This is a genomic window from Spirillospora sp. NPDC000708, from assembly GCF_040299565.1.
Taxonomy (GTDB): domain Bacteria; phylum Actinomycetota; class Actinomycetes; order Streptosporangiales; family Streptosporangiaceae; genus Spirillospora.
This window is the reverse complement of record NZ_JBEPCJ010000029.1, coordinates 1-54,677: the sequence shown is the minus strand read 5'-3', so window position 1 is coordinate 54,677 and position 54,677 is coordinate 1. Positions and strand designations below refer to the sequence as shown.

Here is a 54,677-nt window from a genome sequence, read left to right as displayed (position 1 = left end):
GCGTGCATCTGGAGGTAGGCGCCCAGCGTCTCCGGGATGAGGTCGACCGGCGCCAGGCCCGCCGGCGTGCACGGGAAGCGGTCGACGTCGTACCGTCCGTTGGACGGGTCGTCGAACTCGGGGCCGTGGCGGCGCGACAGGTCCATCGTGACGAGCCGGCAGACGTAGAAGACGTTGAGGCGGTGCAGTTCCGGCGTCTGCTCGGCGCACGCGAACACCTGCCGGACGGGGCCGGCGGTCGCGCCGAGCTCCTCGTCCAGCTCCCGGCGCAGCGCCGCCTCCGGGCCGGCGTCGGTCGGCTCGATCTTGCCGCCCGGGGTCGTCCAGTAGACGGCGCGGCCGGGCTGGGTGCGGCGCAGCAGCACCAGGTCGCCGCCGTCGAGCAGGAGCGCGCGGACGGCCCGCCGCAGACGGGGCGCGGGCGCGGACTCGGGGGCGGCGGTCATGAGTTGAGGTAGGCGAGGACGGCCAGGACGCGGCGGTGGCCGCTGTCGGTGGGCGGCAGGCCGAGCTTGGCGAACACCGCGCCGATGTGCTTGCTGACCGACCGCTCGGTGATGACGAGCGTGGTCGCGATCGTCGCGTTGTCGAGGCCCTGCGCCATCAGCCCGAGCACCTCGCGTTCGCGGGGCGTGAGGGCCCGCAGCGGGTCGCTGCGGGCGGTCATCAGCTGGGAGACGACCTCGGGGTCCAGCGCGGTGCCGCCGGCGGCGACCCGGGCGAGCGCGTCGAGGAACTCGTCGACCCGGCTGACCCGGTCCTTGAGCAGGTACCCGACGCCCTCCGCGCCCCCGGACAGCAGCTCGGCGGCGTAGGTCTCCTCCACGTACTGCGACAGCACCAGCACCGGGAGCCCCGGGATCCGCTTGCGGGCCTCGATGGCGGCGCGGAGCCCCTCGTCCCGGAACCCGGGCGGGAGCCGGACGTCCAGGACGGCGGCGTCGGGCCGGTGCTCCAGCAGCGCGGGCAGCACCTCCGGGCCGCTGCCGGCGACGGCGGCGACCTCGTGCCCGTCGGAGGTCAGCAGCAGCACCAGGCCCTCGCGCAGCAGCACGTTGTCCTCGGCGATCACGATCCGCACGGCAGGTCCGCTTCCAGCGTCGTCCCTCCCCCGTCGGGGCTGTCGATGCGGGTGGTCCCGTCGAGCGCGGCCACCCGGCGGCGGATGCCCGCCAGGCCGCTGCCGCGGCCCGCGTCGGCCCCGCCCTTGCCATCATCGCGCACTCTGATCAGCAGCCGGGCCCCTTCGCGGCGGACGGTGACGGACGCGGTGCGGGCGCCGCTGTGCTTGGCGATGTTGGTGAGCGCCTCGGCGACGACGAAGTAGGCGGCGGCCTCGACGGCGGCGGGCGCTCGGCCGGCCTCGTCGAGGTCCATCTCGACCGGGATGTGCTGGCCGGCGGCGAGCGCGCGCACGGCACCGGCGAGGCCCCGGTCGGACAGGATCGGCGGGTACACGCCGCGGATGACGGTCCGCAGCTGCGTCAGCGCCTCCTCCACGCCGTCCCTGGCCTCCAGGAACAGCGCGCGGGCGGCGGCCGGGTCGGCGTCGAAGCGGCGGTCGGCGAGGCCGAGCCGCAGCGCGACCGCGACCAGCTGCGCCTGCGTCCCGTCGTGCAGGTCGCGCTCGATGCGGCGCAGCTCGGCGCCGTGCGCCTCCAGCGCCTCGGCGCGGGTCTCGGTGAGCTCCTCCACCCGCTCGGTGAGGCTGGTGCGCCGGGTGGGGCGCAGCAGCACCTCGGCCAGCCGGGCCTGCCAGCGCACGAACCGCGGCACCAGCCAGAGCAGCGCCGCCAGGTCCAGGCCCGCCTGGAGGAACGGGAACGTGAGCGCCTGCGGCCAGGTGTACAGGTCCACGAACGCCGCCACCGAGCCCTTCGGCGCGGCCCACCACCACAGCGGTATCGACGCCGCGTACGGGATCGCCGGCCAGAGCCCGACCGCCATCACCGCCATCACCAGGCCGCTGTAGCCGTGCGCGGCCATCCACGCGATGTCCCGCCACAGCGCCGGCGACCGCACGATCCGGCGCGCCTCCCCCAGGCCCGCGTCCTCGCGGGGCGGGTACGGCTCGGGGATCTCCCGGCCGAGCACCTGCCCGGCTCGGCGGCGTTCGGCGTTCGCGAGCGCGCGCAGCGGCTTCACCGCGTCCGGCAGCCACGGCAGCGCGACGACCAGCAGGGCGAGGAACACGAGCAGGGGCGCCACGCCGAGCAGCGCGGGCACGGTGATGCGCAGCGCGCCCACCAGGCGGCCCGTCGCCTCCGCGCTGCGCCGCAGCGCCGCCGTCACGCTCATCTGTGCCCTTGTCATGTCGCCTCTCGGCACACGCTATGTGAGCGCGCCGCGCGGCGCATCCGGGCCGGCTCCCATGCCGATGGTGTAGCCCGCTACACCATCGATCGGGGAGTGCGCACCGATGTGGCCGGGCCGCCCCGGAACCTAGGTTCGTCCTGGTGAGAGCGGGTTTCCCACGGAGGGCGAGCATGACGACGATGACGGCCGAGGCGACCGCGGTGGCGGTGCGCCTGGAGTCGGTCACCAGGACCTACGGCGCGGTGCGGGCGCTGGACGACGTCACCTGGACGTTCCCGCGCGGCGGGTTCACGGCGGTGATGGGGCCGTCGGGCTCGGGCAAGAGCACGTTCCTGCACTGCGCGTCCGGCCTGGACCGGCCGACCGCCGGGACGGTCCGGATCGCCGGGACCGACCTCGGCCGGCTCGGCGAGGCGAAGCTGACCCGGCTGCGCCGCGAGCGGATCGGGTTCGTGTTCCAGGCGTTCAACCTGATCCCGTCCATGGACGTGGAGCAGAACATCACGCTCCCGCTGCGGCTCGGCGGCGCGGAGCCCGATCCCGCGTGGCTGGAGGAGGTGGTGCGCCGGGTCGGGCTGGCGGACCGGCTGCGGCACCGCCCGGCGGAGCTGTCGGGCGGGCAGCAGCAGCGCGCCGCGGTCGCCCGCGCGCTGATCACCCGCCCCGAAGTGGTGTTCGCCGACGAGCCGACCGGCGCGCTCGACCCGCGGTCGGCCCGCGGCGTGCTGCGGCTGCTGCGCGAGGCCGCGGACCTGACCGGGCAGACGGTCGTGCTGGTCACCCACGATCCGCTGGCCGCCGCGACCGCCGACTCGGTGCTGTTCCTCAGCGGCGGCCGGATCGTCGACGAGCTGTCCGCGCCCTCCGTCGCGGCCGTGATGAACCGGTGGGAGTCACTGTGAAGAGGCTGGAAGGGAAGGGCGCGTTCGCGGGCGTCTTCGCGGCGCTGCTGTTCGCGGCGGTCCTGGTCGGGGCGTGCGGGGTCTTGCTGGAGTCGGCGCTGCGCGCGCACGCGCCGGTGGACCGGTACGCCGCGGCGGACGCGGTCGTGACGGGTCCGCAGAAGGTGACCCAGCGGATGAAGCGGGTCGGCGACGATCCGGAGACGCAGAGCAGGCCCCTCGCGGAGCGCGCGCGGGTCCCGGTCGCGGCGGCCGGTCCGCTCCGGTCGGTGCCGGGCGTACGGGCGGTGGTCGCGGACGTGTCGTTCCCCGTCCTGACGTCCACCGGGCGCGCGGTGACGGGCCACGGCTGGGAGTCGGCCGCGCTGCGGCCCTACGAGCTGAGCGAGGGCCGGGCGCCCCAGGGGCCGGACGAGGTGGTGCTGAGCCGTTCGGCCGGTGCCCGGACGGGCTCGACCGTCCGGTTGCAGGCCGGCGGCGCGCCCCGCGCCTACCGGGTCACCGGACTGGTGTCGTCCGGACCCGCGGCGGCGTTCTTCACCACCGCGACCGCGACGGCGTTGAACGGGCACCCCGGGCAGGCCGACGCCCTGGCGGTGCTCACCCACGGGAAGCCGGACGCGGCCGCGCTGCGCAAGGCGGCGCCCGGCCTGACCGTCGCGACCGGCGCGGCGCGCGGCGACGCCGAGGACCGCGCCGTCGCCACCGCGCGGCCCGACATCGTGGAGATCGCGGGGTCGTTCGGCGGCGTCGCCGTCATGACCGCGCTGGTCGTCGTCGGCGGGCTGATCGCGCTGTCGGTGCGGGAGCGGGGGCGGGAGTTCGCGCTGCTGCGCGCGGTCGGCGCGACGCCCTGGCAGGTGCGGGGGCGGCTCGTCCGGGAGACCGCGCGCGCCGCCGTTCCGGCCGGGCTGATCGGCGGCGTCCTGTCGCTCGGCGCGGGCGCGGCGATGCACGCCGCGATGATCCGCAAGGGCGTGCTCCCGGACGGGTTCGGGCTCTCGCTCACCCCGCTGCCGGCGCTGGCCGCCCTCGCCGTCACGGTCCTCGCCGCGACCGCGTCCGCGCTGCTCGCCTCGCTGCGCGTCTCCCGGATCCGCCCGGTGCAGGCCCTCGGCGAGTCGGCCGCCGAGCCCGCGCGGCTGCCCCGCTGGCGCGTCGTCACCGGCGTGGTCCTCCTCGTCGCCGGCGCGAACGCGCTCGGGGTCGCGGCGGTCACGACCGGGCCGACCGCGAGCGCCTCGCTCGGCGGGCTGGTCATGGCGCTGATCGTCTCCGTCGCGCTGCTCGGGCCGCTGCTGGCCCGGGCCGGCGAGCGGGTCCTCGGACGCGCCGCCGCCGCGCTGTCCCCGGTCGCGGGGCGGCTCGCCCGGCACGCGGCGAGCGCCGCCGCGCTGCGCGCCGGCTCGATCATGACGCCGGTCGCGCTGGCCATCGCGTTCGCCGGCGTGCAGCTCTTCGCCCAGTCGACGATCGCCCACGCGACCACCGCGCAGTTCGCCGCCGGGAACCGCGCCGACCAGGTCATCGTGGCGAGCGGGCCGGGGCTGCCGCAGGGAGCGGCCGACGCCGCGCGGCGCGTCCCGGGCGTCACGGCCGCGACGCCCGTCAAGCGCACCACGGTCGTCATGGCCGTGAAGGAGCTGGGCGAGAAGAACCTGCGGTCGCTGACCGCCCAGGGGGTGGGCGCGGACGCCGCCGCCACGATGGACCCCAAGGTCGCCTCGGGCGGGTTCGGCGCGCTGCGCGGCGACGCGGTCGCCCTGAGCCGCGACGTCGCGGGCGGCCTCCACGCCGGCTCCACCACGCCGCTGTGGCTGGGCGACGGCACGCGGATCGACGCCCGGGTCGTCGCGGTGTACGAGCGGGGGCTCGGCTTCGGCGACGTCCTCCTCCCCCACGACCTGGTCGCCGCGCACTCGTCCACGTCGCTCGACGACCACGTCCTCGTCCGCGGGGACGCCGACCTCCGGTCCGTGACGGCGGCGTACCTCGGCGCGCAGGCCGTCGACCGCGACGCCTTCGGCGCCCGGCTGTCGGACGAGACCAGGCTGCAGGGGTTCATCAACTACGTCGTCGTCGGCGCGATCGCCGGGTTCATCGTCATCGGGCTCGTCACGACGCTGGCGCTGGCGACCGCGGCGCGGCGCCGCGAGTTCGCGCTGCTGCGGCTCGTCGGCGCGACCCGCCGGCAGGTGCTGCGGATGCTGCGCCTGGAGGCGCTCATCGTGCTCGGCACCGGCGCCGCCGCCGGCTCCCTCATCGTCGCCGTGGTCGTCCCCGCGTTCGCGACGGCGGTCACCGGGCTGCCGCTGCCCGCGGTGTCCCCGCTGACCTGCGCGGCGATCCTCGCGACCGTGGCTGGCTCCGGCGCCGCCGCCATCCTCCTGCCGGCCCGGGCGATGCTCCGCCGGCGCAGCTCCCCGAAACTCCCGTGAAAGGCGCGCACATCATGAACGGCACCGGCAACACCGCCCGCTGGACCCTGTTCGGCCTGTTCCTGGCCGTGAACGTGGTCTCCAACATCACGCTCAAGGGCACCTGGCTGGAGATCCCCGTCAGCGTCCTCACCGGGCTCGGCGTCCTCGCCGTCGTCCTCGACTACCTCCTGCGCGGCCGCCGCCGGGAACGCTGACACCCCGTGCGGGCCGCCCCGGCCGACCGAACCTCCGGCTCGTCCCCCGGGCGGCCCGCACCGCCGTTACCATCTCGGAGTGCCAAGATCCCGTTGGCATGCTCTGTACCGGAACGGCGTGAAATGGATGATGTCGAGATCCGGCGGCACCTGCCGGGCAACCTCCCGCAGCTGTTCGCCGACGGCGCGGACGGCGCCGGCCCGGGCGCGGACGGCGCCGCCGGGCGGACGCTGTCGGTGTCGCTCCCCGAAGGGGACGTGGTGTGGCCGGACCCCGGCTACCCGCAGCGGCAGTCGCTGATGCGGCCCGCCTTCTGGCTGAGCGACGAGCCCGTGCACGGCGAGCTGTGGGGCCGGCTGCGCGCCGAGCACTCCCGGTCCGGCCTGTGGCCGCTGCTGCTCGACGAGACCGACCAGCCGTGGGCGTCCGGGCAGATCGCGCCGGAGCCGGTGGCGGAGATCGGCAACTACTCGCCCGACGCGTTCCTCTACGAGGTGTGGGCCGACTGGGCGGAGCAGGCCGCCGACGAGGACCACGACGACCTGGCCCCGTTCGGGCGACACTGCCCTGGCCCCGCCCCCGCCGGCACCCTGCTGGACGATCCGGACGCCGTCGCCGACCGGTACGCCCGCGCCCTCGGCGCGCGGGGACCGTCCCTCGGGCTGGTCGCGGTCGAGCGCGGCGCCGACGCGATCGCCGCGGTGGGCTGGCAGGGCGCGCTGAACCACAACGAGTGGACCGCGCCGCTCGCCGCCGTCCTGCGGGGCTGGGAGGAGCGGTTCGGCGCGCGCGTCGTCGGGCTCGGGTTCAACACGCTGGACCTGAGCGTCGCCGCGCCGCCCGTGACGACCCGCCACGCGGTGCACGTCGCGGCGGAGCACTGGGCGTTCTGCCCCGACATCCTCTTCCAGGGGCCGGGCACCCTCGCCGGCTACGCCGAGGAGATCCGGGGCAAGACGCACTGGTCGTTCTGGTGGGACTAGAGGCGCGCAGGCCGCGCAGGCCACGCTAGCCGCGCGCGCCGAGCATCCGCAGCGCCAGGTGGGCGGTCAGCGCGCCGACCTCCTCCGGCGAGCGCGGCCCCTCGGGGCGGTACCAGCGGCAGACGTCGATCGCCAGGGACGACATCGCGCGCGCGGTGCCCTCGATGTCGGCGACGTCGAACGCGCCCGCCGCGGCGCCCGACCGCACCTCCTCGCGCACCAGGGCGCGGACGCGGCGCCGGATCGCGGCGATCCGCCGCGCGTGCGCCGCGTCCAGCGCGCCCAGCTCGTTCTGGATGACGCGGGCGGCGCGGTGGTGGCGGGCGTGCCAGCGCGCGAACGCGTACATCAGCGCCCGGACGCGCGCGGCGTGCCCTTCGACGCCCCCGACCGCGCTCTCCAGTTCCGCGAGCACGGACTCGTGGACGGTCAGCGCGATCTGGAACAGCAGGTCCGCCTTCGTCCGGTAGTGCACGTAGAGGGCGCCGGCGCTCATCCCGGCGCCGGCCGCGATGTGCCGCGTCGAGGTGCCGTGGTAGCCGAGTTCGGCGAAGGAGTCGACCGCGGCGAGCAGCAGGCGGCGCGACGCGTCCGGCGCGACGCCCGCCCACATGCCGCCGTCGCCGTCCGCGGAGCCGCTGCCGGGAGCCATGCGCAGAAGCCTAAGCGATCGCTCAGTACACTGGGCCCGCACTTCGCACCATTCCGGGAGGATCCGCATGCGGCGCACCGTCTTCGAGGCCGACCACGAGCTGTTCAGGGAGTCCGTGAGGGAGTTCGTCGAGCGGACGCTCCTGCCCCTGGACGAGGACATCCGCAATGAGCGGATGCTCAGGCGCGAGGTGTGGCTGGAGGCCGGCCGGCAGGGCTTCCTCGGCATGCAGGTGCCCGAGGAGTACGGCGGCCAGGGCGCCGGGGACTTCCGCTTCAACGCCGTGATCGGCGAGGAGCTCGCCCGCGTGGCGGTCGCCTACAACTCGATCGTGTCGATCCACATCGACATCTGCGCCCCATACCTGCTGGAGCTGGCGACCGACGAGGCGAAGAAGAAGTGGCTGCCCGGGTTCTGCACCGGCGAGCTGATCACCGCGATCGGCATGACCGAGCCGTCCGGCGGGTCCGACCTCGCGGCGCTGAAGACCACCGCGGTCCGCGACGGCGGCCAGTGGGTGATCAACGGCTCGAAGACGTTCATCACCAACGGCGGCCACGCCGACCTCATCATCGTCGCGGCCAAGACCGATCCCGCGCGCGGCGCGAAGGGCATCACCCTGTTCGGCGTCGAGGCCGGCACGCCCGGTTTCAGCCGCGGCACGAAGCTCGACAAGGTCGGCCAGCCGGAGGCCGACACGTCCGAGCTGTTCTTCGAGAACGTCCGGGTGCCGGACTCCCACATGATCGGCGAGCTGAACCGCGGCTTCATCCACATGATGGAGCGGCTCTCGCAGGAGCGGCTCTCCTGCGCCGTCGCCAACGTCGCGCACGCCCGCGGCGTCCTGGACGAGACGATCACCTACGTCAAGGAGCGCAAGGCGTTCGGGCAGCCGATCGGCCAGTTCCAGCACAACAAGTTCCTGGTCGCCGAGCTGATCACGAAGCTGGACGTCGCGCAGGCGTTCGTCGACCAGTGCCTGGCCGCGCACGTGGCGGGCGAGCTGTCCGCGGTGGACGCGTCCAAGGCCAAGTGGTGGAGCTCGGACGTGCAGAACCAGGTCATCGACGGCTGCGTCCAGCTGTTCGGCGGCTACGGCTACATGCGCGAGTACCGCGTGGCCCGCGCCTGGATGGACGCCCGCGTCACCCGCATCTGGGCCGGCTCCAACGAGATCATGAAGGAGATCATCGGCCGCGACGCCGGGCTCTGACCCGCGCCGCCGCGGCCGGCCGCAAGCACCGGCCGCGGCCGGGCGCGCCCGGGTGCGGCCTCAGCCCTGGCGGCGCCTCTTGGACGCCGGCTCGCCGTAGCCCGGCTTCGGGTCGGGCGAGATGTCCTGCTGCTTGCCCCGGTGGATGCGGTCGAGCCGCTCGGCGTGGTGGTGCGGCTGGTGCTTCGGCGCCGAGTGCCGCTGCTTGGACGCGCCGGTGGTGACGTTCCGGGCGCTCGGGGCCTTCCCCTGCTCCCTGGCCTCGCGGGCGGCCTTCCTGCGCTGCTCCACGTTCCCTTCCATCTTCTTGCCGGCCATGACATCCCCCCTGTCTCCGGCCTGCGGTCACCGTCCTACCCGCCCCGTCCCGGAGCCATTCGACCGCAACACCCCATCAGTCGCAGAGCGGGATGAAGCGGACACAAAGCGAGATTCGGTGGCCGCCGTCTCAAAGATGTGATGTTTTAGATCCTGCACGGAGGTGCGATGTGCGCTTCTGATCAATAACCTGCGATCATGGCGAATGTCGGGGCACGCGCGGCCAAGTGGCTTGTACGGGGATACATCGCCAGGAAGCAGCGTGCCGGCTTCAATCTCGAGTCGATCCGGTTCCTGCCCAACTCCACGCTGGCGCCGTTGCGCCGCGACGGTCTGGACCCGGTGAGCGACCTCACCGCGATGCGCGAGGCGCGGCGCATCAGCAAGCTGCCGCTCCCGTTCGGTTTCGGCGTCTGGCTGGTGACCGGCTACGAGGAGGCCAAGGCCGTCCTCGCGGACGCGGACTCGTTCAGCAACGACCTGTCCAACCTCGTCGGCAAGGTGGACGTCCCGGCCGGGTTCACGCCCGGCGGGCTGGGGTTCTCCGACCCGCCCGTGCACACCCGGCGGCGCAAGCTGCTGACGCCGGAGTTCACCATGCGCCGGCTGAGCCGCCTCACGCCGCTGATCCACACGATCGTCGAGGAGCGGCTCGACGCGATGGCGGACATGACGGGCCCCGTCGACCTGATGGAGTCGTTCGCGCTGCCCGTCCCGCTGCTGACGATCTGCGAGCTGCTCGGCGTCTCCCACCGCGACCGCAGCGACTTCCAGCGGCTGAGCAGCGCCCGGTTCGACCTGTTCGGCGGGGCGAGCGCGTCGGTCGGCGCGATCTCCGAGTCGATGGACTACCTGCTCGAGGTCGTCCGCCGGCAGCGGGTCGAGCCGGGCCCCGGCCTGATCGGCATGCTGATCCGCGAGCACGGCGACGAGCTCGACGACCTGGAGATCGCCGGGCTCTCCGACGGCGTGCTCACCGGCGGCCTGGAGACGACGGCGAGCATGCTCGCGCTCGGCTCGATCGTGCTGCTGCGCGACCGGGAGCAGTTCCAGCGGGTGCACGACGACGACGAGGCGATCGTCCCGTTCGTGGACGAGCTGCTGCGGTACCTGACGGTGGTGCAGCTGGCGTTCCCGCGGTTCGCCCGCAAGGACACCGAGGTCGACGGGGTGCGGATCGCGGAGGGCGACGTGGTGTTGATCTCGCTGTCGGCGGCGAACCGCGACCCGGCGCTCGGCTCCGAGATGGACGGTTTCGACGCCGGCCGCAAGACCCCGCCGCACCTGGCGTTCGGCTGGGGCGCGCACCGCTGCATCGGGGCGGAGCTGGCCAAGATGGAGCTGCGCGCCGCCTACCCCGCGCTCGTCCGCCGGTTCCCGGACCTGCGGCTCGCGGTGGAGCCGGACAAGCTGAGCTACCGCAAGCTGTCGATCGTCTACGGCGTCAACTCGCTGCCGGTACATCTCCGCTGAGCGCGCGGGCGCGCGGGTAATCGCGAACAGCGCGGGTAGTGCCGGGGCGTGACCTCACTACTGAAGGGCGTCCTGCGCGGCATGGCGGCCGGCGCCGCGGGGACGACCGCGCTCAACGCGACGACCGAAGCGGACATGGCGATACGGGGCCGCCCGGCGAGCGGGACGCCGGCCGCCGTCGCGGGCGCGCTGACCGACCGCGCCGGAGTGCGCCTGCCCGGCGGCGAGCTGGAGCGGGCGAACCGGCTGGACGGCCTCGGCGCGCTCAGCGGCACGTGCACCGGGATGGCGGTGGGCGCGCTGGCCGGAGCGCTGCGCGCCGCCGGGCTCCGGCTGCCCGCCGTCATCGGCGGGCCGCTGCTGGGGGCGGCGGCGATGGCGGCCTCCGACCTGCCGATCGCCCGGCTGGGGATCTCCGATCCGCGCACCTGGACCAGGACGGACTGGGTGTCCGACGCGATCCCGCACCTCGTGTACGGGATCACGACGCATTCCGCGCTCCGCGCGATGTTCCGCGCCGACGAGGAGCGCAAGGCCCTCCGGCAGCCGGCGCCCGACCGCCCTTCCCGCGGCGCCCTGATGCGGGCCGCGGCGCTCGGCGCGGCCACCGGCTGCCGCAGCTCCGCCGGGCTGAGCGCGCTGGCGCTGCGCTCGCGCCGCTACTACCCGGGGCTGTCCGGACGGCTCTCCCATCCCGCCGTCAAGGTGCTGAACGGTCTGTTCACGGTGGCCGAGATGGGGCTCGACAAGCTCCCGTCCGCCCCGCCGCGGACCTCGCCCCAGGGCCTGGCGCCCCGCGTGGCGCTTGCGGCCGTCGCGGCCCGGGCCATGGCGCGCCGCGACGGCATCCGCAGCGGGCCGCCCATCGTGCTCGCCACCGCGACCGCCACCGCGAGCGCCGCGGCCGCCGTCCGGCTGCGCGCGGCGGCCGCCGACCGGATGGGCTCCGACCTGCCCGGCGCCCTCGCGGAGGACGCCACCGCGGCGCTGCTGGGTCAGGTGGGCGCCGCGCGCTGATAAAATGGTCCGGACGAGTGATCCGCAGAGGGAGATCAGCAGTGGCAGGTGACGACGACATCTCCGGGTGATCCCGGAAGTGATCGGCCACCGGTGCGCGCGGACGAGCGCCGCCGATGTGGCCGTCCCGTCGTCGCTTCTCATCCCTGCCCCTGCCGGGCGGCTCCGGTACGCCCGCCGCATCCCATGAGGTCCCTCACGTGTCCGATGCCCGCATCGTCTGCTCCGCCCTGTCCTTCTCCTGGCCCGGCGACGTCCCGGTTTTCCAGGACCTGTCGTTCACCGTCGGCGCCGGCCGCACCGGCCTCGTCGCGCCGAACGGCGCCGGCAAGAGCACGCTGCTGAAACTGATCGCCGGGGAGCTCCGCCCGGCCGCCGGGACCGTCTCGGTCGAGGGCGTGCTCGGCCACCTGCCGCAGACGCTCCCGCTGGACGGCGACCTGACCGTGGCGGACGTCCTCGGCGTCGCCCCGGTGATCCGCGCGCTGGACGCCATCGAGTCCGGCGACGCCGCCGAGGAGCACTTCGCCGTGATCGGCGACGACTGGGACATCGAGGAGCGCACCCGCGCCCAGCTCGACCGGCTGGGCCTCGGCGACGTCGCCCTGGACCGCCGGCTGGACACGCTCAGCGGCGGCCAGGTCGTCTCGCTCGGCCTGGCCGCGCAGCTGCTGAAGCGGCCGGACGTGCTGCTGCTCGACGAGCCGACCAACAACCTCGACATCGACGCGCGGCACCGGCTGTACGGCGTCCTGGAGGACTGGAACGGGTGCCTCCTCGTGGTGAGCCACGACCGGGCGCTGCTCGACCGGATGGACCGCATCGCCGAGCTGGAGCGCGGCGAGATGCGCTTCTACGGCGGGAACTTCACCGCCTACGAGGAGGCGCTGCGGATCGAGCAGGAGGCCGCGGAGAAGGACGTCCGCAGCGCCGAGCAGGAGGTGAAGCGGGAGAAGCGCGAGATGCAGCAGGCCCGGGAGCGGGCGGCGCGCCGGCAGAGCAACGCCGCGCGCAACCTCAAGGACGCGGGCCTGCCCAAGATCCTCGCCGGTGCGCGCAAGCGGCGCGCCCAGGAGTCGGCCGGCAGGGCCGACGGGGCGCACGCCGCGCGGCTCGGCGACGCCCGCGCCCGGCTCCAGGAGGCCGAGCGCGCCCTGCGCGACGAGCAGGCGATCAGCCTGGAGCTGCCCGCCACCGCCGTCCCCGCCGGGCGGACGGTGTTCCTCGGCGAGCGCATGCGGGTCCGCTACGGGGACCGGGACGTCTTCGCCGGGCCCGGCGCGAGCCTGGAGATCCGCGGCCCCGAGCGGGTCGCGCTGATCGGCGCGAACGGCACCGGCAAGTCGACCCTGCTCCGGCTGATCGGCGGCGACCTCTCCCCCGAGGGCGACGGGACGGCGCGGCGGGCTGACGGGCGCGTCGCGTACCTGTCGCAGCGCCTCGACCTGCTCGACCTCGACCGCACGGTGGCGGAGAACCTCGCCGCGTTCGCGCCGGGCGTGCCGGAGGCCGAGCGGATGAACCTGCTCGCCCGGTTCCTGTTCCGCGGCGCCCGCGCGCACCTGCGGGTCGGCGCGCTGTCCGGCGGGGAGCGGCTGCGCGCCACGCTCGCGTGCGTGCTGTGCGCCGAGCCGGCGCCGCAGCTGCTGCTCTTGGACGAGCCGACGAACAACCTCGATCTGGCGAGCTCCGCCTGGCTCGTCGGCGCGCTCAACGCCTACCAGGGCGCGTTCGTGGTGGTGAGCCACGACGAGCGGTTCCTGGCCGACATCGGGGTGAACCGCTGGCTGCGGCTCGCCGACGGCCGGCTGCTGGAGGCCGCGGCGCCCGCCTGACCCCGTCCCGGAGCGGGTCGTCCGGGATGAATGCCTTCTCCGACCGGCGGGTATCGGGTTCCGCATGGCCGTGACCGTCTGAGCCGACCTTCGGGGGGATCATGAAGGAGCACGAAATGGTGTCGGCCGTCCGCGAGACCGGGCGCATCGACACCACCGACCACGCCGAGCGCGCCATCGACGCCACGCTCGCGGTCCTCGGCGAGCGGCTGGCCGGCGGCCAGAGCCGCGACCTGGCCGCGCAGCTTCCGCCCGCGCTGGCCGAGGCGCTGCCGGAGGAGGGCCCCGGGCTGCGCTTCGGGCTGGAGGAGTTCTACGAGCGGGTCGCCGACAACGAGGGCACCCGGCCGCCGCAGGCCCGCCAGCACGCGCGGGCGGTGGTGGCCGCCGTCAAGGCGTCGGTCGAGCCGGGGCTGTTCGAGCACATCATGGCGCAGCTCCCGGACGACTACGACGACCTGCTCGGCACGCAGCCCGTCCAGCACTGACCGGCGGCGCCGGCGGGCGGCACCGACCGCCCGCCGCCCGGCACCGGCCGCTCCCCGTCCTCTACGATGCCGCGAGGGACCGAGGGGACGGGGGCGGCTCGATGCGCGGGCAGGGCGGAACGCCGCGCGGGCGCGGCAGGACGCTGCCCGCGATCGTCGCGGCGGCGGTGGTGCTGACCCTCGGCGCGGACGCCTGGGTGCTCGCGACGGGCCGGGCCGACGGCGGCGGGCATGAGCGGCCGCCCCGCGACCTGGTGTCGGTCGCCAAGGCCGGCGCGCCGGCGGTCCCGGCCGTCGCGCCGCTGACCCGCCGCTACACCCCGCACCTCCTGGTCGCCGGGTCCGCACCGCTGCCGGAAACGGCCGTCGCGCGCGCCCGGCGGCTCAAGGGGGTCGCCGGGATGACCGTCGTGGACGCGGCCCGCGCGCAGGTCGGCGGGCACCGCGTCGGGCTGCTCGGCGTGGACCCGTCGTCGTTCCGGGCGTTCGCGCCCGAGGCGACCGCCGCGTCCGACCAGCTCTGGCGGACGGTGGCGTCCGGCGGGCTCGCCCTGTCGTTCGCCCTCGGGCAGGACGGCGCGTTCCCGCTCGGCACCGTCGTGCCGGCGGGCAGCAGCGCGCACCCGGGCCGGGTGCGGGTCGGCGCGTACGCGTCGCTCGGCATCGGCAGCGTCGACGCCGTCGTCTCGCACGCGCAGGCCCACGCGCTCGGCATGCCCGACGGCAACGCGCTGCTGCTCAGCGCGCCCAAGGCCGACATCCGCAAGCTGAGCGGGCGGCTGAAGCGGATCCTGCCGCGCGGAACGCGGATCGCCGAGCTGAACACGCCGCCGTCACGCGGCCGGAACACGACGCCGAAGAGCGCCCCGCGGATGACGGGCCGCCCGGACGGGGCGCCGGCCGCCCGCACCCCGATCACCGGCGACCTGATGACGCCGGCGATGCGCGGCGTGCTGCTGGAGGTGAACGGGATGTTCGGGCCGTTCCCGACGATCGGCTGCTACCGCTCCACCGGCGACCCGCAGGACCACGGCGACGGCCGCGCCTGCGACTTCATGGAGAGCACGGGCGGCCGGATGCCGAGCGCGTCGGCGCAGCGGCACGGCGACGAGGTCGCGGCGTACGCGGTCGCGAACGCGCGGCGGCTCGGCATTTCCTACGTCATCTGGAAACAGCACATCTGGAATGTGCGGGGCGGCGGATGGCGCCCGATGGCGGACCGGGGCGGAATCACCCAGAACCACTACGACCACGTGCACATCTCGGTACTGCGATAGCGGCCGAGAACCGGCGGTCAGGGCAGTTCCTGCTCGCACCAGACGGATTTCCCGTCGGCGGTGCGGCGGACGCCCCAGCGCTGCGCGAGCCGCCCGACGACGTGCAGCCCCCGGCCCGACTCCGGCATGTCGCCCTCGTCGTCCTGGGGCCGGACGCGGGGGCGGCCGTCGGCGGAATCGAACACCTCGCACACGAGCCCGCCCTCGCGGACCAGCCGCAGGCCGACGCGGCCGCCGGCGTGCCGGATCGCGTTGGTGACCAGCTCGGACACCATCAGGACGGTGGAGTCGGCCAGCTCGTCCAGGCCCCAGCCGGAGAGGCGGTCGCGGACCAGGCCGCGGGCCCGCCGCACGGCGGCCGGCTCGGCGGGCAGCTCCCAGGTGGCGTGGTGGTCCTCGGGGATCCGGCACAGCCGCGCGACCAGCATCGCGATGTCGTCGCGGTGCTGGTCGTCGTAGACGCCGTCGAGCGCGTCCTGGCACAGGTCCCGGAGCGGCCGGGACGCCGCGCCGGGCCCGAAGGTGCGCTGCAGCCGGGCGAGGCCGTCGTCGATGTCGCGGGCCCGGTTCTCCACGAGCCCGTCGGTGTACAGGAACAGCAGCGTGCCGTCCTCGACGGTGAACTCGCGGCTGACGATCGGGCCGTCTCCGCCGACGCCGAGCGGCGGCGCGGGCGGCACCGCGAGGAAGTGGGACGCGGCGCCGGGCGGCGCCAGCAGCGGCGGCAGGTGCCCGGCACTGGCGACCTCGCAGCGGCCGCTGACCGCGTCGTACACCACGTAGGCGCAGGTCGCGAAGTGCGGTTCGCGGTCGCCGAGGGTCCGCATCAGCGAGTCCAGCCGCTCCAGCGCCTCGGCGGGCGGCAGCTCCAGCTCGGCGAGGGTCTGGATCGAGGTGCGCAGCCGGCCCATCGTGACGGCCGCCTTCACCCCGTGCCCGGCGACGTCGCCGACGACGAGCGCGACCCGCGCGCCCGGCAGCGCGATCGACTCGTACCAGTCGCCGCCGACCTCGATGAGCCGGCTGCCGGGCAGGTACCGGTGGTGCACCTCGATCGGGGACGGCGCCGACAGCCCGGTCGGCAGCAGGCTGCGCTGCAGGGTCAGCGCGGTCGCCCGCTCCAGCGAGTACTGCCGGGCGCTCTCCACGTGGCTGGACGCGCGGGCGGCGAACTCCATCCCGATCTCGATGTCGTAGCGGTCGAACGGCCGGTGCGCGACGTTGCGGACGCACACGAAGAAGCCGAGCACCCCCGCCGCCGACATGATCGGCAGCAGCAGCATCGACGAGCCCTTGAGCAGGTCCGCGACCGGCGCGCGCTGCCAGACCTCGGCGAGCCGCGCCGCGCCCTCGCCGCCGAGCGCGGTCAGCTCCGGCTCGCCCGCCTCCAGGCACCGCGCGTACGGGGTGCCCGCCGGGTAGACGACGGACTCGCCGGTCGGGAACGCCGCGTCCCAGGCGGGGTCGCCGTCGTCGAACGCGATCGCCATCCGGCGCAGCGGCGGCCCGGACGGGCCAGCGGGAGCCTCCTCGGCGTCCAGATGGCTCTCCAGCAGCATCAGCGCGCCGGAATTGCAGAAATGCGGGACGAGGACGTCCATCAGCCCGCGCGCCAGCAGTTCCAGGTCGAGCGTGGAGCCGATGCGGGGAAGCCCGTCGTCCAGCAGCGCCCGGCGGATGACGGCGGGGTCGACGAACCGGTCGGCGAGCGGCACCGGGACCCGGACCACCGCCAGCGCGGCGAGGCCGCCCGGCTCGGCGCCGTACATCGGGTGGACGGTGACCACCGCGTCGAGGGTGGCGCCGTCGGCGGTCTCGACCGCCAGCATCGCGGTGCGCTCCCGCCCGTGCCTCACCGCCTCCAGCAGCGGCTCGCGCGCGCCGGGGATCACCTCGTCGAGGGAGGCGCCCAGGAGGCCGTCCGGATTCGCGGCGAGAACGGCGGCGGCGTTCCGCTCGGACTGGAGTATTCTCCCCGAGGAATCCGTGCCGAGAATGAGAATTCGGGTGGACGACTCCATCGCTCGATTATGGGACATGGCGCCGCCGGATGAGGCCGATACGGCGCGGGAGACCGGTCCGGAATTCCGTTAGGGCGGGCCGCCGCCCGCGGAACGCGAACGGGCTCCGCGGGCGGACGGCGAGCGGCCCGCCCGGGGCGGCCGCCCTCCGGTTCCGGACCGGCGGCCGGAGGCGCCGGTCAGCGGCGCGGCCACCGCTCGTCGAGGTACTCCTGCCAGGTCCGCTTTCCGGTCTTGCGGTCCGGGGCGAGGTGGTGGCCCTCCTTGAAGCCGCGCGCCGCCTTGCCGAACAGCGGGAACGGCAGCCGCAGACCGCGCCTGCCGCGCGCCTGCAGATAGGCGCGGGCCATGTCCTCGAGCGCGAGCACCTCGGGGCCGCCCATGTCGTCGACGCGCCGGGCGGGTCCCGGCGCGAGCGCCAGGTCGGCCAGCCGCTCGGCGACCTCGTCGGCGTCCACCGGCTGGATCCGCAGCCCGGACGGCAGCGGCATGAGCCCGGGGACCTTGGTGAGGGCGTCCAGCACCATCGCGGGAAGCGTGTGGAACTGGGTGGCGCGCAGGATGGTGTAGGGCAGCCCCGAGTCCTCGATGAGCCGTTCCACCTCGTGCTTGATCCGGTAGTACGGGTACGGGATCTTGTCGACGCCGACGATCGAGATGTAGACCAGGTGCGGCGCGCCCTGCTTCCACGCCGCGTCGACGAGGTTCCGGGCGGCGGTCAGGTCGTCCTTGTAGTGCCGCCAGTCGCTGGCGCAGTGCACGATGGTGTCGGCGCCGTCGAGGGCCGCGCCGAGCCCGTCGCCGGTCTTGAGGTCCGCCCGATGCCAGGTCACGCCGTTCTCCGACGTCCTGGAGCGCCGGCTCAGCGCGCGCACGTCGGCGGCGTCGGCCGCCGCGAGCCTGCGGGTCAGGGGCGCGCCCAGCGTCCCGCTCGCCCCGGTCACGATGATCATTGGCTCCTCCTTCGTCCACTAAGAGGGACCGGGCAGTCTCCCAGAGCGTGACAGCGCGCGGGCCGCGAATGCGAGCTTGTCCGGATTGAGCACGGCGTGCACGGCGGTGACCCGGTCGCCGGACGCCTCCAGCACGGCGATCATGGTGAGCTCCCCGTCCACCCGGACGGCCAGGGCCGGGACGCCGTTGATCTCCTCGATCGACGGTTCGAGCGACGCCCCGGGCAGGTCCACCGCGCGGCGGGCGACCCCGGCGAAGAAGCGCGCCACCCGGGCCCGCCCGGTGACGGCGTTGCGGGCCGCGGAGACCTTGCCGCCGCCGTCGGACCAGGCGACGACGTCCTCGGCCAGGACCGCCTCCAGCCCGGCCAGGTCGCCGCGGATCGCCGCGTCCAGGAACCGCTCGACGAGCCGCCGCCACCGCTCGCCCGCCGGGGCGAACCGCCGCTCGGCGGACGCGACGCGCTGCCGGGCGCGCCGGTGCAGCTGGCGGCTCGCGGTCTCGGTCACGTTCAGCACCCCGGCGATGTCGCGGTGCCGGTACCCGAACGCCTCGCGCAGCACGAACACCGCGCGCTCGGCCGGGGTGAGCGACTCCATCAGCGCGAGCAGCGCCAGCGACACCGTGTCGCGCTGCTCGACGGTCTCCAGCGGTCCGAGCACCCGCGCGCCGAGCCCGCCGGCGCCGGCGGGCACCGGCTCGGGCAGCCACGGCCCGGCGTAGGTCTCGCGGCGCGCCCGCGCCGAGGCGAGCCGGTTGAGGCACAGGTTGGTGACGACCTTGATCAGCCAGGCGCGGGGCTCCTCGACGGAGGCCCGGTCCGTCCCGCTCCAGCGCAGGTAGGCGTCCTGCACGGCGTCCTCGGCCTCCTGCACCTCGCCGAGCATCCGGTACGCCAGGCCCGTCAGCCGGGGGCGCAGCTCCTCGAACGCCGCGAGGCCCGCCTCGTCCATGAGATCGGCGGCGCCGGCCTCCATTCACGACCTCCCGAAGACCTGGGGCGGCGGGGTGGGCGCGACGATCTCCTCGCCGTCGTGCAGCGGCGCCGCGCCGGCGCAGAAAGCGGCGAGGTCGTCGCCCGCCACCATCCGGGCCCGCGCGGCGCCGCCGGCCGCGCGCCGGGTCAGCTCGGCGACCGGCAGCGGCGCGCGCGACGCGGCGATGATCAGGTTGCCGAACCGGCGGCCGCGCAGCACGCCCGGGTCGCCCATCAGCAGCGCGTGCGGGAACACCGACCGGACGGTCGCGGCGACGCGCCGCGCGAACGGCAGCCGGAACCCGTCGGCGACGTTCGCCAGGTAGACCCCGCGCGGCCGCAGCACCCGCGCCGCGTCCAGCACGAACTCGCGGGTCGCCAGCTCCACCGGCATCGACGCCTCGGCGAAGGCGTCCATCACGACCAGGTCGTCGGCCTCGTCGGCGAGCGCGGCGATGCCGCTGCGCCCGTCGGTGACGCGGATCCGCAGCCCCGGCACGCCCTTCACCGGCAGCCGCTCGCGCACGACCCGCACCAGCTCGGCGTCCGGTTCCAGGACGATCTGCCGCGACCCCGGCCGGGTCGCGGCGATGTAGCGGGGCAGCGTGCACCCGGCGCCGCCGATGTGCACCGCGTCGAACGCCTCGTCCTCCAGCCCGAGCGCGTCGACGACGTCGCCCATCAGCCGCATGTACTCGAAGTCGAGGTAGGTGGGGTCGGACAGGTCCACGTAGGACTGCGGGACGCCGCCGACGAGCAGCATCCAGCCGCCGTCGCGGTCGGCGTCGCGCAGCAACTCGGCCTCGCCGCCCGCGATCGTGAACGTGTCCGGCCGCGGACCGTGCCTGCCCTTGCGCGCCATGCCTCCACCCTACGGAACCGTCCCGGGCGGTCCCGACCGGTGTCGGGACCGCGCGGCCGGGCGGCGTCAGGCCTGCTCGGTGAGCGCCTGCTCCTCGGCGAAGTGGCAGGCGCTCGGGTGCGCGGACCCGTCGCGCTCCACCAGCTCGGGGACGTCCTGCGCGCAGACGTCGCGGGCCTTCCAGCAGCGGGTGCGGAACCGGCAGCCGGACGGCGGGTCCAGCGGCGACGGCGGCTCGCCCTCCAGCTGGATCTGCCCCGCCCAGCCGGGCGCGTCCGGGTCGGGCACCGGGACGGCCGACAGCAGCGCCTGCGTGTACGGGTGGGTGGGGTGCTCGTAGATCTGCTCCTCGTCGCCGGTCTCGACGACCTTGCCGAGGTACATGACCGCGATCCGGTCGGAGATGTGCCGGACCGCGGCGAGGTCGTGCGCGATGAACACGTACGCCAGCCCGAGCTCGCGCTGCAGCTCGCCGAGCAGGTTCATGACCTGCGCCTGGACGGACACGTCCAGCGCGGACACCGGCTCGTCGCAGACGATGACGTCGGGGCGCAGGGCGAGGGCGCGGGCGATGCCGACGCGCTGCCGCTGCCCGCCGGAGAACTGGTGCGGGTACCGGTTGAGGTGGTCGGGGTCGAGGCCGACCAGCTCCAGCAGCTCCTGGACGCGGGCGCGCCGCTCCCCCTTGGGCGCCGCGTCCGGGTGGATCGCGAACGGCTCCCCCACGATGTCGCCGACGGTCATCCGCGGGTTCAGCGAGGAGTACGGGTCCTGCAGGACCATCTGGATGCGGCGGCGGAGCGCGCGCAGCTCCCCGCGCGGCAGCGCGAAGACGTCCCGCCCGTCGAACCGGACGGTCCCGGCGGTCGGGCGCTCGGCGGCCAGCAGCAGCTTCGCGAGCGTCGACTTCCCGCAGCCGGACTCGCCGACGACGCCGAGCGTCTCGCCGCGCCGCAGCTCCAGGTCGACGCCGTCCACCGCCCGGACGTGGCCCACGGTGCGCTTGACCACCACGCCGCGGGTGACGGGGTAGTGCTTGACCAGGCCGTCGACCTGCAGGATCGGGCTCTCACTCGGCTCCGGCACCGTGCACCTCCTCGGCGAAGTGGCAGGCGGCCTCGTGGCCGGGCGCGACGGTGACCAGCGGCGGGCGCTCGGCGGCGCAGAGCGCCTCGGCGCGCGGGCAGCGCGGCTGGAACGGGCAGCCGGGCGGCAGCGCGGCCGGGTTCGGCGGCGACCCCTTGATGGGGACGAGCGCGTCGCCGCGCCGGTCCAGCCGCGGCACCGACGCGAGCAGCCCGCGCGTGTAGGGGTGGGCGGGCCGCGCGTACAGCTCCCGGGCGGGCGCCTGCTCGGCCACCGACCCGGCGTACATCACGACGATCCGGTCCGCGACGCCGGCGACGACGCCGAGGTCGTGGGTGATGAGGACCATGCCCATCCGCAGCTCGTCCTGGAGCGCGGCGAGCAGCCGCATGATCTGCGCCTGGACGGTCACGTCGAGCGCGGTGGTCGGCTCGTCGGCGATGAGCACGTCCGGCTCCAGCGCCAGCGCCATCGCGATCATGATGCGCTGGCGCATGCCGCCGGAGAACTGGTGCGGGTAGTCGCCGAGCCGCTGCGCGGCGGACGGGATCCGCACCCGCTCCATCAGCTCGACCGCCTTGTCGCGGGCCGCCCGGCGGCCGAGGCCGCGGTGCACCCGGTACATCTCGCGGATCTGGTCGCCGACGGTGAACACCGGGTTCAGCGCGGTCAGCGCGTCCTGGAAGATCATCGAGATGCGGTCGCCGCGGTAGCCGCGGCGGCGCCGCTCGGGCAGCCCCAGCAGCTCCTCGCCGCGCAGCCGCACCGAGCCGCCGGTGATCCGCGCGGGCGGGGTGTCGAGGATGCCCATGACGGCCTGCGCCGCCACGCTCTTGCCGGAGCCGGACTCGCCGAGGATCGCGACGGTCTCGCCCTCGCCGAGCGTGTAGGACAGCCCGTTCACCGCGCGGACGTCGCGGTCCCGCACGCGGAACAGCACGTGCAGGTCCTCGACCTCCAGCAGCGGCGGCGGCGCGGCCGGTTCCCGCGGGACGTCTTCGGTCAGCTCGGTCGTCATCGTGCGCTCACCGCAGCTTCGGGTCGAGGGCGTCGCGGGCCGCGTCGCCGAGCATCAGGAAGCTCAGCACCGTGGCGGACAGGAACACCGCGGGGAAGATCAGCAGGTGCGGGTGGTCGACGAAGGAGTCCTGCGCCAGGTTCAGCTGCAGGCCCCAGGACACCTTCGGGTACTGCAGGCCGACGCCGAGGAAGTCCAGCGTCGCCTCGCCCGCGATCACGTTGCCGACGTTGAGGGTGGCGACCACGATCACCGGCGCGATCGCGTTCGGCAGGATGTGCCGCGCCATGATCCGCCGGTCGGACGCGCCGAGCAGCCGCGCCGCCTGCACGTAGTCGGCGTCCCGGACGGCGATGACCTGCGCCCGCATGATCCGGATCATCGTGGTCCAGCCGAGCAGCACCAGCACCAGCGTCATCGCGCCGACCCCGTGGCTCGGGAAGGCGACCAGGATGACGGTCGCGCCGAGCACGAACGGCAGCCCGAAGAACACGTCGGTGAGCCGCGCGATCAGCGCGTCCAGGAGCCCGCCGTAGTAGCCGGCCAGCATCCCGAACACCAGCGCGATGGCGAACGCGAACAGCGTGACAGCGACGCCGATCAGCAGGGTCGGCCGGGCGCCGTGCACGACGTGCGCGTAGTAGTCGCAGCCGGCCAGGTCGGTGCCGAACCAGTGCGCGCCTGACGGGCCGAGCTTCGCGTGGTTCGGGTCGCAGCCCTCGTTCACGCCCGTCGAGGTGAACAGCCGCGGCACCGCCGCCATCAGCGCGACCAGCAGCAGGAACGCCGACGACGCCCAGAACACCCAGCGGCGCCGCAGGTCGCGCCAGGCGTCGTCCCACAGCGACGCCCGGCCGAGCTGCCCGCCGGCGACCGCGACGGCCGCCGCGGCGGTGCCCGGCGCGCCCGCGCCCGCCCCGGCGTCCGCCGGCTCCGGCTCCGCGCCCGGCGGGCCGGGGTCGGCCGCGCCCGGGTCGATCGTCTTCAATGCCCCTCCGGGTCGCTCGTCACTCGTACCTGATCCGCGGGTCCAGCAGCCCGTACAGCAGGTCCACGACCAGGTTGACCAGCAGGAAGATCAGCACCAGCACGGTGACCGCGCCGACCACCACCGGCCCCTCCTTCAGCTGGATGGACTGGAACACCTGCTGGCCGATGCCCGGCAGGTTGAAGATGCCCTCGGTCACGATCGCGCCGCCCATCAGGTTCCCGAAGTCGACGCCGAGGTAGGTCACGACGGGGATCAGCGAGTTGCGCAGCGCGTGCCGGCCGACGACCCGCGCCCGCGACAGCCCCTTGGCGTTGGCGGTGCGGACGTAGTCGGCGCGCAGGTTCTCGGCGAGGCTCGTCCTGGTCAGCCGGGCGACGTACGACAGGCCGAGGGAGCCGAGCACCATGCCGGGCAGCAGGTAGCTCATCGGCCAGCCGTCGTCGGTCCCCGCGGTCGGGAAGATCTGCCAGTGCAGCCCGAACAGGATCTGCGCGGTGTAGCCGAGCACGAACACCGGCACCGCGATCAGCAGCGTGGTGCCGCCGAGCACGAGGGTGTCGGCCATCCTGCCGCGGCGCAGCCCCGCCCACACGCCGAGCGCGATCCCGATGACCAGCTCGAAGATCCAGGCGGTGAGCGCGAGCTGCGCGGTCACGGTCCAGCGGCCCCCGAGCATGTCCGCGACGTTCTGGCCGTCGTAGTTCTCCCCCAGGTTGCCCCGGACGAGGCCCCACATGTACTTGCCGTACTGGACCAGCAGCGGGTCGTTCAGGTTGTAGCGGTCCCGCAGCGTCGCCAGGACGTTCGCGGGGATGGGCTTGTCCCCGGCGAGCGCCTGGATCGGGTCGCCCGGCAACGCGAAGACCATCGCGTAGATGAGCAGGGTCGTCCCGATGAAGACGGGGATCGCCTGGAGGAGCCGCCGCAGGACGTAGCGCCACATCGCCGGCTACTTCACCGTCACTTCGTTGACGATCAGGCCGGTCGACCACGCCGTGATCGTGACGTTGTCGACGTGGCTGGAGCGGCCGCCCTGGCCCGCCCACGTCCACAGCGGGATCATCGGCATCTCGCGGATGGCGACGTCCTCGGCCTGGTTGTAGAACTGCAGCGCCTGCTGGTGGTCGGCGGAGCTGTTCGCCTTGGCGATCAGGTCGTCGAACTCCTTGCTCTTCCAGCCCATGCGGTTGGCGTCCGACGCCCACATGTTCTCGAGGTAGTTCTGGGCGCTCGGGTAGTCGGCCTCCCAGTTCTGCCGGTACGGGCCCTTCTCCGTGCGCTTGTTCAGCATCGAGAAGTAGTCGGACGCGGGCACCTGCCGGAACTCGATGTTCTGGATGCCGAGGTTCTGCTTCAGCGAGTTCGCGACGATCTGCATCCACTGGTAGTAGGTGGGCTGCGCGTTGGAGAAGTACAGCTCCAGCGTCCCCTTGAACCCGCCGGCCTTGTCGAACAGCGTCTTGGCCTTCGCGGGGTCGAAGGTGCACAGCTCACCGCAGGCGTTCGCGCGGTGCCCGTCGATGATGGCCGGCAGCAGCGAGTCGGCCGGGAAGTAGTCGCCGTTGTAGACGGCCTTGTTGATGCCCTGCCGGTCGATGACCATCGAGATGGCCTTGCGCAGGTCCGGGTTCGCGAACCGCTTGTCCCACAGCGGGAAGCCGAGGTAGTCCATCGTGCCCATCTTGCGGGGCAGGAACCGGTCGCCGAGCAGCCGCTTCGCCTCCGGCACCTTCGCCGCCGGGATCGTCTGCAGCACGTCGATCTTCCCGGCGCGCAGGTCGGTGTAGGCGCTGTCGGCGCTGGAGTAGCTCTTCCAGATCACGCCCTTGTTCTTCGGCTTGCGCGGGCCGGTGTAACCGGGGAACGGCACGAGTTTGATCTGCCTGTTGCGTTCCCAGTTCCCGCTCATCATGTAAGGGCCGTTGCCGATCGGGTGGTTGTCGAAGCCCTTGAGGTCCTGCAGACCGGCCTTCGGCATCGGCGCGAACGCCGGGTAGGTCAGCAGCAGCGGGAACTGGTTGAACGGCGCGGTGAGCGTCACCTTGAGGGTCGAGGGGTCGACGACCTGGACGCCGGAGAGCTTGTCGGCCTTCGGCTTGGCCTTCTCGTCCTCGGGGTTCATCGCGTCGTACCCCTGGATGTGCGAGAAGTAGTCGTTGGCGGAGTAGGCGTTCGGCCCGTACGCGGCGTTGTTCCAGGCGTCGGCGAAGCTCTCCGCGGTGACGGGCTCGCCGTTGTGGAACTTCTGCCCGCCGCGGACCTTGATCGTCCAGACCTTCTGGTCGGTGGTCGTGACGGACTCGGCGGCCAGGTTGTACGGCTTGCCGTCCTTGGTGAGGCCCTCCAGGTTGTCGAACAGCCCGCTGAGCACGTCGAAGGAGTAGCTGCTCGTGGTGTTGCCCGGCACCAGGTGGTCGGGTTCGGAATGGCCGACGGTGAACACGCCGTCGCTCTTCTTCCCGCTCCCGCCGCAGGCCGACAGGCCGAGCGAGGCCGCCAGCGCCACCGCGGCGAGCGCCGCGACCTTCCCCCGCGCGCCCCTGCGCGGGCCCGCGTCCCTGAGGCTGGTCATGCTCCTCCTCGTGCTGTCCCCTCGTGCACCGGGCCCGGACACCCGCCGCACTTCAGGTTGGTGGCAGCGTCGTACCGGCGCGGCGGTTTCGGTATGGCGCTGACCGAGTCGAAACCGGATCGAGACTTGTTGATCAACCGTTGACACAGGTCAGCGGCGGGGGAAGATTGAACTTTCCTGCGAAAGGGGCTCGACGGGTGACTCGGCGGCCGGACGCCACGGCGGAGACGGCGGAAACGGAGACGGCACCGGACCCGGGCAGGGACCCGGGTGCGGAGGCGGGTGCGGAGGCGGCCGCCATCTGCGCGGACCTCATCCGCTTCGACACCACCAACCGGGGCGAGGGCGTGGCGCGCCCGGAGCGGCCCGCGGCCGAGCACGTCGCGGCGCTGCTGGACGAGGTCGGCGTCGCGGCCGAGGTCGTGGAGTCGGCGCCGGGCCGCGCCAGCGTGCTGGCCCGGATCCCCGGCACCGATCCGACGCACCCGGCGTTCCTCGTCCACGGGCACCTGGACGTGGTCCCCGCCGACGCGTCCGACTGGAAGGTCCCGCCGTTCTCCGGCGAGGTGCTCGGCGGATGCGTGTGGGGGCGCGGCGCCGTCGACATGAAGGGCAGCCTCGCGATGACGCTCGCGACGGTCCGGGCCCGGCTGCGCACGGGCCGCCGGACGCGCGGCGACCTGGTGCTGGCGTTCCTCGCCGACGAGGAGTGCACCGGCGAGTACGGCTCCCGGTACGTGGCGCGCGAGCACCGCGGGTACTTCGAGGGCTGCACCGAGGCGATCAGCGAGTCGGGCGGGTTCAGCGTGGACGCCGCGTCCCCCGAGGACGGCGCGGGCGCCAGGATCTACCCCGTCGCGACGGGCGAGCGCGGCACCGCCTGGATGCGGCTGACGGCGCGCGGCACCGCCGGGCACGGGTCCAAGCCGGCGCCCGACAACGCCGTCGCGGAGCTCGCGCACGCGGTGTCGCGGATCGCCTCGTACGAGTGGCCGGTGCGGCTGACGCCGGGCGTGCGGGCGCTGCTGGACGGCCTGGCGGACGCCCTCGGCACCACCATCGACCACGACCGGCTCGACGAGGAGGCGGTGCGGCTCGGCCGCGCCGGGCACCTGTTCGCCGGGACGGTCCGCAACTCGGCCAACCCGACCCGGCTGGAGGCCGGGTACAAGGTGAACGTCGTGCCGGGCACGGCGTCCGCGCAGGTGGACGGCCGGTACCTGCCCGGGACCGGCGAGGAGTTCCTCGCCACCGTCGACCGGCTGCTCGGCCCGAAGGTCACCCGGGAGTTCATCAACCACGAGGAGGCCCCGGCGGCGGACCCGGCGGGCGCGACGTTCGCCGCGCTCGCCGGGTCGCTGCGGGCCGAGGACCCGCTCGCCCGGCCCGTCCCGTACGTGATGGCGGGCGGCACCGACGCCAAGTCGTTCAACGCGATCGGCATCACCAGCTTCGGGTTCGCGCCGCTGCGGCTCGGCCCGGACCTGGACTACTTCGGCATGTTCCACGGCGTGGACGAGCGTGTGCCGGTGGACGGCCTGGCGTTCGGCACCCGCGTCCTCGACCGCTTCCTGGACACGCGCTGACCCCGGGCCGCACGCGCCCGCCGTGCCGGGGTCACTGCGACTTCTGGTAGCTGCGCAGCGAGAGGATCGCCAGCGCGACGGTGAGCGCGGTCAGGGCCAGCAGCCATCCGCCGTGCAGCGCGACCGAGCCCCGGTCCGGGTCGCCGGCCATCGCGGCGCGCCCGGCGTCCAGCGCCCAGCTCACCGGGTTGAACGCCGCCACGTGCCGGATCCAGGCCGGCATCAGGCCCTTCGCCATGAACGCCGACGACAGGAACGTCAGCGGCAGCAGCAGCATGACGTTGAGCCCGATGATGGTGTTGCGGTCCCGGAGCAGCAGCGCCAGCGTGTTGGACAGCGCGGCGAGGACGACGCCGACCAGCACGGACGCGGCGACGAGCACGGCGAGCCCGCCGGCGCCGCCCGGGTAGCGCGCGCCCGCCGCCCAGCCCAGCGCGATGATCACGATGGACTGGAACGCCGTGCTGAGCGCCTGCTCGACGATGCCCGCGTTGGTGATCGCGCTGCGCCGGACCGGCGTCACCAGGAACCGGTTCAGGGTGCCGCGCTCGATCTCGTCCATGGTGGCCATCCCGGCGAACGAGTTCAGCGACACCGCGTTCATGACCACGACCCCGGGGACGAGGTAGTCGAGGTAGGACGGGGCGCCGAAGCCGGGCAGCTCCACGACCCGCTTGAACAGCTCGCCGAACAGGAACAGCCAGATCATCGGCTGGACGAGCGTCATGACCAGGACGGCCGGGTTGCGGCCGAGCGCCGACAGCCGGCGCTGCGTCATCCACCAGGTGCCGGTGAGGAGCCCGCTCATCGCGCGCCTCCGATCTCCGCGGGCTCGGACGCCGCGCCGGGGGCGGCGTCGGCATGCGCGAACCGGCGTCCGGCGTAGCGCAGGTACACGTCGTCCAGCGAGGGCCGCGCGACCGTCGCCGCCGCCACCGGCAGCCCGGCCTGGTCGAGCGCGGCCAGGACGGCGGGCACCGCGTACGCGCCGTCGTCGGCGCGCGCGCTGAGCCGCGCGCCGTCCAGCACGATGTCGCGGACGCCGGGCAGCCGGCCGAGCGCCTCGCGCACCCGCGCCTCGTCCGGCGCCTCCCGCCACTCCAGGTGGACGGCGTCGCCGCGCAGCTCGCCCTTGAGCGCGTCGGGGGCGCCCTCCGCGACGACCCGGCCGCGGTCGACGATCGCCAGCCGCCCGGCGAGCCGGTCCGCCTCGTCCAGGTAGTGGGTGGTCAGCAGGATCGCGAGCGCGTCGTCGCCCGCCAGCCTGGCGATCTCCGCCCACATCGACGCGCGGGCCTCGGGGTCGAGCCCGGTGGTCGGCTCGTCCAGGAACAGCACCTGCGGCCGGTGGACGAGGCCGAGCGCCACGTCCAGCCGGCGCCGCATCCCGCCGGAGTAGGTCTTCACCTGGCGGGACGCGGCGTCCCGCAGCCCGAAGCGGTCGAGCAGCTCGTCGGCGCGGCGGCGCGCGTCCGCGCCGCCCATCCCGTGCAGGCGGCCCTGCAGGACCAGGTTCGCGCGGCCCGAGGCGCCGGGGTCGGCGCCGGACTGCTGCGCCACGACCCCGATGGCGCGCCGCACCCGGCCCGGGCGGCGCAGGACGTCGTGCCCGGCGACGGACGCGGTGCCCGCGTCGGGCCGGACGAGCGTGGTGAGGATCTTGACGGTCGTGGACTTGCCCGCCCCGTTGGGGCCGAGCAGGCCGAGGATCTCTCCCCGGCCGACGGTGACGGACAGCCCGTCCAGGGCCCGGACGTCGCCGGGATAGTGCTTGACCAGATGGTCGGCCTCGATGGCGTGCGCCATGGTCGCCTCCGTACGGCGAGACGTGCTCGGCGGGGCGTCCCGGATAGGCTGGTTTCGAGGTCTCGCCGCCGGGACCTGCTCCGCGAGCGGGTTTCCGTGGTGGGTTCTGAGGCCCGGCGGCGGTGTTGCAGCACCGCCGCCGGGCCGTGATCAGTTCGGTGCGGCACCCCTTTCCGCGAGCTCCGCGATCTCCGCCGGGACGCGGCCGGTGGCGTGGAACGCGCGCCACATCGCCAGGCCCTCCAGGGTGCCGCCGGTGATCTCGCCGAGGAACGCGCGCACCCAGTCCGCCTCCGCCTGCACGATGGCCAGGGCGTACTCGGCCTCCAGCAGGAAGACGCGCGGCACCTCGGTCTCCGCGTCGAGCGCGGCGCGCTCGTCCGCGATCCGCCGCTCCAGCGCGTCGAGGCGGCGGCGCAGCAGCTCGGCGGTCTCGTCCGGGCCGAGCGCGCCGAGCACCGACAGCCCGGCCTCGAGCCGCCGGTGCTCGGGCTCGGGGACCTCGATCAGCTCCCGCACCCAGTCGGCCAGTTCCTCGCGCCCGGCGCCGGTGATCCGGTAGACGGTGCGTTCGGGACGGGCGCCGTCGCGGACGCTGCCCGCCACCTCCAGGAAGCCGTGCTTCTCCAGGTTCCGGACGACCGTGTAGAGCGAGCCCCACTTGATGTCCATGTCGTGGTCCTTGCCACGGGCCTTCATCAGCGAGGCCATCTCGTACGGGTGCATCGGCCTGGCGGAGACCGTCGACAGCACGGCGAGCCCCAGGAGGTTGCCCACCTTCCGCCGCTTCGCCATGCCGTGCTCCTCGTCCGCGATTACTCGTGGACGAGTATAAGCAGAAGCGACATATCGCGTCCATGCCCAACCGGCTCAGAGAAGCGCCGGGGCCAGTTCGCGCCACTGCTCCAGCGGCAGTTCCGCCGGGTCCGCCGTGAGGACCTGGACGCAGACGTGGTCGGCGCCCGCGTCCAGGTGCTCCCGCACACGCGCACGGATCGCGTCCACGTCCCCGTGCGCGACGATGGCGTCCACGAGCCGGTCGCTCGGGCCGCCTCCGGGACCGCCCGTCTGGTCGTCGTCGCCGTAGCCGAGCCGCCGGACGCTGGCCCGCTGGTGCTCCGCCGCCTGCACGTAGCCCCGCACGTGCGCCCGCGCGATCTCGCGGGCGCGGGCGGGGTCGGTGTCCAGTACGACGGCCTGCTCGACGCCCAAGAAGGCGTCCGGCCCCATGATCCGCCTGGCCCGCACGGTGTGCTCGACGGGCACGAAGTACGGGTGCGCACCCCACGTCCGCTCCGCCGCCAGCTCCAGCATCCTCGGCCCGAGGGCCGCCAGCACCCGGCGCGGCGCCGGATCGGCGGGGACGCCGTGCACCGGCACCGCGTCCATCGCGTCGAGGTAGGCCCGCATCATCGGCACCGGCCGCCCGACCGGCGGCATCGCGTAGCCGTCCAGCTCGCCGGCGTCGCCGGCCCGGTGGCCGCCGAGTCCGAGCAGGTAGCGGCCCGGGAACGCCTCCCCGAGGGTGCGTTCGGCGCCCGCCGTCGCGATCGGGTCGCGGAAGGCGATGTTGGCGATCCCGGACGCGGCGGCGATCCGCCGCGTCGCGCCCAGCACCAGCCACGCTTGCCCGACGCTGTCGCGCCCGAACGCCTCGCCGAACCAGATGGCCCCGTAGCCGAGCTCCTCGATCTCCGCCGCCGCCTCGCGCACCCGTCCCGCCGGCTGCCCGTCGAACGCGAACGTCCAGATCCCGACCCGGCCGAGCCCGTCCCGCTGCATCGCATGCCTCCTGATTTCCGGAGAACTTCTCCGGTTCCTTCCAGGGGTACGATACGGAGAACTTCTCCAGTTGGCTACCCGGGCCGCGACGGCCGAGGATGGGGCGATGACCACGGCGGACGAGACGCGCCCCGGGCGCCCGCTGCGCGCGGACGCCCGCCGCAACCGCGAGCGGGTGCTGGCGGCGGCCCGCGAGACGTTCGCCGAGAGCGGCCCGGACGCCTCCCTCAACGAGATCGCGCGGCGCGCCGGCGTCGGCCCCGGCACCCTCTACCGGCACTTCCCCACCCGGCGGGCGCTGCTGGCCGCCGTCCTCGCCGACCGCGTCGAGCGGCTGTGCGCCCGCGCGGACCTGCTGATCGCCTCGGAGTCCCCGGCGGCCGCGCTGTCGGGCTGGCTGCGCGCCTTCCTCGAGCACGCGAGCGGCGACCACGGGCTCGGCGGCGCGGCGCTGGCGGGGCCGCCGGACCTCGGCTTCGACTGCCACGCCGCGATCCGGGACGCGGCCGGACGCGTCCTCGGCCACGCCCAGCGGGCCGGCGCGGCGCGTGCCGACGTGACGGCCGCCGACATGACGCAGCTGGTCGTCGGCGTGGCGCTCGCCACCGAGGGCGCTGCGCACGACCCCGGGCAGCCCGCCCGCCTCCTCGCCCTGGTCGAGGACGCGCTGCGCCCCTGAGGCCGCGTCCGGGCGGGTAGGACACGGTCGTGGAGTTCTCAACGGCGGCCGACGAGCTGTACGGCGTCGTGCCGGAGGAGTTCGTGGCGACCCGGACGCGCCTGGCGCGCGAGGCCAGGACCGAGGGCGACGCCGCGCTCGCCAAGCGGATCGGCGGTCTGCGCAGGCCCACGCTGTCGGCCTGGGCGGTGAACCTGCTGGCGCGGTCGGCGGCGGACGACCTCGGCGGGCTGCTCGACGTCGGCGCGCGGATGCGGGAGGCGTGGGGCTCCGGCGGCGGGCTCGGCGACCTGGAGCGGCAGCGGGCCCGGCTCGTCGCGGCGCTGCTGCGCCGCGCGGGCGAGCTCGCGGCCGAGGCGGGGCGTCCGCTGCGCGACCAGGCCGTCCGCGAGGTCGAGGACACCTTGCAGGCGGCCACCGTGGACGAGGAGGTCGCGGACGAGGTGCGCGAGGGGCGGCTGCCGCAGCCGCGCAGCCACACCGGCTTCGTCCCGGCGGGCTTCGCCCTCGCCCCCGAGACCGGGGCGGAGCGGGAGCCGAAGGCCGAGAAGCGCTCGAAACCGCACAAGAAGGCCGCTTCTGCCGGGGAGGAGGCCCCCGCTGCGCGGAAACCGGCCGCCCCGGCGCAGAAGAAGGCCGAGCGGCCGAAGGTCACGCGGACGAGCGCGGCACGCGCCAAGCGCGCGGAGGCCCTCGCCAGGCGGGCGGACGAGGCGGAGCGCGCCCTGGCGGACAGGACCGAGCGCGCCGACGCGGCGAGACGGGCGGCCGACGACGCGTCCGCCGAGGTGGGGCGGCTGCGGCACGAGCTGGAGCGGGCCACCGCGGAGCGGGACTCGGCGGCGCGGAAGGCGGAGCGCGCCGAGCAGGCGCGCGACCGGGCGGAGGAGGCGGCGCGGGAGGCGCGCAAGGCGGCGAAGGAGGCGCGGGGCGCGGCCGACCGCGACGCCGCGCACGGCTGACCGGGACGCCCACAACCGACCGGGACGCCCACAACCGACCGGGACGCCGCACGGCCGACTGCGGGGACCCCGGCGGCAGCGCCGGTTCCCCGGATGAAGTAAGTTCCACTAATAGAACGCGATTCGAGAATCGGGGGGCGCGCGGTGACGGCACCGGTGGTGGAACAGGCGGCGGAATGGTACGAGCCCGGGGCCCATCCGGTGGCGCCCGGCGTGCACCGGATCCCGCTGGCGCTGCCCATACCGTCGCTGCACGCCGTCAACGTCTACGTCATCGAGGACCCGGACGGCCCCGTCCTGGTCGACTCCGGCTGGGCGATGCCCGACAGCCGCACGGCGCTCGAAGCCGCGCTGCGGACGCTCGGCCACGGGCTCGACGACGTGGCGCAGTTCCTCGTCACGCACGCGCACCGGGACCACTACTCGCAGGCGCTCGCGCTGCGCGGATCGTTCGGCACCCGGGTGCGGATCGGGCGCGGTGAGCGGCCGTCGATCGAGGCGTCCGCGGCCCCGCGCGGCGTGCACGCGCGCCAGGTCGAGATGCTCCGCCGCTGCGGCGCCGGCGAGCTCGCCGCGGAGATCGCCGGGATCACGAGCGGCCCCGCCGGCGAGGAGGACCCGCTGACCGCGCCCGACGCCTGGCTGGACGACGGGGAGCGGGTCGCGCTGGCCGGGCGCGGGCTGGACGTGTTCGCCACCCCGGGCCACACCCGCGGGCACGTGGTGCTGCGCGACGCGTCGGCCGGGCTGCTGTTCGCCGGCGATCACGTCCTGCCGCACATCAGCCCGTCCATCGGCCTCGAGGCCGAGCCGGAGCGGCGTCCGCTGCGCAGCTACCTGGACTCGCTGCGGCTCGTCCGCGACATGCCCGACACGCTGCTGCTGCCCGCGCACGGGCCGGTGACGGCGAGCGTCCACACCCGGATCGACGAGCTGCTGGAGCACCATGCCGCCCGCCTCGACGCCGCCGCCGAGCGGGTCCGCGCGGGCCACGGGACGGCCTTCGAGGTCGCCGCGTCGATGGCCTGGACGCGGCGCCGCCGCGCGCTCGCCGACCTGGACGCCTTCAGCCGGATGCTCGCCGTGCTGGAGATCGAGGCGCACCTGGACGTGCTGGCCGACCAGGGCCTCCTGGACGTCCACGAGGAGGGCGGCGTCCGCCGCTACGCGCCGCGCGCCTGAAAGGCGAGCGGGTCGCGGCCCAGGTGGGCCAGCAGCCGGTCGGCGGGCGCGGCCGTGCCGGGGACGGAGACGGCCGGGGCGAACAGCCCGGCGCGGGTCGCGTCGGTGACCAGCGCCATGGCGGGGTCCAGCAGCAGCCCGGCGAGGCCCGGCGGGATCGGCCGCGGGTTCCCGGTCGCGCAGGCGATGTCCCAGCCGTGCACGGCGATCTCGATGGCGCCCGTCATGGCGACCATGGACGCCTGCAGGGGGCACCCGCCGACGGTGACCGGCCGGTCGCCGGTGCTCGTCCAGGCGCCGAGGAGCCGGGCCGCGCCGGACCGGAACGCCGCCACCAGCGCGGCCGCCGGGTCGTCCGGCGGCGCGCCGCCTGACGCCGGACCGGGCGCCGGGTGCAGCCGGACGGAGCCCGTGTCGACGGCCTCCATCAGGGCGTCCAGGGACTCGGCGGTATGCCGCAGCAGGGCCCCGAGGTTCCAGCCGCGGCACGGCGTCGCCCGGCCCAGCGCCGCGGGCGTGACGCCCCCGAGCCCGCCGAGCGCGTATCCGACGGACCGTTCGAGCAGCGCCACCGTCTCCACCGAACTCATCCCCGCCCTCGCCTTCCGGGGACCGTCCCCACCTGAACTGACCCCGGCGGGGCGGGAAAGTCACCGGGGAAGGCGGACGAGTTTCGCGTGTCGCGCGCCGGCGGGACGTCAGGCGCGGTAGCGGTGGGGCGTCAGGCGCGGTAGCGGTGGGGCGTCAGGCGCGGTAGCGGCGGCGGGCGTTGCCGGAGAACAGGCGCCGCCGCTCACCGCCGGACAGGGGCTCGACGATCTCCCGGTAGGCGCCGATAAGCTGCGGGAACGTCCCGGCGACGCCGTCGACGGGGAAGTTGCTGCCGAAGAAGCACCGCTCGACGCCGAACAGCTCCAGGCAGGTCTCCACGAACGGCCGCAGCCGCGCCGTCTCCAGGGTGCCGAGCGCCATCCCGAGCCCGGAGATCTTGCAGTCGACGTGCGGGAGCGCGGCGAGCCGGGCCACCCCGTCGCGCCACGCGCGGAACTGGTCCGGCCCGTCGCCGTCCGGCCAGCCGGCGTGCTCCAGCACGAACGCGGTGCCGGGCGCCCGCTCGGCGGCGGCCGCGTGGGCGGCGGCGTCGCCGGGGTGGACGACGAGGTCGAAGACCAGGTCCCGGTCGCCGAGCAGCCGGAACAGGTCGCCGGCCGCCTCCGGGTCCAGGCCGTCGAAGACCCGGATCCCGCGGAACGCGGGGCTCTCCGCCTGCGCGTCGAGGTCGGCGGCGATCGCGCCGAGCGGCGCGGACGGGTCGACGGTGCCGATGATCGCGGCGGGATCGCCGGTGGCGCGGCGCGTCTCGTCCAGCCAGCGGGTCTCGTCCAGGTGCGCGCCCGGCTTGGTCACTGCCGAGACGTGCACGACGCCGGTGATCTCGACGCCGTCCGCCGCCGTCCGGTATCCGTCCGGGAGGTGGTCGCGGACGAGTTCGGGCCTCCACACGGCCAGCCCCGGGTACCAGTCGTTGGCCTCGGGCCGCCAGAAGTGCACGTGGGAGTCGAAGAACTCGAGGTCTGCGATCGCCGTCATGCCCCTATAAGGACCATGGCGGAACACCGCGGCGCAAGGGCGGGTCCCACCGGGGGCCCCGGCCCGCGGGCGGCACGGCGCCGCCGGTTAACATGATCTTCCGAGTCCCCCGGCGGAAGGAGCGCCATGACGCTCGCCCCCGAGTCCACCGACATCGTCGAGATCACCTCCGCGGAGGAGCTGCGCGCGCTGCTCGGCGCCCCGATGCGGCGGGCCGTCGACAAGGAGCGCGTGACGCTGCACGCCTGGGACCGGGAGTGGCTCGCGCGGTCCCCGTTCTGCCTCATCTCCACCAGTGACGCCGAGGGCAACTGCGACGTCTCCCCCAAGGGCGACCCGCCCGGGTTCGTGCACGTGCTCGACGACACCACGATCGCGATCCCGGACCGCCCCGGCAACCGCCGCGCGGACGGCTTCCTGAACATCCTGAGCAACCCGCACGTCGGGCTGCTCTTCATGGTCCCGCGGCGCAGCGAGACGCTGCGGATCAACGGCCGGGCCCGGCTGGTCCGGGAGGCGCCGTTCTTCGACGACATGGTCGTCAAGGGCCACCGGCCGTCGCTGGCGCTCATCGTGGACATCGAGCAGATCTTCTTCCACTGCGGGAAGGCGCTGATGCGCTCCAGGATGTGGAGGCCCGAGCAGTGGGCGGAGGACACGCTCCCCTCGCACGCCCGGATCGTCAAGGACGTCCAGTACACCGAGGAGAGCCTCGACGAGCTGGAGCGGCACTACGGTCCGGCCTACGAGAACAAGCTCTACAAGGGCTGACTCCGGCGCCCGTGCTCCCGGGCGTCCCGTGCTCCCGGGCGTCCCGGCGCCATGGAACGACCCCCGCGCCTTCGCGCGCGGGGGTCTTGAGCGCCGAGCGGCCGGATCAGCCGCTCTTGCGGCGGAACTGGCGCTGGTGGTCGGCGCGCTCGTGCACACCCCGCACCTTCGACCCGTTCCGCCCCGCCCCGCCGGCGTTCTTCTCCGACGCGCCGCGCTTGCGCTCCAGGGCCTCCCTGAACCTGCGCTTCACGTCGTCCTCGCCTGTCTCACCGTCTCCGTTCGGGTCGGCCATGCGGACCTCCAGCTCTCATAGGGGCACCCCTAGCCTCACACATCCCGGCCCCGGACGGCGATCCGCACCCCCTCCGAAGATCAACTTGGGAGTTTTCCCCATCAACCGGCCAGGCCGGGAGGAACTCTCTAAGGTTTGTGATCGTGGAGCCCCAGATCCCGCAGGCCGAGGCCGCACCCGCCCATCCGCCGCTGGAGTCGCTGGCCGTCCAGCCGCTCCTCAACCGCGACTACGAGACGCGCCCCGCCGTGTTCTACGAGCGGCTGCGCGCCGAGTACGGGCCCGTCGCGCCGGTGGACGTGCTGGGCGTGCCGGTGTGGCTGGTCATCGGCTACCCGCAGACGCTGGAGATCCTGCGCGACTCCCGGGGCGTATGGAGCCGCCGGCTCGACTCGTGGCGCGCCTACCGGGAGGGCGCGGTCCCCGCGGACTGGCCGCTGCTGCCGGTGGTCGAGTCGGACAACTGCGGCTTCCGCGACGGCGCCGACTCCACCCGGCTGCGCAGCGCGTGGAGCGAGGGGCTGCGCCCGTTCCAGGACCGGACCCGTCCGGAGGCCAAGGCGCTGGAGGAGGCCGTCCGGCGGTACGCGGACGAGCTGATCGACGTGCTGGCCGAGAACGGCGGCCGCACCGGCTACGCCGACCTCGCGGCGCAGTACGCCCGGCCGCTGCCGCTGATGGTCGTCGGACGCCTCCTCGGCACCGGCGCGGACGAGGACGACGGGCTGATCGTCGACCTGTGGCGGGTCCTGGACGCCGGGCCGGACGCCCACGAGGCGTCCACGCGGCTGCTGGCCCGGATGGCGGGCGTGTGCGCGGCACGGGCCACCTCCCCCGGCCAGGACCTGCCGTCCTACATGCTCGCGGCGGTGCCGGACCTCACGGCCGAGGAGCTGACCGGCGAGATGGCGATGATGACGGGGCTGGTCGGCGACGTCACCGGCACGCTCATCTGCAACACCATCACCGAGGTGCTGATCGGCGAGACCGGTGCCCGCGACAGCCTGTCCGCCGGGATGATCCAGGAGGCGATCAACCGGGCCTCCACCGCCAACCCGCCGATGGCGAACCTGGCGTTCCGCTGGCCGCGGTCCGACGTGCGCGTCGGCCGGTTCCAGATCGCGGCCGGCGACCCGGTCATGGTGTCGCCCGCCGCCGCGCACCTGGACCCGGCGTTCACCGGGAACGCCGCGCCCGACTCGATCTACAGCTCGCGCGCGCACCTGGCGTGGAGCGCGGGGCCGCACGCCTGCCTCGGCCGCGACCTCGCGACGACCATCACCACTATCGCGGTGGAGCGGCTGTTCGAGCGGTTCGCCGGGCTGCGGCTGGCGCTGCCGCCGGACCAGCTGGCCTGGCGCTCGTCCCCGCTCATCCGCGGGCTGCGCTCCCTGCCGGTCGACTACGAGCTGGCGGGCGAGCTCCGGCGCGCGGCCCCCGCCGCGCCCGAGCCCGGCGGGAGCCCGCAGGAGCCGGACCGCGACGGGTCCGGGTCGCCGTCGCTGGTGCGGCGGATCCTGCGGACGATTCGGCTGTCGCAGGGCTGACCGCCACCGCGCCGCGTCCACGTGCGCGTCGGTCGTGCCGGCCGCGCCGATCGCCACGCGCAGCAGGACTCGGCCGCCGGCCTTGGTGTGGGTCAGGTACAGGTCGCCGGACGCGTTGAGCCGCTCCATCAGCCGCATCGTCGCGGCGTCGGCCTTCGCCGTCGTCGAGGCCGTCCCAGCGCGGCCGGAAGCACACCAGGCCGAGCCTCGGCTCCTCGAGGACGGCCTCGAACCCCTCGCCCTTCTCCGGCGGGTGGACGGGCCGGGGCCGCCCGGTCTCCACCATGATCATATTGGCCCGCACGAGAAGGCCGGACGGTCGCGGGGCGCGGTCAGGCGGCGTGGATCCCGTCCAGCTCGACCGTCCACACGCCGTCCATGACCTCGGTGAGCGTCAGCCCGAGCGTGAGGTCCGAGAGGCCGTCCTGGGCCGTCCAGAGCGGGAACGCGACGTGGAACGCGTGCTCGTCCGCCGGCTCGTGCGGGACCGCGACCGCGTCGATCTCCCGGAACGCCGCGTCCGGCGGGCTGATCAGGTCCCGGCCGTGCCGCGCCACGGCCGCGGCGAGCTCCGCCGCGGTGAGCCGGCGGGCCTCGGTCAGTGTCTCCAGTTCCTCGTACTCGCCGCGGACCAGCAGCCCGACCACGACCCGAACGGCGTTCACGCCCTCCTCCGGCAGCATGCGCCACACCGTACCGCGCCCGCCCGCGGTGATCGCCGCCTGTTTAGACGACCCCGCCCGGGAACGCTCTTCCTGTCAAGGCGCAGGGAGGACGAACATGCCAGACAAGAGCGACAAGCACGGTCCCAAGGTGGACGACGAGATCGGCCACGAGACGGAGGGCATGGTCCGCGGCGGGCACCCCACCCACGCCGAGGAGTTCAAGGAGACCGAGCCGTACTCCGGTGACGCGCCCTGGGACCCGACCGCCGCCACCGGCGACCCGCGCGAGGGATCCCCGCCCGGGATGAGCGCGGGCGACGTGGAGGGCCGCAGCGACCTGGCCCGGCTGCTCTCCGGCGTCCGCTACCCCGCCCGCCCCGGCGACCTGGTCGCGCACGCCTCGGGCGCGGGAGCGGACGACGCGGCGGTCGGCGCGCTGGAGACGCTGCCCGACCGCGAGTACGAGAACGTCGCCGACGTCGCCGACGAGCTCGGCTACGGCCGGGAGAACCGCCGCTTCTGACCAGCCCCCGGAACGACGTCGCCCGCGGCGGGTCGCCGTCATGAAGCCTCATGACGGCGACCCGCCGGCCCGCGGCCGGGGCCTCAACGGCGGGCGCGCTCGCGCAGCAGCGGAATCTGGCCTCCGGCGGCGACGAGCTCGCGCTGGCGGGGCGACAGCCGGTGCCGGGCGCGGTACGTCTCGTCCTTGGTGACGTTGCGGACCTCGATCTCGGCCCCCTTCTCCAGCGCCGCGCGGACGCCCTCGATCCGCAGCCGGTCGCCCTGCTCGACGCGGTCGTAGTCGGCCTCATCGGCGAACTCCAGCGGCAGGATCCCGAAGTTGACGAGGTTCTGCCAGTGGATGCGGGCGTATCCGCGGGCGAGGACGAGCCGCAGCCCGAGATGGCGCGGCGCGATCGCGGCGTGCTCCCGGGACGAGCCCTGCCCGTAGTTGCGGCCGCCGACGACGGCGTGCGCCCCGGCCTCCCGCGCCCGGTCCGGGTAGCCCTCGTCGATGCGGACGAAGGCGAAGCCGGCCAGCTTGGCGATGTCGCTGCGGTACGGGAGGGCCCGCGCGCCCGCCATGAGGATCTCGTCGGTGGACACGTCGTCGCCCACCTTGATCACCACGGGCACGTCCAGCTCGTCCGGCAGCGGGTCCAGCTCGGGCAGCACGCCGATGCTCGGCGCCTTCTCCAGCTCCACGCTGCGCGCCTCGTCCTCGGGGAGCGGCGCTTCGAGCATCTCCCGGTTGACGCTGGAGCGCTCCGGCAGGCGGAGGACGGGCGGCTCCATGTCCAGCTCGCGCGGATCGGTGATCCTCCCGGTGAGCGCGGCGGCCGCGGCGGTCTCCGGCGAGCACAGCCAGACCCGGTCGTCGGCGGTCCCGGAGCGGCCCGGGAAGTTGCGCGGGAACGTCCGGAGGCTGTTGCGGCCGATCGCGGGCGCCTGCCCCATGCCGATGCAGCCGAGGCAGCCGGCCTGGTGGATCCGGGCGCCGGCCTGGACGAGGTCGGTGGCGGCGCCCATCTTCGTGAGGTCGACGAGGATCTGCCTGGAGGTCGGGTTCACGTCCAGCGACACGTGCGGATGCACCTGGCGGCCCTTGACGATCGCGGCGACGGACGCGAAGTCGCGCAGTCCCGGGTTCGCCGACGACCCGACCACGACCTGGTGCACCTCCTCCCCCGCGGCCTCCCGGACCGGCACCACGTCGCCGGGCGAGGACGGCCGGGCGATCAGCGGTTCCAGCGCCGACAGGTCGATCTCGTCGGTGACGTCGTAGGAGGCGTCCGGGTCGGCGAGGATCTCGGTGAAGTCGTCCTCGCGGTCCTCGCCGCGCAGGAACTCCAGGACGCGCTCGTCGGACGGGAACACCGTCGTCGTCGCGCCGAGCTCGGCGCCCATGTTCGCGATGACGTGCCGGTCCATCGCGGTCAGGGCCGCCAGTCCCGGCCCGTGGTACTCGATGATCCGGTTGACGCCGCCGCGGACGCCGTGCCGCCGCAGCATCTCCAGGATCACGTCCTTGGCGCTGACCCACGGAGGCGGTTCCCCGGTGAGGCGGACACCCCAGATCTCCGGCATCGTCACGTGGATCGGCTCGCCCGCCATCGCCATGGCGGCCTCCAGCCCGCCGACGCCCATCGCGAGCATGCCGAGCGACCCCGCCGCGCACGTGTGGGAGTCGGACCCGACCATCGTGGCGCCGGGCACGCCGAACCGCTGCATGTGCGTGGGGTGCGAGACGCCGTTGCCGGGCTTGGAGTACCAGAGGCCGTACCGGCGGCACGCCGACCGCAGGAAGATGTGGTCGGCCATGTTCCGCTCGTCGGCCTGCAGCAGGTTGTGGTCGACGTACTGCACCGACACGTCCGTGCGGACCCGGTCCAGGTCGAGCGCCTCCAGCTCCAGCATCACCATCGTGCCGGTGGCGTCCTGGGTGAGGGTCTGGTCGACGCGGATCCCGATCTCGGTGCCGGGCTCCATCTCGCCGCTCACGAGGTGCGAGGCGATCAGCTTGCGGGCGACGTTGCGGCCTCCCGTGCCGTTGGCCATGGGCGTTTCCTCCGCTCCCTCCGGTCGTGGCATTGGACGAGCTCGGACGAGCTCAGACGGGCCGGGCGGGACGCTCCCGGTCGTGCGCCGCATGGTCCGCCGGGCGCCCGCACCAGTGCGCGAGCGCCTCCCGGATCGCGGTGGCGCGCCGGTCCGGCGCGGTCTCGTCGCACGCCCACGCGATGTAGCCGTCGGGCCGGACGAGCGCGGTCGTGCGGGTCGCGCCGCCCGCGAGCGCGCAGTGCACCCGTCCCGCCCACCGCTTGGTCGCCAGGTAGGTGACCGCCGGGTCGTTGGCCGCGACGACGAGCACGAACCGCCCGTCGCCGAGCAGCCGGTAGAGGCGTCCCGGGGCGCCCGCGACGGGGACGTCCGGGGCGCGCATGCCGGTGAGGCGGTGCGCGCCGCGCGGCGCCGGGTAGGCGATGTCGATGCCGGACACCGCGCCGGCCAGCCGCCGCGCGACCGGCCGGACGTGCGTCGCCGCCCAGGCCGCGACGGCCCGCCCGCGGCGCGGCCACGGCTGCTCGACCATCGCGAACCTCAGCAGCGCGCCGCTGCCCCGCAGGACCTGCCTGCCGACCGGGTGGCGCTCCTCGTGGTAGCTGTCCAGCAGCCACGACGGCGCCCAGCCGTTCAGCTCGGCGGCGAGCTTCCAGCCGAGGTTCGCCGCGTCCTGCATCCCGGTGTTCATGCCCTGGCCGCCCGCCGGGGAGTGGACGTGCGCGGCGTCGCCCGCGAGGAACACCCGCCCGACCCGGTAGCGCGGCACCTGCCGCTCGTCGCTGTGGAAGCGCGACGTCCAGCGCGGGTCGCGCATCCCGTGGTCGGAGCCGAGCGCGCGGCGCGCGACGTCGCGGACCTCCGCCAGGTCGACGGGCTCGGAGTCGGCGACCTGGTGCCGGCGGTCCCAGGCGATCACCCGGTACCAGCCGTCGCCGAACGGGGCGATGAACGCGAACGCGTCGCCGGACGCGCCGGCGGTGAGGACCTCGGTGGGGGCGTCGTCCAGCCGCACGTCCGCCAGCATCACCGACCGCACGACGGCCCGGCCGGGGAACGGCAGGCCGAGCGCCGTGCGGACGGTGCTGCGGACGCCGTCGGTCCCGGCGACGTACGACGCGCGGCGGGTCGCCGTGGACCCGTCGGCCATCCGGACGTCGACGTCCACGCCCTCCGCGTCCTGCCGGAGCCCGGTCGCCTCCGCGCCGTGGACGATCTCCGCGCCGGCCTCCAGCGCGCGCCGGCGCAGCACCCGCTCCGTCTCGTACTGCGGCGTGACGAGCGCGAACGGGAAGCGGCCGGGAAGCCGCGACAGGTCCAGCGCCGCGGCGCCGAGCAGCCGCAGCCCGCCGACCCGCTCCCCCGTCGCGACCAGCTCGTCGGCGACGCCGCGCGCGTCGAGCAGTTCCAGCGTGCGCGCGTGCACGGCGAACGCGCGGGTCAGGTTCTCGGTCTCCGCCGGGCGCCGCTCCAGCACGGTGCATTCCACGCCGGCCGCGACCAGGTCCCCCGCGAGCAGGAGCCCGGTCGGCCCTGCGCCCACGATCAGCACGTTCCCCGTCGGCCTGGGCGGCATCCGGATCCCCTTTCCGTCCGTGCGCGGGTGCGGCCCTACACCCCTTCCCACGAACGGCGGCACATCACGCGCGAGGGACGGCCGGAAACCGGCCCGGCGGCCCTTGACGAGGCGGTCCCGGCCGGCCTTCTAGGCGCGGCCGTTGGCGCGCAGGATCGAGACGGCCTTGACGGTCTGGTAGCCGCGCCACTCCAGTTCGGCGGCGGGCGAGTAGCTGGCGAAGTCGACGCGCCACCCGCCGTCCGCCTCCTGCGCGCGCTCCAGCCGGTCGAGCTCGGCGGCGACGACGTCGGGCGCGAACAGGGCCCTTACCGGAGTGCCCGGCAGGGGCGCGAAGTCGAGGGGACGCATCATCTCGTCCTCCAGCCCGCCCGCGACATGGACGAGGCCGTCCGGCGGGATGTGCTCGCCCAGCAGCGCGATCAGCTCGGCCGCCTCCGGTTCGGCCGCATGGACGGCGTCCAGCAGCCACAGGGCGAACGCGAGCTCCAGCGCGTGCGGTTCCTTCTTCGCGCGGACGGCGTCCAGGCAGAAGCGGGTGGCGCGGGCGAGCCACGGATGCGCGGCGACCGCCGGGTCGTGGGCGGCGGCGCGATGGGCCGTCGCGGCGACCACCGCGGTGATCTGCAACGATGACGCGGCCGGGTCGGCGCCCGTCCAGAACGGGGCGCATCCGGCCGGGTCCGGGACGCGCACCCCGAACGGGATGCCGCCGTCCGGCAGCGTCACCGTCTCCAGCCAGTCGCAGAGCCCCGCCGCCTCGGGCGCCGCCACGGGCGCCAGCTCGGCGAACACCTCGAAGGCGTGCAGCGCGGGGCCCGGCTGGCTCGTCCGCGACCGCAGGTCGGGTTCGAGGCCGTGGCCGTACCCGCCGTCGGGGTTGCGGTAGGCGTTCAGCGCGGCCAGCGCGGCGTCCCGGTCCCCTTCGCCGGTGAGCAGCTCGAAACGGCGGCGGTCGAGGAGGCGGGCATGGGTGGCCATGAAGTCGGAGGCCCTGTTCAGATCCATGCCCCCAGCCTCGCCGCGCGCGGCGCGGACGTCTTGGAGGTTTCGGCCATCACCAGGTAAGGATCAGTTCCTCGGGCGACCGGTGGATCAGGTTCGGCTGCGTCTCCACCGGTCCCGCGAGCCGCAGGCCGGGCAGCTCCCGCGCCAGCGTCACCAGCGAGATCCGCACCTGCTCGCGGGCGAGCTGCGCCCCGGGGCAGGCGTGCGCGCCGTGCCCGAACGCCAGATGCCGCGCGGGCTCCCGCGTGATGTCGAACGCGTCCGGCCGGGCGTGGGCGTCCGGGTCGCGGCCGGCGGCGCCGAAGGCGACGAACACCTGCGCGCCCGCGGGAAGGTCGGTCCCGGCGATCGTCACCGGCCGCGTCGCGACCCGCCGGAAGCCCTGGACGGGCGCGTCGAAGCGGGCCGCCTCCTCGACCGCAGCGGCGGCCAGCTCGGGCCGCCGGCAGAGCAGCTCCCACTGGTCCCGGTCCCGCAGCAGGTGCAGGACGGCCGTGCCGATCAGCGCCGTCGTCGTCAGGTGCCCGGCCAGCAGCAGGTTCTGCAGGTTGGAGATCAGCGTGCCGTGCGGCTCGATCGCCCGGATCATCTCGCCGGTCAGGTCGTCGCCGGGATCGCCGTCCCGCCCCCGCACCAGCGCCTCGAGCAGCCGTTTCATCCCGGCGACCTCGTGCGCCGCCGCGACCTGCTCGGCGGGCTCCATGGGCGTGAAGACCAGCTCCTCGGCCCGGTAGCTCCCCCGCACGACCGCCGGGACGTCCGCCGGGTCGAGCCCGAGCAGGTGCCCGATCACCTCGCCCGGCAGGACCCGCGCGTACCGGGACATCAGCTCGACGCGCCCGTCCCCGGCGAACGACGCGACGAGGTCGGCGGCGCGCCGCTCGATGAACGGGACCGCCGCCGCGACCCGCCGCGGCGACAGCCCCCGGACCAGCGGCTCGCGCACCCGCCGGTGCTCGTCGCCGTCCGCCGACAGCACCACCGGGCGCCCCGACGGCACCGTCTCCAGCACCGCGATCGCCTCCGGCCCCGGCAGCGCCTCCGGGCGCATCGCGCCGGCGGACGAGAACGTCTCCGCGTCGCGCAGCACCGCCCGCGCGTCCGCGTCCCGCGCGACGAGCCAGGCGTCCAGTTCCGGGACGAACGTGAGCCCCTCGACCTTCCTGGCCCGGGCGTAGCAGGGGTACGGATCGCGCCGGTCGAATTCCACGGTCGGTCCCTCCGTGCGGACGAACGGCCCACGCTACCCGCCGCGGAAAGGCGCGGGCGATCTCCGGACCGGCCACCCTGACCTGACTCCGGACCGGCCACCCTGACCTGACTCCGGACCGGCCACCCTGACCTGGCCGCGCGGCGGTGCCGCCGGCTAGACCGCGCGCAGCGCGAGGCCCAGTTCCCGGAACTGCTCGACCGGCCGGTGGTAGCCGCGCTCGATGTGGTGGACGCCGCGCAGCGTGGACGGCCCCTCGGCGACCGCCGCCGCGAGCACCGCCGAGAACCCCGCCCGGATGTCCGGCATCGTCACGTCGCCGCCGCGCAGCTTCGACACCCCGCGCACGACCGCCGAGTGCAGCGCCGCCGTGTCGTGGTAGCGGCACGCGGGACCGCCGAGGCACGTGTCGTAGACCTCGATCTCCGCGCCCATGCTCTGCAGCGCCGGGACGTACGCGAGCCGGTTCTCGTACACGGTCTCGTGCAGCACCGACATGCCGTCCGCCTGCGTGAACAGCACCATCAGCGGCGTCTGCCAGTCCGTCGCGAACCCGGGGTGGGTGTCGGTCTGCACGGCCGCGGGACGCAGCCCGTCCGGCGCCGACGCCATGATCCAGTCGTCGGTGATCTCGAACCGGGCGCCCATCCGGGCCAGCGTGGTGATCGCGGTGACCAGGCGGTCCTGCGGGCAGCCGTGCACCCGCACCTCGCCGCGGGTCACCAGCCCCGCCACGAGGTAGGAGAACGCCTCGATCCGGTCGCCCGCCAGCCGCGTCACGGCCCCGCCGAGCCGGTCGACGCCCTCGACGACGATCCGGCGGTCGGGCGCGAACGAGATCCGCGCGCCCATCCGCTGCAGGAACAGCGCCAGCTCGATGATCTCCGGTTCGGTCGCCGCGTTCCTGATGACCGTCTTGCCCTGCGCCCTGACCGCCGCGAGCAGCACGGTCTCGGTGGCGCCGACGCTCGGGTACGGCAGGTCGATCCGCGTCCCGACCAGCCGGGACGCGCGGGCGTGGATGCCGTCGGCCGCGATCGTCACCTCGGCGCCAAACGCGCGCAGCGCGTCCACGTGGAAGTCGACGGGCCGCCGCCCGATCGGGTCGCCGCCGACCAGCGGGACGAACGCCTCCCCGGCCAGGTGCAGCAGCGGGCCCAGCATCAGGATCGGGATCCGGTTCAGCCCGGTGAACGCCTTGCCGACGCTGGGGTCCGCCACCGGGCGGGGCACGACGGTGATCTCGCCGCCGGACCGCTCGACGGCCATCCCGACGTGCTCGAGCATCCCGGCCGTGATCCCGACCTCGCCGACGTCGGGGGCGTTGCGGATGGTGCTCGGCTCCGCGCCGAGCATCGCCGCGACCATGTGCTTGCTGACGGCGTTCTTCGCCCCCCGCACGGTGACGTCGCCGCGCAGAGGTCCGGACGGTTCGATCTCCCAGAGCTTCTCGGTCACCCGTGCAAGCCTACGGCCGATCCGGACCCGTCAGGCGCGGTCCACGAGAAGGTTCGCCGCGAACCCGAGGAACGCGACCCCGGCGACCTGCTCCAGGCGCCGCCGCACCCGCGGCCGCCGCAGCCGCTCCGCCAGCTTCGCCGCCGCACCCGACACCAGCCAGTACCAGACGGCCAGCTCCACGACGTCGATGGCCGTGAACAGGACGGTCGTGCCGAACGCCGGCGCCCCGTGCGGCACGAACTGCGGGATCAGGCTCATGTAGAACACCCCGGCCTTGGGGTTCAGCAGGTTCGTCCCGACCCCGGCCCGGAACGCCGCCCACCGCGACCCGGCCACGGCCGGCTCCGGCACCTCTTCGGCGGGCTGCTCCCGCCTGGCCTTCCAGAGCGCCGTGGCGCCCAGCCACACCAGGTACGCGGCGCCGCAGACGCGCAGCACGTCGTAGGCGAGGCGGGACGCCGTCAGCAGCGCGGTGAGGCCGATCGCGGTGGCGAGCCCCCACACGCAGCAGCCCGCGACGATCCCGAGCGCCGCGGCGAACCCTCCGCCGCGTCCGAGCGCGACGGACGTCCGGAGCACGAGCAGGGTGTCCAGGCCGGGCATCACGTTGATGATCATCGCGGCCCCGGCGAACGCGAGCGCGGCCGTCAGCATGACGCCGGCGGGCGGACGTCGTGGCGGGCCTCGTGGCTGGTCTCGTGGCGGGCCTCGTGGCGGGCCTCGTACGCGCCGCCGATGATGTGCTCGCGCCCCCACGCGCCGAGCGGCGCCAGCGCCTCGTTCAGCGACGCGCCCAGCGGGGTCAGCGAGTACTCCACCCGGGGCGGCACCTCCTCGAACACCTCGCGGTGCACGATGCCGTCCGCCTCCAGCTCGCGCAGCTGGGCGGTGAGCACCTTCTCGGTCACCCCGGGGAGGTTCCTGCGCAGCTCACCGAACCGGCAGGGCCGCTCGGCGAGCGCCCACAGGATCAGGACCTTCCACTTGCCGCCGATCACGTCCATCGCCGCGTCGATCCCGCACACGTACGCACCCGGCCTCCGCCCGATCCCCATCAGCCCTCCCGCCGGCTCACTGACCCTGCGGTAACCACGCACTTCGAAGTGCGTACTTGATCATCCGCGGGCCCCACGAGAAGCCTAGTCGGCATGAACCACACTGATTCGGACACCACTTCGCTCACTCTGCTCGGGCTCGGCGACATGGGGACGGCGCTCGCCCGCGCCTGGCTCGCCGCCGGGCGCTCGCTGACCGTCTGGAACCGCACGCCCGGCCGCGCCGAGGCCCTCGCCGCCGCGGGCGCCGAGGTCGCGGACACGGCCGCCGCCGCGGTCGCGGCCGGCGACCTGGTCGTCGTCTGCCTGCTCGACGACGCGTCGGTCCGCGAGGTCCTCGCGGACGCGGACCTGGCGGGCAAGGACCTGGTCGACCTCACCACCGGCACCCCCGCCGAGGCCCGCGCGCGGGCGGCGTGGGCCGAGGAGCGGGGCGCCCGCTTCCTGGACGGCGGGATCATGGCGGTCCCGCCCATGATCGGGGCCGAGGGGTCCGGCGGCTACGTCTTCTACAGCGGGTCCCGTCCCCTCTTCGACGAGCACCGCGCCACGCTCGCCGTCCCTGCCGGAACCGTCTACGTCGGCGAGGACCCCGGCTTCGCCGCTTTGCACGACGTGGCGCTGCTCAGCGCGATGACGGGGATGTTCGCCGGCGTCGCGCACGCGTTCGCGCTCGTCCGCGGCGAGGACGTCGCGCTGAAGGACTTCGCCCCCATGCTCAGCGGCTGGCTCACGGCCATGGCCGGCTACGCCAACGGCATGGCCGAGCAGCTGGACAGCGGCGACTACACCAGGGGCGTGACGTCCAACCTCGCCATGATGGTGCGGGGCAACGCGACGCTGCTGCGCACGGCCGAGGAGCAGGGGGTCAGCCCCGAGCTGCTGACGCCCTTCATGGACCTGATGCGGCGCCGCCTCGACGACGGCCACCCCGACGAGGGCACCGCCGGCGTCGTCGACCTCATCGCCCGCTGATCGCGAGCCGCCGGTGGCGGCCGGGCCCCGCGAGCCGCCGGTACGAACGGCGCGCGGGGCGGCCGCCATCGGCCACCGCCGAACCGAACGCAATTCGGTAGGGTGGCGGCATGGCGGATGTCCTCGACGACCTCGCGGCCGAGTACCGGCAACTGGACGCCGTGCTGGCGGCATTGAGCCCGGCGCAGTGGTCCGCGCCGTCCGGCGCGGACGGCTGGACGGTCGCCGACGTGGTCCTGCACCTCGCGCAGAGCGAGGAGGCGGTCGGCAGCCCGGCGGCCGGCGACACCGGGTCGTTCCTGCCGTCCACCGCGACCACCGTCGACGGCGCGATGGCCGGCCTGGTCGCGGCCGAGCGCGGCATGCCGCCGGACGCCCTGCTCGCCCGCTGGCGCAAGGCGGCGTTCGCCACGCCGGACACGCTCCGCTCCTACCCGCCGGGCACCCGCCTCGCCTGGGTGCGGACGTCCCTCTCCCCGCGGACGCTCGCCACGACGCGGCTCGCCGAGCACTGGGCGCACGCGCAGGACATCACCGTCCCGCTGGGCATCGACTACCCGGACACCGGCCGCCTGCGCCACATCGCCTGGCTCGCCCACCGGACCCTTCCCTACGCGTTCTCCGTCGCGGGCCGTCCCGACGCGGCCGTCCACTGCGACCTCGCCGCACCGGACGGCACCCGCTGGACCTTCGGCGACCCCGCGGCGCCCAACCGGATCACCGGTCCGGCGGCGGACTTCTGCCGCGTCGGCGCCCGCCGCCTCACGCCCGAGCAGACCGCCCTCACCGCCGAAGGCCCGGACGCCGCCGAGGCGCTCCGCCTCGTCCGCAACTACGCCGCCTGACCCCTCACAGCCCCGCCGGGCCGGCTCATCGTGCGGCCGTCGACCAGGGCCGTGCCGGGGACGGGACGCTCACGCCGGGAGGACGCGGGCGTTCGGGAACCAGCGCGATCGTGGAGGTGAGACCGGCGTCAGTGCCGCCGACGCGCAGCAGCCCGCGCCTGGTCAGGTACCGGAGCGCCTCGCGGACCTGCTCGGGGGTCGCCATGAGACGATCCGCCAGGGCGGCGCGGGTGTGGCGGCCGGGCGACCACAGCGCCACCGACAGGACGTCCATGGCCAGAGGCCCGTAGCGCTTGTCCCCCTGTCCCGGACCGCCGGTGGCGACGGCCGGACGGGAACGGGCCAGGAATCGCGGCGGTTCGGGAGAACCGGCCACCGGCCAGAATTGCAGAAGCCATCGGTGCCCGTCGGAGGTCCGGCGGCGGAGAACGCGGAGCCGGTGCAGCCCGGCCCGTACGAGTTTCAGGTTCCATGGCGAATCGTCGCCGCGCCCGCGGGTCAGCTTTATATCGCCGCGCGAAGTGAGAAACGGCGTATCGAGCGCATCGCTCCACCCACCGGAACCTCGTCCGGGCGGGGCGTCATGCGCCTCCAGACGCACGTGCGCATGCGGGGCCGCGGTGCCGAGAACCCAGCCGGCGCCCGCCCTGGCGAGATCGCTCCGCGCCCCTCCCGCGAAGGCGTCCTCCGCGAGAAGGGGTAGATTCAGATGGCGGAGTTCGCCCGTTCCTCCGACCCCGGCGGGCCAGAAGCCACGGACCACGAGCGCGCCGAATTCGGCTCGATAATCGCCGTCCTCGTACGTCCCGAGCAGAGTCATGCCCGCAAACTAACAACGGCCTCTGACAGAACGCGGAATTGATCTCCACGAGGGAATGAGCGGCCGGCAACGTCCCCTGGGCGGGACGGGTCAGTCCGCCGAGCGGGAGTCCTCGAGCAGGGCGGTCGCGGCGCGGTGGATCTTCTCGAGGGCGGCCATCAGGTGCTCGCGCTCCGCCCCGGTCAGGTCCGCGAGGACCGCCTCCTCCAAGGCGCGGCGCTCCCCTTCGACCGGTTCCTGGAGGGTCCGCCCCTCGTCGGTCAGCCACAGCCGGACGAGCCGGTTGTCGCGTTCGTCGCGGCGGCGGGTGAGCAGCCCGGCGGCGGCCATCCGGGTGGCCATCTTGACGACGGTGGGCGTGGTGACGCGCAGTTCGGCGGCGATCTCGCCGGGGGTGCGGCCGTCGCGTTCCCAGAGGGCGGCGAGCAGGTGGTTCTGCCCCAGATGCAGCCCGTGCCGGCGCATGCCGTCGTCGGCCGCCGCGCGGAGCGCCTTCGACGTCCTGCCATGCAGGTCCAGGAACTCGGGCATCGGACCTCCGAAGGTTCGATTGACGGCTAATCATTTACCGGCTAACGTTCCTCGTGTTCATTAGACGGCAAACGACTTCTGGAGAGGCCATGCTACTCGTCACCGGAGCCACCGGGAACATCGGCCGCGACCTCGTCCGCGAGCTGGACGCCAAGGGTGCCGACGTGCGGATCCTCGTCCGCGACCCGGCCCGCGCCGCCGACCTGCCCGCCCGCGCCGAGCGCGCGGTCGGCGACCTGGACGACCCCGCCACCCTGCCGGCCGCCTTCCGCGGCGCCGAGCGGCTGTTCCTCCTCACCCCGGGCATCGGCACCGCCCAGGCGGCGCACGCCGCGGCGGCCGCGCGCGACGCCGGGGTCCGGCACATCGTGCTCCTGTCGTCGACGAACGTGCTCGGCGACCCGATGCCCGCCATGGGCCGCTGGCACCACGAGCGGGAGGAGGCGGTCCGCGCGTCCGGCGTCCCCGCCACGATCCTGCGGCCGGGCGGCTTCATGCTGAACGCCCTGGAGTGGCTGCCGACCATCCGGGAGGGCGGGTACGTCCTCGACCCGGTCGGCCCCGGCCGGTTCGCACCGATCGACACCGCCGACATCGCCGCCGCGGCCGCCGCCGTCCTGACCGGGGACGGCCACGAGGGCGAGGCGTACGCGCTCACCGGCGACGAGCTGCTCACCGTCGCCGAGCAGGTCGCCATCCTGTCCCGCGCCATCGGCCGCGACCTGCGGATACGGGAGGTCCGCACGCCGGAGGAGGCGGTGCGCGCCCGGTTCCCCGCCGGCGCTCCCCCGGCGCTCGCCGAAGCCCTCGTCGAGGGGTTCGCGCTGATGCGCGCGGACACCACGGGGTTCCGCACGGATACGGTGGAACGGCTGACCGGACGCGCTCCGCGGACGTTCGCCGACTGGTGCGCCCGCAACGCCGCCGCGTTCCGGGAGGACCCCGGCGCCTGACCGGAGCGGAGCGAGGTGCCCGATGGACGAGACGCCACCGCCGCGACGAGTGCGCGGGAACGGACTGGTGCTGCGCGAATGGGCGGACGGCGATCTGGACGCCCTCGTCGCACTGCTCGATGACCCGGTGGTCGCCCACCGCACCCCGCTCCCCTCGCCCTTCGACCTCGCTGCGGCCCAGCGCTATCTGGACGACGCGCGCAAGGCTGGACGCAGCGGCGAGCGCGTCCAGCTCGCGATCACGAGCGACGGCCTTGAGGCGAAGGGCGAGATCCGGCTCAACCGGCTGCTCGGCACCATCAGCTACGCCGTCGGCGCCCGGTACCGGGGGCAGGGCCTCGCCTCGCGCGCTCTCCAGCTGATGACCCGCTACGCGCACGCCGAATGCGGGCTCCCCCGCACCCTCCTGGAGATCGAGCCCGACAACCAGGCCAGCATCGCGGTCGCGCGGTCCGCGGGCTACCGGCCGACCGACGCGCCGGCCACCGTCGTCGAGGGCGACCGGCGCTCGTTCACTCTCCTCACCTGGACGCACACGGCCCCCTGACCGGCGCGCACCGCGCCGGTCAGCCGGGCCGGCCGGCCGTCCAGGAGTCGGCGAGGGCGCAGAGCCGGTCGAGGGCGGCCTCGACCCGCTCGCGGTCGCCGGTCGTGAGGAAGTCGGCCTGCAGGCCGGAGTAGGCGCTGTTGAGGAGCGTCGCGTTGACGCGGGCCTCCTCCGGCCCCAGGCCGCGGGCGACCAGCGCTCCGGCGACGAACTCGGCCCGCGCGGCCAGGAACGCGGGCACCCGGTCGCCGAGGCGGCCCGCCGCCGCGAGCCCCTCGATCTCGTGGATCAGCCGCGTGTGCGCGATGTTCTCCGGCGCGAGGTGGCGGTGCCACGAGTCGCGGACGATCGCGCCGATCCCCAGGTCCGCGTCGTCCCAGCCCTCGGTGGCCCGCAGCTGCTCGTGCTGGACCTCGTCGAGCCGCTTCAGCAGCGCCGCCAGCAGCGCGTCCTTGTCCGCGAAGTGATGCGTGAGGACGCGCGTGCTCTGCCCGAGCGCCTCGGCGACGGGACGCATCGACAGCCCGGACATCCCCGTCCCGGCGAGGTGGTCGAGCACGGCGTCGAGGATCTGCGTACGCCGATGCGGGTCGCGGGGCCTGGCCACCGGTCTCTCCTCCTTGTCCCGTGGGGACGTCCAGCCTATAGGGTAACGAGTGTTACCTTAACTGGATGCCGCCCACCCGACGCCCCTTCGGCGGGCTCTGGCTCGCCGCGCTCACGGTCACCGCCTTCGCCCTGCAGACCGACGACTTCGTCATCGCCGGAGTGCTGCCGTCCATCGCCCGCGGCCTGTCGGTCGGCGAGGCGGCCGCCGGCCAGCTGGTGATGGTCTTCTCGGTGATCTGCGCCGCGGTCGCCCCGGCCGCCGCGGTCGCCGCCGGACCGCGTTCGCCGCGCACGGTCCTCACCTGGGGGATGCTGCTGTTCTGCGCCGCCAACCTCGCGGTGCCGCTCGTCCCGTCCTATCCGGTCCTGCTCGTGCTGCGGGTCGCCGCGGCGCTCGCCGCCGCGCTCTCGCTCCCCGCCGTCTTCTCGGCCGCCGCGACGCTCTCGCCACCGGACCGGCGGGGCCGCCACCTCGCCACCGTCACGGCGGGCCTGACCGGCGCCGTGGTCGCCGGCGTCCCGCTCGGCACCTGGATCGGCGCAGCGGCCGGATGGCGCGCGACGTTCCTCGCCGGCGGAGTCCTCGGCGCGGTGGCGCTGGCCTTCCTCCGCGCCACCCTTCCGGACGTCCCACCGCCTCCTCCCGCCGGACTCGGCGAACGGCTCCGCCCGCTCGCGGCGCCCGCCGTCCTCCGCGCCCTGCTGGCCGCGGCCGTCGCGGTCCTCGGCAACATGATGATCCAGACCTACCTGGCTCCCCTGCTGCACGGCCTCGCGGGTGTGACGCCGTCCGGCCTCGGGCTGCTGCTCACGCTCACCGGGCTCGCCGGTATCGCCGGTGCGCGGCTCAGCGGCACCCTCGTCGACCGCATCGGCCCGCAGCGGTCGTTCGGCCTGGCCGCGCCGGCGTTCGCCCTGGCGATGGCCGGGCTCGCGATGTGCTGGCCGGCGCGCCCCGTCCACCTGGCCGTGGTCGTCCCACTGCTGCTGGTCTGGTCGGCCGCAGCCTGGTCGGTACCGCCGGCCGTGCAGGCACGCGTCCTGGCGCTCACCGGTCCTGAGGTCGGTCCGCAGGCGCTCGCTCTCAGCAGCAGTGCCGTCTACCTTGGTGCGTCGCTCGGAGCCGGTCTCGGCGGCTGGGCCATCGGCTCCCTCGGCCCTGGGGCGCTTCCGATCATCGCCGGGGCCTGTTTCCTGACCGGGATCGCCCTCTTCGGACTGCCGGGACGGAGCACGTCACGTACCCCTGACCGCGACACGCACGGCCACCACGCCGATCTGTGACACGGGCCGGTGGCCGCGCCGGTGCAGTGTGTGGGTTGGCACCGGCGCGACCATGAGTCCGGTCATCGCCAGACAGTTTAATTATCACTCATCACACGTTGCACACGCGTTGCGTCCCTGCCCAGCGGGCACGTCCGGGCGCGCCGGGCGCACCACCGGCGTCGTGTGGAAGGCTTCCCAGATGACCATTCCGGACGAACGGTGGCAACGGCGGATCGCCGACCTCTGGGCCACCTTCGATGATCACGAACCGCAGGACTTCCTCGCCAAGGTCAAGGACCTGGCCGGCGAGCTGCCCGCCGGAAACGCCATCGCCGAGTACGAACTCGCCTCCGCCTACGACTCCACCGGGCATGAGGCCGAGGCGGCCGTCCATTACCGTCGTGCGTTCGCCGACGGCCTGCCCGATTCGCATCGGCGCCAGGCGACCATCCAGTTCGCCAGCACCCTCCGCAACCTCGGCGAGGCGGAGGAGAGCGTCAGGCTTCTCACGGCGGAACGCGACGCCGGCTCCGACGAGCTGGACGACGCCGTCACGGCCTTCCTCGCCCTGGCGCTCACCGATCTCGACCGTGACCGCGAGGCGGCCGCGCTGGCGCTCGGTGCGCTCTCCCGCCATTTGCCGCGCTACAACCGCTCCCTGTCCAACTACGCGAAGGCACTGATCGAGCCCTGAGCGGACATCCGAAAATGCGAAAGGCCCCGCCGTGAACGGCGGGGCCTTCCTCACAAAATGTCCGGCGGTGTCCTACTCTCCCACACAGTCTCCCATGCAGTACCATC

At 74.6% G+C, this 54,677-nt stretch carries 55 protein-coding genes (1 of these 55 running past the window's edge); 23 read left to right on the top strand and 32 right to left on the bottom strand.

Going from position 1 to position 54,677, the window contains the following annotated elements:
• The 3 genes in view from ABT299_RS21670 to ABT299_RS21660 are tightly spaced (each overlapping or abutting the next) and all read right to left on the bottom strand, a layout consistent with a single transcriptional unit that may run on beyond the window.
• Positions 1-446 carry the 5' portion of an NUDIX domain-containing protein gene (locus ABT299_RS21670; RefSeq protein ID WP_500251789.1) on the bottom strand. 91 nt of this gene lie to the left of the window's left edge, so the window shows 446 of its 537 coding nt (coding positions 1-446); the start codon lies at positions 444-446; its stop codon lies beyond the left edge, outside the window.
• The gene (locus tag ABT299_RS21665) at positions 443-1,081 is read right to left on the bottom strand and encodes a LuxR C-terminal-related transcriptional regulator (protein WP_190856508.1); all 639 of its coding nucleotides are present in this window, start codon (positions 1,079-1,081) and stop codon (positions 443-445) included. Before ABT299_RS21665 ends, ABT299_RS21670 begins: the two co-directional genes overlap by 4 nt.
• Positions 1,069-2,298 carry a sensor histidine kinase gene (locus ABT299_RS21660; protein ID WP_500251788.1) on the bottom strand — a complete coding sequence of 410 codons (1,230 nt, stop codon included), beginning with the start codon at positions 2,296-2,298 and terminating at the stop codon, positions 1,069-1,071. Before ABT299_RS21660 ends, ABT299_RS21665 begins: the two co-directional genes overlap by 13 nt.
• A gap of 188 nt (positions 2,299-2,486) precedes the next feature.
• Here ABT299_RS21660 and ABT299_RS21655 point away from each other — a divergent pair, with 188 nt between their 5' ends.
• The 4 genes from ABT299_RS21655 (at position 2,487) to ABT299_RS21640 (ending at position 6,837) form a co-directional block, all read left to right on the top strand.
• Entirely contained in the window at positions 2,487-3,218 is a 732-nt protein-coding gene (locus ABT299_RS21655) for an ABC transporter ATP-binding protein (protein WP_206699941.1), read from the top strand.
• Entirely contained in the window at positions 3,215-5,656 is a 2,442-nt protein-coding gene (locus tag ABT299_RS21650; RefSeq protein ID WP_500251787.1) for an ABC transporter permease, read from the top strand. Before ABT299_RS21655 ends, ABT299_RS21650 begins: the two co-directional genes overlap by 4 nt.
• Before the next feature lie 14 nt (positions 5,657-5,670).
• Entirely contained in the window at positions 5,671-5,853 is a 183-nt protein-coding gene (locus tag ABT299_RS21645) for a hypothetical protein (protein WP_190856505.1), read from the top strand.
• A 123-nt stretch (positions 5,854-5,976) separates the two neighbouring features.
• The gene (locus ABT299_RS21640) at positions 5,977-6,837 is read left to right on the top strand and encodes a DUF4253 domain-containing protein (protein WP_190856504.1); all 861 of its coding nucleotides are present in this window, start codon (positions 5,977-5,979) and stop codon (positions 6,835-6,837) included.
• A gap of 25 nt (positions 6,838-6,862) precedes the next feature.
• Here ABT299_RS21640 and ABT299_RS21635 read toward each other — a convergent pair whose 3' ends face one another.
• A complete protein-coding gene (locus ABT299_RS21635; RefSeq protein WP_500251786.1) occupies positions 6,863-7,489 on the bottom strand; it encodes a TetR-type transcription factor C-terminal domain-containing protein in 627 nt (208 codons plus the stop codon).
• 67 nt (positions 7,490-7,556) lie between these two features.
• Here ABT299_RS21635 and ABT299_RS21630 point away from each other — a divergent pair, with 67 nt between their 5' ends.
• Positions 7,557-8,702: an acyl-CoA dehydrogenase family protein gene (locus ABT299_RS21630; protein WP_500251785.1), complete on the top strand. Its 1,146-nt coding sequence runs from the start codon at positions 7,557-7,559 to the stop codon at positions 8,700-8,702.
• Positions 8,703-8,762: 60 nt separating this feature from the next.
• Here the strand turns inward: ABT299_RS21630 and ABT299_RS21625 are convergent, their stop codons facing one another.
• The gene (locus tag ABT299_RS21625) at positions 8,763-9,020 is read right to left on the bottom strand and encodes a hypothetical protein (protein WP_190856502.1); all 258 of its coding nucleotides are present in this window, start codon (positions 9,018-9,020) and stop codon (positions 8,763-8,765) included.
• Positions 9,021-9,218: 198 nt separating this feature from the next.
• Between ABT299_RS21625 and ABT299_RS21620 the strand changes: the two genes are divergently transcribed.
• The 5 genes from ABT299_RS21620 to ABT299_RS21600 all read left to right on the top strand — a co-directional run bounded on the left by ABT299_RS21620 (position 9,219) and on the right by ABT299_RS21600 (position 15,110).
• Positions 9,219-10,493 carry a cytochrome P450 gene (locus ABT299_RS21620; protein ID WP_387030621.1) on the top strand — a complete coding sequence of 425 codons (1,275 nt, stop codon included), beginning with the start codon at positions 9,219-9,221 and terminating at the stop codon, positions 10,491-10,493.
• Positions 10,494-10,541: 48 nt separating this feature from the next.
• Complete coding sequence (locus tag ABT299_RS21615; RefSeq protein ID WP_500251784.1) at positions 10,542-11,510, top strand: hypothetical protein; 969 nt, start codon at positions 10,542-10,544, stop codon at positions 11,508-11,510.
• Positions 11,511-11,710: 200 nt separating this feature from the next.
• Complete coding sequence (locus ABT299_RS21610) at positions 11,711-13,345, top strand: ATP-binding cassette domain-containing protein (RefSeq protein WP_190856500.1); 1,635 nt, start codon at positions 11,711-11,713, stop codon at positions 13,343-13,345.
• A gap of 101 nt (positions 13,346-13,446) precedes the next feature.
• Positions 13,447-13,833, top strand: a complete 387-nt coding sequence (locus ABT299_RS21605; protein ID WP_190856499.1) for a DUF2267 domain-containing protein — start codon at positions 13,447-13,449, stop codon at positions 13,831-13,833.
• A 101-nt stretch (positions 13,834-13,934) separates the two neighbouring features.
• On the top strand, positions 13,935-15,110 hold the full coding sequence (locus ABT299_RS21600) for a VldE C-terminal domain-containing protein (protein WP_500251783.1): 1,176 nt from the start codon (positions 13,935-13,937) through the stop codon (positions 15,108-15,110).
• Between the two features lie 17 nt (positions 15,111-15,127).
• On the opposite strand, the gene ABT299_RS21595 is transcribed toward ABT299_RS21600, so the two are convergent.
• The 9 genes from ABT299_RS21595 to ABT299_RS21555 all read right to left on the bottom strand — a co-directional run bounded on the left by ABT299_RS21595 (position 15,128) and on the right by ABT299_RS21555 (position 25,590).
• Positions 15,128-17,131, bottom strand: coding sequence for an ATP-binding SpoIIE family protein phosphatase (locus tag ABT299_RS21595; protein WP_190856498.1), 2,004 nt, complete (start codon positions 17,129-17,131; stop codon positions 15,128-15,130).
• A 179-nt stretch (positions 17,132-17,310) separates the two neighbouring features.
• Positions 17,311-18,084, bottom strand: a complete 774-nt coding sequence (locus tag ABT299_RS21590) for an SDR family oxidoreductase (RefSeq protein ID WP_387030634.1) — start codon at positions 18,082-18,084, stop codon at positions 17,311-17,313.
• Positions 18,085-18,102: 18 nt separating this feature from the next.
• Positions 18,103-19,062 (bottom strand): RNA polymerase sigma-70 factor, encoded by a 960-nt coding sequence (locus ABT299_RS21585; RefSeq protein ID WP_500251782.1) that lies wholly within the window; start codon positions 19,060-19,062, stop codon positions 18,103-18,105.
• The gene (locus ABT299_RS21580; RefSeq protein WP_190856496.1) at positions 19,063-19,923 is read right to left on the bottom strand and encodes a spermidine synthase; all 861 of its coding nucleotides are present in this window, start codon (positions 19,921-19,923) and stop codon (positions 19,063-19,065) included.
• A 66-nt stretch (positions 19,924-19,989) separates the two neighbouring features.
• Complete coding sequence (locus tag ABT299_RS21575) at positions 19,990-21,009, bottom strand: ABC transporter ATP-binding protein (protein ID WP_500251781.1); 1,020 nt, start codon at positions 21,007-21,009, stop codon at positions 19,990-19,992.
• Complete coding sequence (locus tag ABT299_RS21570) at positions 20,993-22,027, bottom strand: ABC transporter ATP-binding protein (RefSeq protein WP_387030640.1); 1,035 nt, start codon at positions 22,025-22,027, stop codon at positions 20,993-20,995. The genes ABT299_RS21575 and ABT299_RS21570 overlap by 17 nt, the downstream gene beginning before the upstream one ends.
• A gap of 7 nt (positions 22,028-22,034) precedes the next feature.
• Positions 22,035-23,015, bottom strand: coding sequence for an ABC transporter permease (locus tag ABT299_RS21565; RefSeq protein ID WP_194736841.1), 981 nt, complete (start codon positions 23,013-23,015; stop codon positions 22,035-22,037).
• A gap of 19 nt (positions 23,016-23,034) precedes the next feature.
• Positions 23,035-23,961 carry an ABC transporter permease gene (locus ABT299_RS21560; RefSeq protein WP_387030642.1) on the bottom strand — a complete coding sequence of 309 codons (927 nt, stop codon included), beginning with the start codon at positions 23,959-23,961 and terminating at the stop codon, positions 23,035-23,037.
• Between the two features lie 6 nt (positions 23,962-23,967).
• On the bottom strand, positions 23,968-25,590 hold the full coding sequence (locus ABT299_RS21555; protein WP_387030645.1) for a peptide ABC transporter substrate-binding protein: 1,623 nt from the start codon (positions 25,588-25,590) through the stop codon (positions 23,968-23,970).
• Between the two features lie 197 nt (positions 25,591-25,787).
• Between ABT299_RS21555 and ABT299_RS21550 the strand changes: the two genes are divergently transcribed.
• The gene (locus tag ABT299_RS21550) at positions 25,788-27,176 is read left to right on the top strand and encodes a M20/M25/M40 family metallo-hydrolase (RefSeq protein WP_500251780.1); all 1,389 of its coding nucleotides are present in this window, start codon (positions 25,788-25,790) and stop codon (positions 27,174-27,176) included.
• 31 nt (positions 27,177-27,207) lie between these two features.
• Here the strand turns inward: ABT299_RS21550 and ABT299_RS21545 are convergent, their stop codons facing one another.
• The 4 genes from ABT299_RS21545 to ABT299_RS21530 all read right to left on the bottom strand — a co-directional run bounded on the left by ABT299_RS21545 (position 27,208) and on the right by ABT299_RS21530 (position 30,764).
• Positions 27,208-27,984 (bottom strand): ABC transporter permease, encoded by a 777-nt coding sequence (locus tag ABT299_RS21545; protein WP_190856490.1) that lies wholly within the window; start codon positions 27,982-27,984, stop codon positions 27,208-27,210.
• On the bottom strand, positions 27,981-28,982 hold the full coding sequence (locus ABT299_RS21540; protein WP_500251779.1) for an ATP-binding cassette domain-containing protein: 1,002 nt from the start codon (positions 28,980-28,982) through the stop codon (positions 27,981-27,983). The genes ABT299_RS21545 and ABT299_RS21540 overlap by 4 nt, the downstream gene beginning before the upstream one ends.
• Before the next feature lie 150 nt (positions 28,983-29,132).
• A complete protein-coding gene (locus tag ABT299_RS21535) occupies positions 29,133-29,777 on the bottom strand; it encodes a PadR family transcriptional regulator (RefSeq protein ID WP_500251778.1) in 645 nt (214 codons plus the stop codon).
• 75 nt (positions 29,778-29,852) lie between these two features.
• Positions 29,853-30,764 (bottom strand): TIGR03620 family F420-dependent LLM class oxidoreductase, encoded by a 912-nt coding sequence (locus tag ABT299_RS21530; RefSeq protein ID WP_190856487.1) that lies wholly within the window; start codon positions 30,762-30,764, stop codon positions 29,853-29,855.
• A 106-nt stretch (positions 30,765-30,870) separates the two neighbouring features.
• On the opposite strand from ABT299_RS21530, the gene ABT299_RS21525 reads away from it, so the two are divergent.
• The 3 genes from ABT299_RS21525 (at position 30,871) to ABT299_RS21515 (ending at position 33,587) form a co-directional block, all read left to right on the top strand.
• Positions 30,871-31,443, top strand: a complete 573-nt coding sequence (locus tag ABT299_RS21525; protein WP_500251777.1) for a TetR/AcrR family transcriptional regulator — start codon at positions 30,871-30,873, stop codon at positions 31,441-31,443.
• Between the two features lie 29 nt (positions 31,444-31,472).
• Positions 31,473-32,405, top strand: a complete 933-nt coding sequence (locus ABT299_RS21520) for a hypothetical protein (RefSeq protein WP_500251776.1) — start codon at positions 31,473-31,475, stop codon at positions 32,403-32,405.
• A 144-nt stretch (positions 32,406-32,549) separates the two neighbouring features.
• Positions 32,550-33,587, top strand: coding sequence for an MBL fold metallo-hydrolase (locus ABT299_RS21515; protein WP_500251775.1), 1,038 nt, complete (start codon positions 32,550-32,552; stop codon positions 33,585-33,587).
• On the opposite strand, the gene ABT299_RS21510 is transcribed toward ABT299_RS21515, so the two are convergent.
• Together ABT299_RS21510 and ABT299_RS21505 are read right to left on the bottom strand one after the other, a co-directional pair.
• A complete protein-coding gene (locus ABT299_RS21510) occupies positions 33,569-34,177 on the bottom strand; it encodes a TIGR03086 family metal-binding protein (RefSeq protein ID WP_500251774.1) in 609 nt (202 codons plus the stop codon). The two genes, ABT299_RS21515 and ABT299_RS21510, sit on opposite strands and share 19 nt — an antisense overlap.
• Before the next feature lie 154 nt (positions 34,178-34,331).
• Positions 34,332-35,177, bottom strand: a complete 846-nt coding sequence (locus ABT299_RS21505; RefSeq protein WP_500251773.1) for an amidohydrolase family protein — start codon at positions 35,175-35,177, stop codon at positions 34,332-34,334.
• 126 nt (positions 35,178-35,303) lie between these two features.
• Here ABT299_RS21505 and ABT299_RS21500 point away from each other — a divergent pair, with 126 nt between their 5' ends.
• On the top strand, positions 35,304-35,948 hold the full coding sequence (locus ABT299_RS21500) for a pyridoxamine 5'-phosphate oxidase family protein (protein ID WP_500251772.1): 645 nt from the start codon (positions 35,304-35,306) through the stop codon (positions 35,946-35,948).
• A gap of 106 nt (positions 35,949-36,054) precedes the next feature.
• Here ABT299_RS21500 and ABT299_RS21495 read toward each other — a convergent pair whose 3' ends face one another.
• Entirely contained in the window at positions 36,055-36,243 is a 189-nt protein-coding gene (locus ABT299_RS21495) for a DUF5302 domain-containing protein (RefSeq protein WP_190856480.1), read from the bottom strand.
• Positions 36,244-36,386: 143 nt separating this feature from the next.
• Here ABT299_RS21495 and ABT299_RS21490 point away from each other — a divergent pair, with 143 nt between their 5' ends.
• A complete protein-coding gene (locus ABT299_RS21490) occupies positions 36,387-37,790 on the top strand; it encodes a cytochrome P450 family protein (protein WP_500251771.1) in 1,404 nt (467 codons plus the stop codon).
• Positions 37,791-38,122: 332 nt separating this feature from the next.
• Here ABT299_RS21490 and ABT299_RS21485 read toward each other — a convergent pair whose 3' ends face one another.
• Positions 38,123-38,473, bottom strand: coding sequence for a DUF7668 domain-containing protein (locus ABT299_RS21485; RefSeq protein ID WP_190856478.1), 351 nt, complete (start codon positions 38,471-38,473; stop codon positions 38,123-38,125).
• A gap of 97 nt (positions 38,474-38,570) precedes the next feature.
• Here ABT299_RS21485 and ABT299_RS21480 point away from each other — a divergent pair, with 97 nt between their 5' ends.
• Positions 38,571-38,978, top strand: coding sequence for a DUF2795 domain-containing protein (locus ABT299_RS21480; protein ID WP_190856477.1), 408 nt, complete (start codon positions 38,571-38,573; stop codon positions 38,976-38,978).
• Positions 38,979-39,061: 83 nt separating this feature from the next.
• Here the strand turns inward: ABT299_RS21480 and ABT299_RS21475 are convergent, their stop codons facing one another.
• From ABT299_RS21475 to ABT299_RS21445, 7 genes are all read right to left on the bottom strand, one after another.
• Positions 39,062-41,017, bottom strand: a complete 1,956-nt coding sequence (locus tag ABT299_RS21475; protein ID WP_500251770.1) for an aconitate hydratase — start codon at positions 41,015-41,017, stop codon at positions 39,062-39,064.
• Positions 41,018-41,069: 52 nt separating this feature from the next.
• Complete coding sequence (locus tag ABT299_RS21470; RefSeq protein WP_500251769.1) at positions 41,070-42,596, bottom strand: FAD-dependent monooxygenase; 1,527 nt, start codon at positions 42,594-42,596, stop codon at positions 41,070-41,072.
• Positions 42,597-42,725: 129 nt separating this feature from the next.
• Entirely contained in the window at positions 42,726-43,604 is an 879-nt protein-coding gene (locus ABT299_RS21465; protein ID WP_500251768.1) for a hypothetical protein, read from the bottom strand.
• Positions 43,605-43,653: 49 nt separating this feature from the next.
• The gene (locus tag ABT299_RS21460) at positions 43,654-44,814 is read right to left on the bottom strand and encodes a cytochrome P450 (protein ID WP_387030677.1); all 1,161 of its coding nucleotides are present in this window, start codon (positions 44,812-44,814) and stop codon (positions 43,654-43,656) included.
• Between the two features lie 156 nt (positions 44,815-44,970).
• Positions 44,971-46,272: a UDP-N-acetylglucosamine 1-carboxyvinyltransferase gene (gene murA / locus ABT299_RS21455; RefSeq protein WP_190856472.1), complete on the bottom strand. Its 1,302-nt coding sequence runs from the start codon at positions 46,270-46,272 to the stop codon at positions 44,971-44,973.
• A 30-nt stretch (positions 46,273-46,302) separates the two neighbouring features.
• Positions 46,303-46,929, bottom strand: coding sequence for a LysE family translocator (locus ABT299_RS21450; protein WP_500251767.1), 627 nt, complete (start codon positions 46,927-46,929; stop codon positions 46,303-46,305).
• The gene (locus tag ABT299_RS21445; protein WP_500251766.1) at positions 46,923-47,330 is read right to left on the bottom strand and encodes a winged helix-turn-helix transcriptional regulator; all 408 of its coding nucleotides are present in this window, start codon (positions 47,328-47,330) and stop codon (positions 46,923-46,925) included. Before ABT299_RS21445 ends, ABT299_RS21450 begins: the two co-directional genes overlap by 7 nt.
• Positions 47,331-47,423: 93 nt before the next feature.
• On the opposite strand from ABT299_RS21445, the gene ABT299_RS21440 reads away from it, so the two are divergent.
• Positions 47,424-48,305, top strand: a complete 882-nt coding sequence (locus tag ABT299_RS21440) for an NAD(P)-dependent oxidoreductase (RefSeq protein ID WP_500251765.1) — start codon at positions 47,424-47,426, stop codon at positions 48,303-48,305.
• A gap of 110 nt (positions 48,306-48,415) precedes the next feature.
• Entirely contained in the window at positions 48,416-49,150 is a 735-nt protein-coding gene (locus ABT299_RS21435) for a maleylpyruvate isomerase family mycothiol-dependent enzyme (protein ID WP_500251764.1), read from the top strand.
• Positions 49,151-49,175: 25 nt separating this feature from the next.
• Here ABT299_RS21435 and ABT299_RS21430 read toward each other — a convergent pair whose 3' ends face one another.
• Together ABT299_RS21430 and ABT299_RS21425 are read right to left on the bottom strand one after the other, a co-directional pair.
• Entirely contained in the window at positions 49,176-49,970 is a 795-nt protein-coding gene (locus ABT299_RS21430; RefSeq protein ID WP_500251763.1) for a hypothetical protein, read from the bottom strand.
• A 90-nt stretch (positions 49,971-50,060) separates the two neighbouring features.
• Complete coding sequence (locus ABT299_RS21425; RefSeq protein WP_387030690.1) at positions 50,061-50,501, bottom strand: MarR family winged helix-turn-helix transcriptional regulator; 441 nt, start codon at positions 50,499-50,501, stop codon at positions 50,061-50,063.
• Between the two features lie 89 nt (positions 50,502-50,590).
• On the opposite strand from ABT299_RS21425, the gene ABT299_RS21420 reads away from it, so the two are divergent.
• Together ABT299_RS21420 and ABT299_RS21415 are read left to right on the top strand one after the other, a co-directional pair.
• Positions 50,591-51,454, top strand: coding sequence for an NAD(P)H-binding protein (locus ABT299_RS21420; RefSeq protein ID WP_433136640.1), 864 nt, complete (start codon positions 50,591-50,593; stop codon positions 51,452-51,454).
• Positions 51,455-51,476: 22 nt separating this feature from the next.
• A complete protein-coding gene (locus tag ABT299_RS21415) occupies positions 51,477-52,001 on the top strand; it encodes a GNAT family N-acetyltransferase (protein WP_500251762.1) in 525 nt (174 codons plus the stop codon).
• A gap of 19 nt (positions 52,002-52,020) precedes the next feature.
• On the opposite strand, the gene ABT299_RS21410 is transcribed toward ABT299_RS21415, so the two are convergent.
• Positions 52,021-52,608: a TetR family transcriptional regulator gene (locus ABT299_RS21410; protein WP_387030697.1), complete on the bottom strand. Its 588-nt coding sequence runs from the start codon at positions 52,606-52,608 to the stop codon at positions 52,021-52,023.
• A gap of 65 nt (positions 52,609-52,673) precedes the next feature.
• On the opposite strand from ABT299_RS21410, the gene ABT299_RS21405 reads away from it, so the two are divergent.
• Together ABT299_RS21405 and ABT299_RS21400 are read left to right on the top strand one after the other, a co-directional pair.
• Positions 52,674-53,894 (top strand): MFS transporter, encoded by a 1,221-nt coding sequence (locus ABT299_RS21405; RefSeq protein WP_500251761.1) that lies wholly within the window; start codon positions 52,674-52,676, stop codon positions 53,892-53,894.
• Positions 53,895-53,946: 52 nt separating this feature from the next.
• Positions 53,947-54,570, top strand: a complete 624-nt coding sequence (locus tag ABT299_RS21400) for a tetratricopeptide repeat protein (protein WP_500251760.1) — start codon at positions 53,947-53,949, stop codon at positions 54,568-54,570.
• The last annotated feature ends 107 nt before the right edge of the window (positions 54,571-54,677 follow it).

What these genes read in the sequence shown, in the direction of transcription:
- ABT299_RS21600 (WP_500251783.1), top strand. Translation starts at nt 13,935, where the DNA reads ATGCGCGGGCAGGGCGGAACGCCGCGCGGGCGCGGCAGGACGCTGCCC.
- ABT299_RS21495 (WP_190856480.1), bottom strand. Translation starts at nt 36,243, where the DNA reads ATGGCCGACCCGAACGGAGACGGTGAGACAGGCGAGGACGACGTGAAG.
- ABT299_RS21510 (WP_500251774.1), bottom strand. Translation starts at nt 34,177, where the DNA reads ATGAGTTCGGTGGAGACGGTGGCGCTGCTCGAACGGTCCGTCGGATAC.
- ABT299_RS21605 (WP_190856499.1), top strand. Translation starts at nt 13,447, where the DNA reads ATGAAGGAGCACGAAATGGTGTCGGCCGTCCGCGAGACCGGGCGCATC.
- ABT299_RS21430 (WP_500251763.1), bottom strand. Translation starts at nt 49,970, where the DNA reads ATGACTCTGCTCGGGACGTACGAGGACGGCGATTATCGAGCCGAATTC.
- ABT299_RS21445 (WP_500251766.1), bottom strand. Translation starts at nt 47,330, where the DNA reads ATGGGGATCGGGCGGAGGCCGGGTGCGTACGTGTGCGGGATCGACGCG.
- ABT299_RS21420 (WP_433136640.1), top strand. Translation starts at nt 50,591, where the DNA reads ATGCTACTCGTCACCGGAGCCACCGGGAACATCGGCCGCGACCTCGTC.
- ABT299_RS21570 (WP_387030640.1), bottom strand. Translation starts at nt 22,027, where the DNA reads ATGACGACCGAGCTGACCGAAGACGTCCCGCGGGAACCGGCCGCGCCG.
- ABT299_RS21555 (WP_387030645.1), bottom strand. Translation starts at nt 25,590, where the DNA reads ATGACCAGCCTCAGGGACGCGGGCCCGCGCAGGGGCGCGCGGGGGAAG.
- ABT299_RS21435 (WP_500251764.1), top strand. Translation starts at nt 48,416, where the DNA reads ATGGCGGATGTCCTCGACGACCTCGCGGCCGAGTACCGGCAACTGGAC.
- ABT299_RS21500 (WP_500251772.1), top strand. Translation starts at nt 35,304, where the DNA reads ATGACGCTCGCCCCCGAGTCCACCGACATCGTCGAGATCACCTCCGCG.
- ABT299_RS21545 (WP_190856490.1), bottom strand. Translation starts at nt 27,984, where the DNA reads ATGAGCGGGCTCCTCACCGGCACCTGGTGGATGACGCAGCGCCGGCTG.
- ABT299_RS21425 (WP_387030690.1), bottom strand. Translation starts at nt 50,501, where the DNA reads ATGCCCGAGTTCCTGGACCTGCATGGCAGGACGTCGAAGGCGCTCCGC.
- ABT299_RS21480 (WP_190856477.1), top strand. Translation starts at nt 38,571, where the DNA reads ATGCCAGACAAGAGCGACAAGCACGGTCCCAAGGTGGACGACGAGATC.
- ABT299_RS21400 (WP_500251760.1), top strand. Translation starts at nt 53,947, where the DNA reads ATGAGTCCGGTCATCGCCAGACAGTTTAATTATCACTCATCACACGTT.
- ABT299_RS21485 (WP_190856478.1), bottom strand. Translation starts at nt 38,473, where the DNA reads ATGCTGCCGGAGGAGGGCGTGAACGCCGTTCGGGTCGTGGTCGGGCTG.
- ABT299_RS21450 (WP_500251767.1), bottom strand. Translation starts at nt 46,929, where the DNA reads ATGCTGACGGCCGCGCTCGCGTTCGCCGGGGCCGCGATGATCATCAAC.
- ABT299_RS21640 (WP_190856504.1), top strand. Translation starts at nt 5,977, where the DNA reads ATGGATGATGTCGAGATCCGGCGGCACCTGCCGGGCAACCTCCCGCAG.
- ABT299_RS21580 (WP_190856496.1), bottom strand. Translation starts at nt 19,923, where the DNA reads ATGGCGCGCAAGGGCAGGCACGGTCCGCGGCCGGACACGTTCACGATC.
- ABT299_RS21540 (WP_500251779.1), bottom strand. Translation starts at nt 28,982, where the DNA reads ATGGCGCACGCCATCGAGGCCGACCATCTGGTCAAGCACTATCCCGGC.
- ABT299_RS21465 (WP_500251768.1), bottom strand. Translation starts at nt 43,604, where the DNA reads ATGGATCTGAACAGGGCCTCCGACTTCATGGCCACCCATGCCCGCCTC.
- ABT299_RS21590 (WP_387030634.1), bottom strand. Translation starts at nt 18,084, where the DNA reads ATGATCATCGTGACCGGGGCGAGCGGGACGCTGGGCGCGCCCCTGACC.
- ABT299_RS21635 (WP_500251786.1), bottom strand. Translation starts at nt 7,489, where the DNA reads ATGGCTCCCGGCAGCGGCTCCGCGGACGGCGACGGCGGCATGTGGGCG.
- ABT299_RS21535 (WP_500251778.1), bottom strand. Translation starts at nt 29,777, where the DNA reads ATGGCGAAGCGGCGGAAGGTGGGCAACCTCCTGGGGCTCGCCGTGCTG.
- ABT299_RS21655 (WP_206699941.1), top strand. Translation starts at nt 2,487, where the DNA reads ATGACGACGATGACGGCCGAGGCGACCGCGGTGGCGGTGCGCCTGGAG.
- ABT299_RS21505 (WP_500251773.1), bottom strand. Translation starts at nt 35,177, where the DNA reads ATGACGGCGATCGCAGACCTCGAGTTCTTCGACTCCCACGTGCACTTC.
- ABT299_RS21660 (WP_500251788.1), bottom strand. Translation starts at nt 2,298, where the DNA reads ATGAGCGTGACGGCGGCGCTGCGGCGCAGCGCGGAGGCGACGGGCCGC.
- ABT299_RS21645 (WP_190856505.1), top strand. Translation starts at nt 5,671, where the DNA reads ATGAACGGCACCGGCAACACCGCCCGCTGGACCCTGTTCGGCCTGTTC.
- ABT299_RS21470 (WP_500251769.1), bottom strand. Translation starts at nt 42,596, where the DNA reads ATGCCGCCCAGGCCGACGGGGAACGTGCTGATCGTGGGCGCAGGGCCG.
- ABT299_RS21625 (WP_190856502.1), bottom strand. Translation starts at nt 9,020, where the DNA reads ATGGCCGGCAAGAAGATGGAAGGGAACGTGGAGCAGCGCAGGAAGGCC.
- ABT299_RS21475 (WP_500251770.1), bottom strand. Translation starts at nt 41,017, where the DNA reads ATGGCCAACGGCACGGGAGGCCGCAACGTCGCCCGCAAGCTGATCGCC.
- ABT299_RS21525 (WP_500251777.1), top strand. Translation starts at nt 30,871, where the DNA reads ATGACCACGGCGGACGAGACGCGCCCCGGGCGCCCGCTGCGCGCGGAC.
- ABT299_RS21630 (WP_500251785.1), top strand. Translation starts at nt 7,557, where the DNA reads ATGCGGCGCACCGTCTTCGAGGCCGACCACGAGCTGTTCAGGGAGTCC.
- ABT299_RS21530 (WP_190856487.1), bottom strand. Translation starts at nt 30,764, where the DNA reads ATGCAGCGGGACGGGCTCGGCCGGGTCGGGATCTGGACGTTCGCGTTC.
- ABT299_RS21405 (WP_500251761.1), top strand. Translation starts at nt 52,674, where the DNA reads ATGCCGCCCACCCGACGCCCCTTCGGCGGGCTCTGGCTCGCCGCGCTC.
- ABT299_RS21585 (WP_500251782.1), bottom strand. Translation starts at nt 19,062, where the DNA reads ATGGAGGCCGGCGCCGCCGATCTCATGGACGAGGCGGGCCTCGCGGCG.
- ABT299_RS21440 (WP_500251765.1), top strand. Translation starts at nt 47,424, where the DNA reads ATGAACCACACTGATTCGGACACCACTTCGCTCACTCTGCTCGGGCTC.
- ABT299_RS21595 (WP_190856498.1), bottom strand. Translation starts at nt 17,131, where the DNA reads ATGGAGTCGTCCACCCGAATTCTCATTCTCGGCACGGATTCCTCGGGG.
- ABT299_RS21620 (WP_387030621.1), top strand. Translation starts at nt 9,219, where the DNA reads ATGGCGAATGTCGGGGCACGCGCGGCCAAGTGGCTTGTACGGGGATAC.
- ABT299_RS21415 (WP_500251762.1), top strand. Translation starts at nt 51,477, where the DNA reads ATGGACGAGACGCCACCGCCGCGACGAGTGCGCGGGAACGGACTGGTG.
- ABT299_RS21560 (WP_387030642.1), bottom strand. Translation starts at nt 23,961, where the DNA reads ATGTGGCGCTACGTCCTGCGGCGGCTCCTCCAGGCGATCCCCGTCTTC.